We start from the raw sequence: 56,234 nt of genomic DNA, 5'->3' as shown, positions 1-56,234 counted from the left end.
CCAGGAATCGTGCCTCGTCGGCCGGCAGGTCGGCGGCGAAGGACGCGGCGAACTTCTCCCGGTCCAGGAAGAGGAAGCCGTCGCGGGGCGGCAGGATCGGCGGAACGGGCGCGCCGGGCGGCGGGTCGGCGATCAGCGTGTTCACGGACTCGTCCTTGTCGGGCGCGAACGCCGTGACGTACACGAGCGCGCTCACCTTCTCGTGGTTGCCCGCCTCGGAGATCACCGCGCCGCCGTAGGAGTGGCCGACCAGTACGGTCGGGCCGTCCTGGGCGTCCAGGACCATCCTGGTGGCGGCCACGTCGCCGTCGAGGGAGAGGGTGGCGTTCTGGACGACGCTGACGGCGTAGCCGTCGGCGGTCAGCAGGTCATAGACCCCCTTCCAGCCCGAACCATCGACGAACCCGCCGTGGACCAGGACGACGTTCCTTGCCTCAGTGCTCATGAGCACGCACTCCTTGGGTGTTGGACTGCTGCGGTACGACCGTGACAGGCGCCTGGGCGGCCTGCAGACGCGCCTGAGCGCGGGCCGGATAGACCTTCGTGAAGACGGCGGGGCCGACGAGGCCGACGACATGGGCGGCGATCCCCACCCAGGCCGCGGCATCCACCGCGCCCGCGACGGCCAGGCTGACGCCGATGAACGTGAAGCCGGCGCCCCACGCGCTGGTGATGTGGTTGTTGACCCGGATGAACTCCGGCATGTCCCAGAACTCGCGCGGCGTCTGGCGCTTGGCGATGCCCAGTGTGAAGGGGCGGCTGATCGCCAGCGTCCCCCAGGCCGTGGCCGCGAGCCAGGCGAAGGAGAGGACATCGGTGTGGTGCGACAGGGACGAGTGCGGGCGCGCGACGGCGACGGAACCGACCACCACGAAGTACACGATGGTGCTGGCCTCCAGGATCAACGCGTCGAGGTCGACCCCACGACGCCGATCCTGGAGCAAAAGCAGCAGCCCCGACGCGAAACCGCTGACCGCACCCCAGCGCCAGTCCACGAAGCCGGCGACGATCCAGGGGATGAATCCGCGAAAATAACCCATTGGCCTTCCTTGCTGAGCGGGAACGAAGATGGTCGACGCGGACTAGATGCAGAACGGGCAGGGAAGTTCGAAGCTCGTCATGTGATGCCAGTCACACATGACCGGCCGGGTTCCTGCTGCCGCGACAACGCGACGGCCGGCGCCCCGCGAGTGCGGGACGCCGGCCATCGCGTCGGGCGTCAGCTGGTGACGGCCGCGTGCAGGGCCTTCGCGTACAGGCTCTTCCAGAGCCTGCCGGCGCCTGGCATCACGACGAATACAAGGAGCGCGATGGACGCCAGGGTGAAGGGGAGCGGGCGCACCCACTGGTTCCAGGTAGCGAACCGGTCGGCGATGGTCAGGGAGTACAGCCGGTCCGTGGTGTAGATGGTGGCCAACAGGGTGAGGAACTCGGCCCAGTGCGGCATGGTCGGCCGACGGAAGATGTGTCTCACGACGAGTTCCTCTCTCAGCCGAAGTGGCGGATGCGGGCTGCGGTCGCGGGGGCGTAGGGCAGCCAGTTGCTGGTTGTTCCGGTGGTGACGAACTCGGCGACGGCGGTCGCGAATTCGCGGCCCAGGGCGGCGCGCCGACCGTCGTTCGCTCCGGCGAGGACGGGGCTGTCGGCGGAGGCGTCGAAGGTGTTGAAGAGGAAGGGCAGTTCGGCGCAGTGGGTGGCGCCCAGGGCGTACGGGTCCTCGGCGGGGACGTAGTCAAACTGGTAGACGTAGGTGGTGTTGCCGCCGGCCGCGTGATGATCGGCGACCTCCAGGGAGCCATCGCGGAAGAGGCCATCGGTCTGGATGTCGGTGAAGATCTGCGCCGGTGTCGCCTGCTCGCCGAGGCGGGCGGCGTGCTGCCGGTAGACGTCCTGGGCGGCCTGTCGGCCGATCTGGACGGTGAGGACGTCCAAGGCGCCGGTGGTGGTGAGGTGCTGGATGCGAGGGTCGAAGGCGAAGAATGCCGTCGCCTCGTCGCGGGTGGTGCCGATCAGCAGCGGCTTGCCCTCCAGCGCGCCGTCCGCGAGCGCCTGTTGCCGGGTGCGGGGCAAGCCGGGGCCGCCGAGGACCGGGTACATCGGCGGCGCCGCGTTGCCCGGAGTCGCGAGCTGGGCGGAGAGCCGGCCGTAGGCGTCCAGCAGTTGCTTGGCCGGCAGGGCGCGCAGGGCCTTCGCGGTGTCGGTGCCGTCGTGGATGCCCAGCAGGCGCAGGTAGGCGGCGGCGTTCTCGGCGGCCTGGTGGGGGTCCTGCGGGTTCAGGCCGAAGGGGCCGCTCTGCAGCAGCACCCGGGTGATGGACTCGTTCGTCGCGGGGTCGAGGGCGAGCATCAGGGAGGAGTAGGCCCCGGCGGACTGCCCGCCGACGGTGACGGTGCGCGCATCGCCGCCGAAGGAGGCGAGGTTGTCCTGGACCCAGCGCAGCACGGCGGCCTGGTCCTGGGGACCGAGGTTGACCGCACCGATCTCCGGAAGGTAGAGGTAACCCAGCGGTCCCACCCGGTAGTTGGCGGTGACGACCACGATGTCACCCAGCGCGGCGAGACGGCCGCCGTCGTACCAGTCCCAGCCACCGGAGCCGCTGGTGAAGCCGCCCCCGTGCCACCACACCAGGACCGGGCGGGCCGCACCGTCCTCCAGCGCCCGGCGCGGGGTGAAGACGTTGACGGTCAGGCTGCCGTCCTCGTTCCAGTCCGGCACACGCTGCCCCTGCACCTTCTCCAACCGGGAGGCGGCCTGCGGCACGGACGGTCCGGCCTGTGCCGCATCCCGTATGTCCGTCCAGCCGGGGTGCGGCTGCGGCGGCGCGAACCGCAGCTCGCCCACTGGCGACGCGGCGTACGGGATGCCCCGGAAGGAGACCGCCTCACCCTCCATGATTCCCCTGACCTTGCCCCGGTCGGTGTCCACGACCATGTGCTCGATACCGGTCATCGTGCTCACCTGCCTTCTCTCGTCTCTGTTGTCTGAGACTTTTCTAGGCGAGCACGGATATCTGAGCCATAAATACCTGCCTCGGTCGAGTAAATAGGACATAGAATCTAGTTTCATGGAGAAAGTACGCCATCGGCTGGATGAGACGGACAGTCGGATCGGCGCCGCGATGCTGGCCGCCCCGCGCGCCTCGTGGCGTACGGTCGGCCGTGTCCTGGGCGTCTCGGAGCGCACCGTGGTGCGGCGTGCGGCACCGCTGTTCGGCGACGGGACCCTGCGGGCCACGGCCGTGCGCAACCCCGCGCACTTCCCCGACCTGATCCCGCTGGCCCTGCGCATCCGCTGCAAGCCCAGCCGGATCAGCGCCATCGCCGCCACCCTCGCCCGCCGCCCCGACACCATCTGGGTGGACGTCCTCGGCGGCGGGGACGAGATCTGCACCATCCTGTTCCTGGACGGCCCGGACGCACGCAACAACCTGCTGCTGCGCGACCTCCCCGCCACCCCCGCCGTCCAGTCCTGGACCTCACACGTCCTGCTACGGGTCTTCCCGGCCGCCTTCGACTGGAGCGGCGGCCTGCTGACCCAGACCGAACTGACCAGCCTGCGACCGGACATGCCCGCACCACCCACCCGGCCCGTCCTCCAGCCCGTCGACCACCAGCTGATCACCGCGCTCATCGAAGACGGGCGAGCCTCCTACACCGACCTCGCCCACCGCGCCGACACCACCGCTCTCACCGCCCGCCGCCGTCTGGAGGCACTGGTCGCCGGCCAGGTCCTCCGGCTCGCGACCGAAGTCGACCTCGCCCGGCTGGGCATCCGTACCGAGGCACTCCTGTGGATCACCGTCGCACCCGGCGGACTGGAAGAGACCGGCCGGCAACTCAGCCGCCACCCCCAGGTCCGCTTCGCCTCCGCCACCACCGGCACCGCCAACCTCCTCGTGACCGTCGCGGCAACCGACCTCAACGCGCTCTACGTCTTCCTGAGCGAGACCATCGGCGCCCTCGAACACGTCACCACCCTCGAGGTCACCCCCATCCTGACCGGCGTCAAACGGACCGGCCTGGTCCGACCAGGCAGCCTGTGAACCGGGCACGGGCGGCCTTCCGCAAAGAATCCGGCGCGTAAGGAGTCCTCCGACACAAAGGTCTTCATCGACCTCGTCATGGCGTGGACGACGGACAAGACCGAAGCCTGTCCCTAATTTCATCTCGTAGCTCCAGTCCGTGCCGGTGGGCAGTACCGGTACGGACTGGGCGAGGACGACGGAGACGTGCCAGTCCACCCGTTGGTGCGCGTCGATGTCGTCGGGGAGCGGGCTGCTCTGAGGGCTCCTAGGCGGGTGGGGCTCGGGGCTGTCGTGGAGGTCTGTGATGCCTCGAACGCTGGGGAGCGGCGCCATCAGCTTCGGTCTGGTGACCATTCCGGTGAAGCTGCTGAGCGCCACCGAGCACCGTTCGCTCCGGTTTCAGCAGGTTCATACGGAGGACCTGGGCCGGGTGCGGGTGCGTGAGTTCTGCGAGGCGGAGGGCCGTGAGGTGTCCGCGGGGGAGATCGGCAAGCGGTTCGAGGTCTCCAAGAACACGCTGGTCGCGGTCGCGGACGAAGAGCTGGAGCGGATGCCGCTGCCGACCGCGAAGGCGAACGAGATCGTCGCGTTCGTGCCGGCCGCGTCGATCGACCCGGTGCGGCTGAGCGGCGACAGCTACTTCCTGCAGTACGACGGACCGGTCGCGGCGAAGCCGTATGCGCTGATCGCGCGGGCGCTTGCGCGCAACACGAAGGTGGCCGTCGCGAAGCTGGCGTGGCACGGGCGCGAGCGCCTGGTGCTGCTTCGGGTGAAGGACGGAGCGCTGGTCGCGCATGTGCTCAAGGGGGATGACGAGGCGCGCGACCCGTCCGAGCTTGTGCCGAAGGACGTCACGGTCACGGACTCCGAGATCGACGAGGCGCTGCTGCTGGTGGATTCGATGACGACGGACGACATCTCCGGCTACCGGGACGAGTACCGGCAGGCTTTGGAAGCGGTGATCGAGGCGACGTCCGGGGGCCGACAGCCGCCGAAGCCTACCGAGGAGGCCGAGGAGCCGGGCGGGCAGGTCGTCGACCTGATGGCCGCCCTGCGCCAGTCGCAGCAGCACTGCGGACCATCGTGCCGCGGTGAACGCCAGCTGCACGAGCGCCAGTTCGAGTTGTCGTGGTCGACGTCCTGGTACCCCTCGCACACCGACTCCGACCAGGGCGGTTGATGGTATCGGCAAGTGCAGGGGCGTCGAGCTGACGCGACTTCATTCACCCTTCCGTGGCGACTACCCCGGCTGGGCATCGGGCAGCCTCGCTCTAGCAATACGGGCAAGTCTATACATCTCGCCCGCATGAACCGAAAGGGTGATGTCATGAGTAGTCAGTCCACTTGAAAGGCTGCCGTATCGGTTCTGCTGGCAGGTGGCGCTGCTGCCGGGGCCGTGGCGGCCGCCCCGGAGCGCGGTCCGCTGTTCCGGCCCATGCCGGCTACCGCTACCAGGCGACGGCGGCGCACGTGGTCTCTCCGGTGCCGCTGAACGTGCGCTACGGCCCCGGCACCACCCACTGGATCATCGGCAGCCTCGGCAACGGCAGCCGTGTGCGGATCGCGTGCAACGCCGACGGCGCCAGCGTCCACGGCCATGACCGCTGGTACAAGCTCGCCGGCCGAGTTGACTGGGTCTCGGCTCGCTACGTCCACAGCCACGGCTCCGTGCCCTCGTGCGCCGGCTGACGTAACGCCGCCCCACGTTGCGGCCCGCCCGCACCCGGTGGACGGACGCCGCCTCGCGGGCGGGGCGCAACCCGCCCACAGCCGCCGGTGCCATCCGCGGGGGATGACCGTGCGCCGCCGGCACGGCCAGGCCCGAGCCGTCAGCGCTTCAGGAAGGTGCGCCCTGGTGGGCGACACCTGGTGTGCCGGGCCACCCGTAGACGGCATATCCGCCGTGGCTCGCCACACCGTGCGGGCGGCCTGGTCTGCGAATTCAGATGGCAATCCGATTCAACCGGCGCCGAAGCCCGGGATCTGAGCAGCGGTCAAAGCTGTGGAACACCGGTCCGAGGCTGCGCGCGCACCCACCGACAAGAAGGGAGGCAGCATGCCGAACGTGAAGCGGCGCACGCTGCTGAGTGCGGCAGGCGTTCTCGGCGGGGGAGCGGCGTTGTCGCTGCTGCCATTGAGCGTGCAGAGGACGGTGGCGGACGGACCGACGGGCGGCGGCTCGCTGGCGGACGTCGAGCACGTGGTCCTGCTCATGCAGGAGAACCGTTCCTTCGACCACTACTTCGGAACTCTGGCCGGGGTGCGGGGATTCGACGACCCGGACGCGCTGCGACTTGGCACCGGGCGGTCGGTGTTCTACCAGCCGGATGCGGACCATCCCGACGGCTATCTGCTGCCGTTCCACCTGGACACCCTTACCACCAGCGCGCAGACGATCGGATCGACCAGCCACGCCCGTACGGTGCAGCACCGGGCGTGGAACGGCGGCAGGATGGACCAGTGGCTGCCCGCGCACCGGGCCGCCGACGGCACACGCGGCCCGTACGTCATGGGCTACTACACCCGCCACGACATTCCGTTCCACTTTGCGCTGGCCGAAACCTTCACCGTCTGCGACCACTACTTCTGCTCGGTGATGGGCCCGACCTGGCCCAACCGCATGTACTGGATGACCGGCACCGTCGATGCCGCAGGCAGGCACGGCGGCCCGATCCTGAACAACACCGTCCCGGTCGGCGGTTACACCTGGACGACCTACGCCGAACGCCTGCAAGCGGCCGGCGTCAGTTGGAGGGTCTACCAACAGAGCGACAACAACGGCTGCAACATGCTCGCGCAGTTCGCCAGGTTCCGCAAAACCAAGCCCGGCGACCTGTTGTATGACAACGGCATGGCCTTCCGGCCCGCGGGAACCTTCGAGGACGACGCTCGCAGGGACCGTCTGCCCACGGTCTCGTGGATCATCGCTCCCACGGCCCAGTCCGAGCACCCCCACCACCTGCCGGCCGCGGGCGCCGAGTTCGTCGCCTCCAAGATCGAGGCGATCGCCTCCAACCCGAAGGTATGGGCCAAGACCGTCTTCATCCTCAACTACGACGAGAACGACGGCCTGTTCGACCACGTACCGCCGCCCACACCCGCCTCGGGGGCTGCGGACGAGTTCGTCGCCGGCCTGTCGATCGGCGCGGGCTTCAGAGTGCCGTGCGTCATCATCTCGCCCTGGACGATCGGCGGCTGGGTAGCAGGCGAGACCTTCGACCACACCTCCTGCCTGCGGTTCCTCGAACGGGTCACTGGAGTCAGGGAGCCTAATATCAGCGATTGGCGCCGCCGCACCTTCGGCGACCTCACCTCGGCCCTCGCCTTCCCCCGCCCGAACGCGAACCCGTGGCGCCGCGGGCTGTCCGCCCGGGTCCCGATGCTCGGCCTCGAGCAGCCCGCACTCCCGCCGCCGCGACTACCGGACACCGCCGAACAGCTCAACCGGGCCAAGCGGCAGGCCGGCACCCTGCCAGCCCCCACCGTTCCCGGCCCCGGCCGGCAGACCCCACCCCGGCAAGAACCCGGCAGCCACCAACGTCGCTGACGCCGTCGCCCTGAAGTCTCCCCGTGATCTTGGGCGGTTGTTGTGACGCCGCGCGGGCTTGATCTTGCTGGTAGCGCAGGCATGTCTCGTGGGGCGTGAGGTAGCCCCCCAGTCGCTGTGTTTGCGCAGGCGGCGTCTGATGGGGGTCTCGACGAAGTCGAAGATGTCGGCTCGGGAGGTGGCGCGGTCGGGCCAGAAGCGGGTGCCGATTTCCTCTTTGAGTACGGCCTGGAAACTCTCCGCGGCGGCGTTGTCGAAACAGCTTCCGGTACGGTTCATGCTCTGCCGGTGTCCCAACTCGGCTATGCGAGTGCGGAATTGAGCGGAGATGTGCTCGATCCGCGGTCGCTGTGGATCACACAGCCGGGTTCCAGGCGGCCGAGGTCGGCGGTCATGTCGCGGGCGTCGGTGACCAGATCGGCGCGGTGGTGGTCGGCCATCGAGTACCCGATCACTTCCCGGGTTGGGCTGGTCGGGGCAGTTGCTGAGGGCGCCGGAGAGTGCAGCGTGTTCGGGGGTGTCGATGGTCAGGCCCCACCTGGTCTTGTCGGCGCCCCAGTTGGTGGCGTACTGGCAGCGGTAGCCCTGGGCGCCCGGCCGCCAGTGCTGGGGGTCCTGGTCGGCCTTGCTGCGGTTGGAAGCGTGTGAGTTGGCAGGTTCACACCCTGATGCGCCGTCAGGCATCCACACACCCAACAACGTGGCAGTCCCTCTGTGAGCGGTGCGCACCGCTGACGGCAGTGGTGCCCAGCGGATTTTCCGCCCCCCTTCTCGCCGTTCCGGGCAGGAAGAATGCGTGCCCGCCGCCCGAGCGGGACGTCCGCAGCGGGTCCCCCGGACGGAGCCCCCTCGTCGTTACGGACGTCGTTGAGCCGGTCGAGGGAGTCGAGGCGGCGGGCACGGCAAGGGTGTCATGACCGTCATCTGCTTTTGGGCTGATCAGAGCGTGGTTCACAGCGGGACGGACCTGCGGCCCGGGCCACTTCCTGTATCGATGGCCTCCACAAGGGAGAGTTACAGATATGTCAGTGTTTGTGGCACGAATCATTTTGTCCACCTCGTGGCAGCGAGGGGGGACACAGTGTCGGGTCTCGGCACCGAACCGAGAATTCGGATGGCACGCCGGCCCCCACGAGGGTGGGTGTGCTCGAACGTGGTCGCCGCACACACCCAACTGCGGCTCGCTCGCCCACTCGCTGCCGACCGGCGTCGTCCCTGGGAGAAACCCAGTTCCCCGGACAGGCCTACTCCCGCCCGCGTCCGCCGCGACTTCCGACACATCCGCCCGCAAGCGGCCTGTCCGGCCCAAGCACCGAAACCTTCTCGTCCGGGCCCTGGACGACCACCAGGCCGCAAGAACACCCGACCCACACCCCGCCACGACGTTCACACACCCAGCAATACACCGTCAGCGAAGCAGCGAACGAAGAAGTCAACCACCCCACGACCACGCCGCACGGGTTAAAGATCACGCTAGTGAGAAGCGTGCGGGGATGCTGCGTGCGGCTCAGTCGTGCGTGGTCGGGTCCACTTCGCCCCAGGCGAGACCTGCTCCTCGATCCAGACCCCGGATGTAATCCATGTCGGCGTCTTCGATGCGGAAAGAGAAAAGGTCCAGATTCTCAAGCATACGGACCGGGTTGGTGCTCTTGGGAAGCACCGGATAGCCGTTCTGTACGCCCCAGCGCAGTAGCAACTGCGCCTCGGTTACGTCGTACTTCGTCGCCAACCTCTTGAACGGAGAATCGGACTGTTCTCCCTCGGCGCGCATGTCCTGTGTCTTCCCGCTTGCGTGACCGGGCGCGGTGCGCCAGGTCGACAGCGGAGCCAGGCTGCTGTAGGCGATGGGGGTGATGCCTTTCTGGTTCAAATAGGAGACCAGTTCGGGCTTCTGTGACCACGGGTGCAGTTCGATCTGGTTGGCGTGCGGAACGGGAAGTCCCGCCTCGATCAGCTCGTCGATGTGAGCGGCATTGAAGTTCGACACGCCGATCGCCCGCGCCTTGCCGTTCTTGTAGACCTCAGCCAGCCCCTGCCACTGCTCCAGGCGCTGCTCACGCCCGAACGTGGCGTGGATGAGGTACAGGTCGACCTGCTGGAGACCGAGCCGGTCGAGACTCTCGTCGATGGACCGCAGGGTCTCCTCGATCGTCTTGTTGCGTTCCCCCGCCAGGGGCCACAGCTTGGTCGTCAAGAACACGTCGCCGCGTTCGAGACCTGCTTTCTGCATACCGCGACGCAGTCCTTCGCCGACGCCGCGCTCGTTCTCGTAGACCTCGGCGGTGTCGACGTGTCGATATCCCGCGGCGACGGCATTTTCGACGGCGGACGCGGTCTTGTCGTCCGGGATGAGATAAGTTCCGAAGCCGACGAGGGGAACCTCCACCCCCGTGGTCAGCTCACGCTTATGCGTGTCGGTCATGAGAGTCTCCTTTTGCGTATTACCGAATGGTTGCGCCGTACCGATGGAACGGTGAGTCTCGCCTCGCATCGACGACGCAGAATACGACAACGAGGCTTAGATTCAATGCATTCCCTGTGCCGACCGCGAAATCGCACACAGCGACGCGTCAGCGATTTTTCAGTTGGCGAGTCGACGGTGGCCGATGAGGGCCGGCAATTTCTTGTCCGGTCTTCCGGCCCACCCGCTTCCGGGAAGGCACATCGGCGGGTCAGAAGTAGGTGGGCATACGGGTGACGTATGGCTCCTCAAGAAAGCGGATCTCCTCGTCGGTGAGGTGTAGGTCCAGCGCGGCGGCGGCGTCGGCGAGGTGGTGCGGCTTGGTCGCGCCCACGATCGGGGCGTCGACGACCGGGTTCTTCAGCACCCAGGCCATCGCGACGGTCGCCATGGACACCCCGCGCTCTTTGGCGATCTTCTGGACGGCGTCCACGATCGCCCGGTCGCTGTCGACGTACAGCGGGCGGCCCTGGAAGTCGACGTCGGAGCTGGCCTCCGAGCGAGGGGTGGAGCGTTCGCCCCAGGGCTTGGTCACCCGGCCCGCGGCGAGCGGGCCCCATGGCATGCTGCCGACGCCCTGGTCGGCGAGCAGGCCGAACATCTCGCGCTCCTCCTCACGCTGGAGCAGGCTGTACTGGTCCTGCATGGACACGAACCGTGTCCAGCCGTTCTCCTGCGCGGCCTGCTGCATCTTCGCGAACTGCCAGGCCCACATGGAGGAGGCCCCGAGGTAGCGGGCCTTGCCCGCCTTGACGACGTCGTGCAGGGCCTCCATCGTCTCCTCGACCGGGGTCTCCGGGTCGAAGCGGTGGATCTGGTAGAGGTCGACGTAGTTGGTGTCCAGGCGGGTGAGGGAAGCGTCGATCTGCTCCAGGATCGCCTTGCGGGACAAACCCGCGCCGCCCGGTCCGGAGTGCATCGGGAAGTACACCTTGGTCGCCAGGACGATGTCCTCGCGCCGCGCGTACGTGCGCAGGGCCCGGCCGACGATCTCCTCGGAGCTGCCGGCGCCGTAGGCGTTGGCGGTGTCCCAGAACGTGATGCCGAGTTCGACAGCCTGCCGGAACAGCGGTTGGGCGCCTTCCTCGTCGAGGGTCCACGGCAGCATCTCCGACGGGGTGCCGAAGCTCATGCAGCCCAGGGCGATCCGGCTGACCTTGAGACCGCACGTGCCGAGACGGGTGTACTCCATTGCCTGCTGCTTCCTTCCGAGCTGTTCATGATCTTCTTTGGCAGTTCGTGGTGACGCGTGGGAGACGTCCGCTGCGGGCTTTTCGGTCGCCGGGTTCACCCGTCACAAGGCGGCGCCCTGCCTGGCGTCGTAGCCGAGTTCCGCTCCCAGGGCGCGGGCGGCCATCGCCTGGTCCGGCAGTTGTCTGTCCCTTGCTGCCGGCTGGCCTGGACGACCGCGGCGGCTGTGCCTGCAGATCGCTTGCTCAGAAGGTGAGGACCACGCGCCCCCGCAGGCCGCTTGCCTCCAGCAACCGGTGGGCCTCGACAGCCTGTTCGGCCGGGAGGGCCCGGGCGACACGCGGGGTGAGCCGGCCTTTCTCCGCCAGCTGCCGGAGGCGGTTGAGCTTGGCGTGCTCACGTGCGTAGCGCGGAACGAAGGTCTGCTGGGTCACGATGCCGCGCTCCCCAGGACCCTGGGCGCCGCCGGCCGATGTCGCCACTCGGCCGCCGTCGCGCACCGCGCGGACGGCGAGCTCCGCGACACCCGCGGTGTCGACGAGGCCGTCGACGCCCTCGGGCACCTCATTGCGCACCAGTTCTGGGAACTCGGTCCCGCGCGGCAGTACGACGTCGGCACCCAGGTCGCGTACCAGCTGCTCGTCCTTCGGCGCCGCGTCGGCGATCACCCGAAAACCGTCGGCCTTGGCCAGCTGGACAGCGAAGCCGCCGACCGCACCGGCCGCTCCGATGACCGCCACGGTGGCGCCCGCGGGAAGCTCAAGCAGGTCCAGCGCCATGCGGGCGGTCGAGCCGTTCATCAGCAGCGTTGCAGCCTCGATGTCGGTTGCGTCGGCCGGGGCACGGACCACCGACTCGGCGGGGACGACGAGGTGCTCCGCGTACGCTCCGTGCGTCCCGGAAACCACCGCAATGGCCATGACGCGGTCGCCGACGTCGAGATCGGTGTCGACTCCTTCGCCGATCTGCTCCACTACGCCGGCCGCGTCCATCCCCGGAACATAAGGGGGTTCAGCGTCGGAGACGAAGGCGATGCCCCGGCGCACCATCGAGTCGACGGGGTTGACCGCGGCCGCGCGCACCCGGATACGGATCTCGCCCGGCCCTGTTTCGGGAACCGGCAGTTCCAGGACGCGGAGCACTTCGGGTCCGCCGAATTCGGTCAGTCCTACGGCTTTCATTAAGGGTCACTCCTTGGCGGTCAGTGGTGTGAGAGTCACTCCACCGCCGCGCCCCCGGCCAGGCGGACCTCTTCGCTGTCGAGGGCTGCCTGAAGGCGGCGCAGTACGGTGTCGTCGATGCGGCGTTCGTCACGGAGACGGACGACCGTGGCGCGTTTGTGGGCGATGAGGGCCAGATGCAGCGCGACGTAGTCCTGGTGCTGGAGGAGGGCCGGGTCGTCGGCGGCGCCCTTGGCCCGCACGGTCGCCAACTGTGCTTCGTACTCCTGACGCAGCCACTCGGCGATTTTGGGTTCGGTGCGCAGGTCGGCGGCGAGCTGGGGCATCGCCTTGAGCGCGTCTTCCACGGCGCTGGTCTCGGCGAGGTTCTGCTCCTCGTCGGCTGACGTGTCCGGCGGCAATTTCGCCCAGCGCACCGCTGCCGGCAGCAGGAGTCCCTGCGTCACCAGGGTGACGAGGATGACGCCGGAGGTGACGAAGATGATGAAGTCGCGGTCGGGGAACGGCTCGCCCGAGTCGAGCGTGTGCGGTACGGACAGGGCCACGGCGAGCGAGATGGCGCCCCGGAAGCCGGCCAGCCCGCTGACCACCCGGGCCCGGTGACTTTGCCGCAGCAGGCGCTGCTTCGGGCGGCGGTCGAGCAGGCGGATCAGGTAGACGGAGGCGAACAGGAACGCGAAGCGTACGGCGACGAGGACGGCGCAGACGGCGCCGACCGCGATCAGGGCGTCGGTGAGGTCGGCGCGGCTGAGGTTGCGTACGGCGTACTGCAGTGACACGCCCACCAGGACGAACAGCGCGCCGTTGATGAGGAAGGTGGCCAGCGGCCAGAACGCCATCGCCTGGGTGCGGTGTTCGGCGCGGATGATGCGCGGGGCGACCTGGGTCATGATCAGGCCGCTGATGACCACCGCGAGGACGCCGGAGGCTTCGACGAGTTCGGCGAGCAGGTAGGCGGTGAACGGCGCCAGGATCATGACGAGGTTGCCGAGCAGGGGGTCGTTGAGGCGGCGCCGCAGGTTCATGTTGACCCAGGCGACGGCCACACCCACCGCCGCCCCGCCGCCGTAGGCGAGCAGGAACAGCCCGCCGACGTGCGGGACGCTCAGGTGTTCCTCGCCGACCGTGATGCCGACGGCGAGTCCGTAGATGACCAGGGCTGTGCCGTCGTTGACCAGGCTTTCGGCGCGCAGGATGGTGACTTGGCGGCGGGGCAGGGCACGGGCCAGGGCGCCGACCGCGGTGGCGTCCGTGGGGGCCACGGCCGCGCCGAGCACCCACGCCGGTCCCCACGGCAGCCCCAAGGCGTGCCCGGTTGCCGCGACCGCTCCGGCCGTGAGGATGACGAGCACGGTGCTCAACAGCGCGATGCCGCGCAGGTTGGTGCGGATCTCCCTCAGGGACGTGGTCAGGCTCTCCCAGTACAGCAGCACCGGGAGGAACAGCAACAGCACTACTTCCGACGGCAGTTGGGCCTGCCGGACCGCCGGGATGAGCCCCAGGAGCACGCCCGTCACGAGCAGCAGGACGGGCGGGGCGATGCCGAGGCGCTGTGCTACGACGTTGCTGATCAGCACGGCCACGCCCAGGACCGCGACGAGTTCGAGACCGAGCACTGTGATTCTCCTGCGGAAGGGACGGAACGGGTTCGGGGCGGGCTCAGCCGGTGGGGACGAGCTTGAGCGTGGTGTCGCGTGAGGTCACCATCGGATGGACGTAACTCGCACTGAATAGGCCGTACTTGGTGCGGTAGGCGGCGTCGATTCGGTCGTTGACGGTGGTGTCGCTTACCTCGACGAAGGTGACGTCCTTGGCGACGCCGCCTGAGCGGATACGGCCCGCGCCGCTCGTGCGGGCAGCGCGGTACCAGGAGCCGGCGCTGCCCTGTAGGAGCGGACGTAGAGGTCGTCGCCGTCGCGGACGACCCAGATCGGCACCGGTGTGCGCGGCGCTCCGTCAGCGCGCGACGGCGCCATCTCCAGTTCGTCGGCGTGCTCGATCCAGGTCAGTTCGTCGTTGGTCCAGGCCGTCATCGGCACATCTCCTTCACGGTGCGGGAGCGCGCGCCATGCCGCCGTCCCGATCGACGCCCCATCCCTTCGGGCGGCCCGCCGCGAGCCTCGGCGGGCCCCGGGGCGATGGGGCATCTGGTGACGAGAGGTCAGAGCCCCAGGTGCTTGCCGAAGAACTCCGACAGCTTGGCGACCGCGGGGGTCACGTACTCGTCCCTGTCGTACAGGTCGACGTGCGAGGCGCCCTCGATCAGGAACAGCTCCTTGGGCTCCTGAGCCTTGGAGATGGCCTCCTCGCTGTAGGGGCGGGTGTCGGCGTCCGTGCCGGCGATCATCAGCAGGGGACGGGGAGATCCAGTCCATGTGCGCGAGGGTGTCGAACTGGGCCAGCACGTCGGCCCGCACCACGACCGAGCTGGTGGAGCGGGGGTGATCGCCGCCCGGGGTGCGGTAGTAGTACGCCTCCTTGAACAGGCTGCGGTCCGGGAAGACGTCCGCCTCGGCCGCGGTGTCGGGCGGCACTCTCATCCCGATCGGGCTGCCGCTGCGGGCCTCGGCGTTGCGCAGGGCGCCGGCCTGGTTCAGGTGCGGCTCGCGCAGTTCGGCGGGCAGGCCGATCAGGCCACCGAAGTAGCCGAGGTAGGTGTCGTAGGCGCTGACCGTGGCGACGGCCTTGATGCGACGGTCGGTCTGCGCGGCGTAAGGCACGTAGCCACCGGAGGCACAGATGCCGAGGGCGCCGACGCGCTCAGGGTCGATGTCGCTGCGCGTGGCGAGGTGGGAGACGGCGGCGCGGATGTCCTCGGTGCGCTGGAACGGGTCTTCCAGACCGCGCGGGGTGCCCTCGCTCTCGCCCTGGTAGACGGCGTCGAAGACGAGCGCGGCGAAGCCCTCACGGGCCAGGCGCGCGGCGTAGATCGACACGGCCTGTTCCTTCACGGCACCCCACGGGTGGCTCACGACCACCGCGGGCAGCGGCTGGCCGGAGTAGGCATCCGTAGGGAACAGGATGCCCGCGATGGTCAGGCCGTTGCCCGTGAAGCTGACGTACGTCTTCATGGGAGCCTTCTCTCTGTGCCGACGGCCTTTTTCTGCGCTTGAGACAGGTGCTCGGCTCGCTGCGGAGACGCAGCTGAGGGCGGGCTTCTTCGTACGAACGGTTGTTAGTGGGAGCCGAGCCGGACTGCTAGCCGCTGATCGACTCGCTCCAGTCGGTCCTGCTGTTGGCCGTTGGCTCCCGCCCGCCGAAGAACGACCTCAGCGGACGATGGGCCCTCGTGGGCGTGAGCGCCGACGGGGGAGCTGGCTCACGCCCACGAGGGGGCTGGGGGAGGTCAGGGCTTGAGAAGCGTCTTGATGGCGCGGCGTTCGGCCATGGCCCTGTAGCCCTCGGCGACCTGGTCCAGGGGCAGGGTGAGGTCGAAGACCTTGCCGGGGTTGATCTTCCCGGTCAGGACGCGGTCGATGAGGTCGGGCAGGTAGCCGCGGACGGGGGCGGGGCCGCCGCGCAGGCCGACGTGGGAGAAGAACAGCTCCTGGCCGTTGACTGCGACGTCGTGCGGGATGCCGACGAAGCCGACGTTGCCGCCGGGGCGGGTGGAGTGCAGGGCCTGCTGCATGGACTGTGCGGTGCCGACGCACTCGAGCACGCTGTCCGCGCCGACGCCGTCCGTCAGGTCCTTGATGCGGGCGATGCCTTCGTCGCCGCGTTCGGTGACGATGTCGGTGGCGCCGAACTCCAGCGCGAGCTTCTGCCGGCTCTCGTGGCGGCTCATGGCGATGATGCGTTCGGCGCCGAGTTCCTTGGCGGCGAGGACGCCGCACAGGCCGACCGCGCCGTCGCCGACGACGACGGCGGTGGAGCCGGGGCGTACTTCGGCGGCCTTGGCGGCGTACCAGCCGGTGCCCATCACATCCGACAGGGCCAGCAGGCTGGGCCACAACTCCTCACCCGGCAGGTCGGCGGTAGCGACCAGGGTGCCCTGGGCGTTGGGGATGCGGATGTACTCGGCCTGGCAGGTGGACATGAACTCGCGGTGCACACAGTTGGACTGATAGCCCGCCAGACAGTTCGGACACGTGTTGTCAGAGGTGGCGAAGGAACCGATGACGAACTGGCCCGGCTTGACGGAGGTGACCGCGCTGCCGACCTCCTCCACAATGCCGACGTACTCGTGGCCCATCGGCGTCGGCTGGGCGACGGGGTCCGCACCGTTGTAGGCCCACAGGTCCGAGCCGCACACACAGGTGACAACGGTTCGGATGACCGCGTCGGTCGGCTCGAGGATCTTCGGCTCGGGGACGTTCTCCACCCGGATGTCACCGGGGGCGTGGATCACAGTTGCTCGCATGGTTCTTTCCTGGTCTGTTCTGCAGGTGGGGCCGGTCGCGTGGCGATCACGCGCCGGAGAGGGTGGCGGTTCGCCGTTGTCAGCGAGGTGCGCGGGTGCTGACGTGTGGGCCGTTGTACTCGGCGTCGGTGACGTGCTCGGGCCAGGTGTTCTCCGGCCCGCCGTCCGGGCCGGGGTGCTCCCACAGGGCGAGAGGGATCATGAACTGGCCCGGGGCTGCGCCGTGCCGGTGCGCTCGCCCGGAGGCGTGTAGACCACGTCGCCCGGACGGGCCTCCAGGAGGTCGCCGCCGCGGGACTGGACGAGGGCGATGCCCTCGACGATGTACAGGGTCTGGCCCAGTCCGTGCGCATGCCAGGCGGTAGGGGCACCGGGCGCGAACTTCACCATGTCCGCCCTGGCTCGGGATGGCTCTTCGCCCCGGTAGATGACGTCGGACCAGACGTCACCGGAGAACCATTCGGCCGGACCCTTGCCGGTCGGGGGCTGTTGCAGTAGTTCCATCGCGATTCTCTTCGTACGGTGCGGGGTTGCTGCGGTGCTCGGGCAGTGACGTCAGCTGGAGTCATCGACGACGCCCTTGAGCTGGTTGATCGCCGTCATAGCGCTCGGCCAGCCGGCGTAGAACGCCAGATGGGTGATGGCCTCGACCAGCTCGTCCCGGGTCAGCCCGTTCTCCAGTGCCCGGCGCAGGTGGAAGCCCAGCTGCTCGGTGCGGTACAGAGCCACCAGGGCGGCGACGGTGATCAGGCTGCGATCACGCGGCGACAGACCCGGGCGTTCCCACACATCACCGAACAGGACCTTGTCGGTCAGTTCCACGAGCTTGGGTGCGAACTCGCCGAGTTCGTTCGGAGCGACGGATTTCTCTTCGGGCATGGATGGGATTCCTTGCATGGTCGGGGTTCACGACGTCAGCTGATCTGGTGGTTGGGGGAAAGCTTCGCCTGCTCCGCGCGAAACGACGGAAGAATTCGAAGCACCGATGGCATGCGAAAATAAATCGCTCCCGTTCAGGTGGAAAGAATTCTGGCGAACGGACCGTGTCGACGGCCCCCGTCTTCGGCCCTGTCACGGCGGCAGGGCCCGTACGGAAGAGGCTTCCATCCGAGGCGGAACGTATCCAGGGTCAAAACTGGTCCCCCCTGCCGACTGGCGAACGGTGGCACAGTGGTGAGCATGACCAGCAGCGCGCATCTCAACGAGCTGGGCGAATTCCTCAAGGCCCGCCGGGCCGAGCTCAGCCCCCGTACGGTCGGCCTGCCCGAGGCCGACGGACGGCGGCGCGTGGTCGGCCTGCGCCGGGAAGAGGTGGCCGTGCTCGCCGCCATCAGCACCGACTACTACACCCGTGTGGAGCAGGGCCGCGTCACGCCCTCCGCGTCGATCCTGTCCGCCCTCGTCCGTGTCCTGCATCTGAGCGACGACCAGCGGGACTACCTGTTCGAGCTGGCCGGCAGAGAGGTCGGTCGGCCCCGGCGGCGGGCTCCGCAGAAGGTGCAGCCGCAGTTGCGCATCGTGCTGGACGAACTCAGCGTGACCCCCGGCATGATCCTGGGCCGATACCTGGACATCCTGGCGTGGAACCCGATAGCCGCCGCCCTGTACAGCACCGACTTCGCGCAGATCCCCGACAAGCAGCGCAACTACATCCGGCAGCTCTTTATCGACCCGGCCATGAAGTCCCTGTACGCGGACTGGGAGAGCACCGCCCGCAACGCCGTGGCCGTGCTGCGCCGACGGGCCGCGGCTCGTCCCGACGATCCCGGGCTGTCCACCCTCGTGGGCGAGCTGTCGGTGCAGGACGACCAGTTCCGTCAGTGGTGGGGCGGCCGCCATGTGGCACCGCGCACCGGCGGCATCAAGGTGTTCAACCACCCGGTCGCCGGCGAACTCGCCCTCGACTGGGACGCCCTCAGCTGCGAGGGCGACCCCGACCAGCAACTCATCATCTGGATCGCCGAACCCGACTCGCGCTCCTACGAAGGGCTGCGCTTCCTTTCCTCCTGGGCGGGGGCCCAGCAGGACCGGTCGAGGTCCCGCACCGTCGACTGACGGGCCCTCCTCAGACCCGGCACATCGTGCCGAGTCGTCTCTTCCCGCGGGACCGACAGGCCCGGCACCACAGATGGTGCCGGGCCTGCGCTGCGAGCAGGTGACGGCCCTGGATGCCAACAGCCACCCGCCTGCCTCCGATATCGCCACCTGACTGGGAGGCCGCAGCAGCACGAGAGCCGGACGGCGAGCAGGGTTGTTGCGAGGAAACCGTGCAAGGAGAGCCGCGAATACCGAAAATCAGCATGGTATTCCAGGGTGGATGAGATGCCATGAATGGCAGCCTGTAACTCCGCGGAGTCATCCAGCCAGGGCAAAATCTTACCCACCCTAAGTGCCCGCATTCCATGCAATGCTTTCAGGGCACGACTCGCGCAGCCCCTTTTCGAGGAGCAATAATCCATGTCCTCCAACCCCCGCCCCACGGTCGCCGTGGCATTCCATTCCGGCTACGGCCACACTGCTGTCATAGCCGAGGCCGTGGCGCGCGGTGCTGCGGAAGCCGGCGCCGAGGTGGTGTCCATCGCCGTGGATACGATCACCGACGAGCAGTGGGCGCGGCTGGACGCCGCCCACGCGATCGTCTTCGGCGCCCCCACCTACATGGGCACCGCCTCCGCCGCCTTCCACGCGTTCGCCGAGGCGAGCAGCAAGCGGTGGTTCAGCCAGGCCTGGGTCGACAAGATCGCGGCAGGCTTCACCAACTCCGGTGCCAAGACCGGCGACAAGTCCTCGACCCTGGGCTACTTCTTCACCATGGCCGCCCAGCACGGCATGCACTGGGTCAGTCTCGGCCTGCAGCCGGGCTGGGCCTCGACCAGCGGCAGCGAGGACGACCTCAACCGGCTGGGCTTCTTCGTCGGCGCCGGCGCCCAGACGCCCACCGACGTGGGTCCGGACGCGGTCCACAAGTCGGACATCGCCACCGCCGAGAGCCTCGGTGCCCGCGTGGCCCGCCAGACGGCGTTCTTCCTCGCCGGCCGGGCCGCCCTCGCGGCCTGACACAGACCACCCCTGATGCGCCAACACATCCGCACCTGCAAGGAGCACATCATGTCCGCATCGGACAACATCGCCATCGTCCGCAAGGCCTACGAGTCCCAGGCCGCCCCGGAGGTCCTCCAGGAGGTCATGACCCCGGACGTCGTCTGGGACATCACGCCCGGCTTCCCGTACGGCCGTGTCTACGAGGGCCTGGAGAGCGTGGGCCGCGACTTCTTCGGCCAGCTCATGCAGCACTTCGACGCCTTCCACCCCGTGGGCGACGAGTACTTCGCGGACGACGAGGGCCACGTCATCGCCCTCGGTCACTACCACACCGTGACCAAGAAGGGGATCACCAACGACGTCAGGTTCGTCCACATCTGGACCACCCGTGACGGCAAGCTCGTCAAGCTGCAGCAGACCGGCGACAGCGTCATCGTCGACCGGGCGCTCAACGCCTGAGACCAGTCCACCCGACCGATCTTCAGGGAGCACTCTGTGGCAAAGATCCTCTTCGTCATCACGTGGCCACGGACTGGACGTTGGCGGACGGCAGGCAACAGCCGACCGGGTTCTGGGCGGAGGAGGCCCTGGGTCCGTTCGCCGTCTTCAAGGAGGCCGGCCACGAGATCGCGGTGGCCACTCCGGGCGAGGTGCCCCCGACGGCCGACGCGCTCAGCCTGACGGCCGACTACAACGGCCGCCCCGAGGGCGCCGAGCGGATGAAGACGACGCTGCGTGAGGCGACCGAGCCGGCGCACCCGATGCGTATCGAGGACGTCGACATCGACGACTGCGCGGCCGTCTTCTACCCGGGCGGCTGGGGTCCGATGGAGGACCTGCCCGACAACGCCGCCTCCGGCAGGCTGCTGGTCCAGTGGCTTGCTTCCGCCAAGCCGGTGGCGTTGATGTGCCACGGCCCGGCCGCGCTGTTGGCCACCGTGGACGCCGATGGCAAGTCCCCTTTCCACGGCTACCGCCTGACGGCGTTGTCCAAGGCCGAGGAGATCCAGAACGGCATTGCCGACCGGGTGAAACCGCTGCTGCAGGACCGCCTGGTGGCCGACCTGGGCGCGGACTACCAAGAGGGCACACCGTTCACCCCGCACCTCGAGGTGGACCGCACCCTCTACACCGGCCAGAACCCGATGTCGGCCGTTCCCCTGACCCGGGAACTCGACAAGGTGCTCGGCTGAGTACCGCGCAGACAAACGTCCCGGCAGCCCGCGATCACATCCGGGCTGCCGGGACAACCCATACCAACGAACCATATTCATGCCGCGAAAGACCCCAGACGAAGGAAGCCGACTTCACTACTCCTCGGCGATCTTGACGCCCTGGTGCTGCAAGTCCCGAAGATCAGCGAGGTGCTGCCGCTTCTCCACCTGCACGGCCTGTTCTCTGGCGACTTCGTGCCCGCCCCGGAGCAATTTCTCGGCTCCACAGCTGGCCTGTCGGCGGCCACGGTCAGCTGCCTCACCCAGCTGTGGCAGGCCGACCACGCCGCGTTCGGCGAGCGTGAACTGTCCGGCAGCGACTACGTCTACGTCTGGGCCGACGGCATCCACCTGCGTATCCGCTTGCGCGGGGCGAAGTCGTACGTACTGGTCCTGATGGGCGTGCGCGTCGACGGCACCATGGAGCTGATCGTCATGAGCGGCGGCTACCGCGAATCCGCCGACTCAGGGGCGGATCTCCTGCGCGACTGCGTCCGCCGCGGCATGCGCGCTCCCGTCCTTGCGGTCGGCGACAGCGCACGCGGCTTCTGGAAGGTCCTGGCCGAGGTGTTCCCCGAAACCCGCCATCAAAGGTGCTGGGTTCACAAGACCGCCAATGTTGCGAACGCCCTGCCGAGGTCCGCCCAGCCCGGCGCGAAGAAGGCCCTGCAGGAGATATACAACGCCGAGGACCGCGACCAAGCACAAGGGGCTGTGGCCGCGTTCACCAAGACCTACGGCGCGAAGTTCCCCAAGGCCGTCAAGAAGATCACTGACGAGGTGGACGAGCTGTTGGCCTTCTACGACGTCCCCGCCGAGTACTGGATCCACTTGGGCACCACGAACCCGATTGAGTCGACTTTCGCCACTGTCCGGCTGCGGACCAAGGTCACCCGGGGCGCTGGTAGTGCGGCCGCCGTCCTGGCCTTGGTCTTCAAGCTCGTCGAGTCCGCCCGGCAGCGGTGGCGGGGCGTGAACGCACCCCACCTCGTAGCCTTGGTCCGTGCCGGAGCCCGCTTCGAGCGCGGCCACCTCGTCGAATGCTCCGAGAGCCACGCGGTCTGAACGACCGCATCTGATCCACGGGTCATGACTCCTGCGCCCTCAGCCCGGCAGCAGGCCGGGGCGTCGGGCCGATGAGTCTGCCGGTTGCCTGAAGTCTTCCTTGTGACAAGCCCGCCCCGTCGGCGGATCAGGAAACTCCGGATCCCGTTGCTATGGAGGAGAGAGGGAGGCCAGGATGAACAATCCGATTCGGCTGTATATGTCGATGTCGCTCGACGGCCATATCGCCGGCCCGGACGACCGGCCAGGGCAGGAGCTCGGACGCGACGGTGGACGGCTCTTCAACTGGCTCGACGACCGGGAGTCCGACGGTCCGAGCGGCCAGGTCTACCGCGAAGCGCTGGCGACCGGCGCGGTGATCTCCGGCCGTCGGACCTTCGAACTCGCCGGGCGCTGGCAGGGCGATCACCACGCCGGCGTGCCGATCTTCGTACTCACCCACCAGGTGGATGACGGGGACGTGCCACCCGGCCACGCGCGTTTCGTCACGGATGTCGAGGACTGCGCCCGTCAGGCTCGCGCGGCCGCAGGGGACCGGCCTGTCATGGTCCATGGGGCGGGGGCGGCCCAAGCGCTTCTGCGAGCCGGGCAGGTGGACGAGATGGAGATCCACCTGGTTCCGGTCCTCCTCGGGGACGGTCGACGGCTGTTCGACCACCTGGGTAGCGATCACATCGAACTCGACCTCGTCCGACGGCTCGAGGATCGAGACGTCACGCATCTCCGCTACCGGGTGCATCGACCCGAGGAGGCCGCGTGAAGACGCTCTTCGTCGCCTACCGCGTCACCGACCTGGACCGCTCGCTCGGTTTCTACACCGCCTTGGGCTACGCCGAACTGGGCAGGGTCGAGGGCGGCGACGGGGCTCGCCTCGTGATCCTCAAGTTCCCCGACGAACCGGCGGCCTCGCTCGAACTGGTCCACCGCCCCGGGGACGGACCGGTCGACGCGGGCAGCGGTTTCGACCACCTCGCGATCCAGGTGGAGAGGCTTGCCAACACCCTGGAGACGCTGACCGAAGCCGGCCTGAGGCCTGGACCCCTCCAGTACCCGGGCGGCCCTCACGGCCCGAAGACGTCGTGGCTCACGGACCCGGATGGTTACCGGATCGAGTTGGTGGAGTGGCCGTCCGGACATTCCGACGGCATCACCGCAGCAGACTTCGCCTGAGGCGGCCACGGTCTGCGGAGTAACGAAGCTTCTCCTCGGCGCGACCGCGGCGCAACACAAGGCGACATCCCACCGCATCCAGAGGTCTTGACGATTACTCCTGACGGTCGCCGCCCGGTTGAGACGGTGGCGGCTGGTCTTGCCGGAGGACGCGGGGATCGGGGCGCCGCCGCAATGGTGGGCGAAGGCAGACCCTGAGCACCACGCACTGTCGAACAGTGAGATGTGGGTCACCTCCGGGGCGTCGATGTCACACTCCGGGGGCTCGCCTCCCTCTCAGAGTGAAACCCGTAGCGACCGCGGCAGGAGGCACTCATGAGTTCTGACACCCGGCCTGGCGCGCTGTGGAAGTCCCGGCCGGACGGCATGGATGGGGACGCGCTCCCCGGCGTCCTGGTCAACGGCAGCCTCGCTCCGACGCGACGCTACGGGATTGTCCGAAGTAGCAGCAGGGGGCTGCCAGATAAAGCCGCGGCCGGAAAGCTCGATGCCCGGCAGGACCTCGACCAGCCCCGCCCAACCCGACGGCACACGCCGCGGGGGACCCTCAGGCCCGACGGGCCGACGAGAAGGGAAAGATCATGACCAGGTATCGGAAGACAGGGCGTGCACTGACCGCCGGCGCGGCTCTGCTGGGCGCACTGGCGCTTTCGGGACCGGCGCAAGCCGCCGACCGCACCTCCCTCGTCGCCTACGGCGCTCACACCCGCGCGAAGGCCGTGTCCTACGGCGCGAACGGTGCCGTCAGGGTCTGTGACCTCGATCCGGACGGCTACGGGGTCGCCGTCCGCTACTACCGCAGGGTCGGAGGCCCTCAGACGCTGTCGGACTTCAAGGGCAACGGCACCTGCAGCGAAACCACCGACATCCAGAGCAATCCGATCATCCTCTTCACGGCGTGCGTGGTCATTGACAGCGTCGACTACTGCGCCTCCCCGTACCAGGACACCGGCCGGTAGCCCGCGCGCTCCCACGGGGTGCCGCAGTGGCGCGACCACTCCGGACAGCAGCCGTGCCTTCAGGCGGGCGCCGACTCCGTACGGCGCCCGCCGCCGCCACGGGGCGGGCGCCCGCCGGTCAGTCGACCGGCTGCTCGGCGGTGCGCAGCCCCCGCCGTCCACGCTGCCCGGTGTCTGCGGTGGCTGCGCCCGGTGCCTCAGGTGTGCTCCAGTCAGGTTGCGACCGTGGCGCCATCCCAGGAGTGCGGGCGGCCCGGAGGCGCTGCTGCGGTCTCACCGGCGTGACGTTCAAGGTCGCGTTCGTGCCCCAGCTGGGCAGGCGTGTTGTTGCCGGGGCGCCGAACGGGGCCGTACCGGGCTGACCTTGTTCCTTTACATCGTGACCATGTCACCGGTCTGCGACGGCGGTGTCGTGGAACGACGACGCTGGTATCCCCTCGGTTCACAGCTCCCTCCTAGTGATCGAGCAAGCACCGAGGAGCCGAAACCGACTCGGTTCAACCAGTGGATACCAAGGGGTCTTTCATGTCCGGCAACCGTCGCAAGGCTTTTCTCGTCTCCGCTGTCCTCGTCGGCGGCGCCATGCTGATGACGGCATGTCAGGACGCAGGCACTGACGCGGGCGCCGCGCAGAGCTCTTCGTCCGCCACCCCGGCCGGCAAGGCGGTCACCCCGTCCGGTTCGTCGAGCACGGGCAGCACTCAGGGCGGCGGGACGGGCTCCGCCGGGCAGGACTCAACGGGCGGGAAGAGTTCTGGCGGGCAGGGCACGGCCGCCGGGTCCGGTTCCGACGCGAGCAGCAAGGCCGGCAAGTGCCGCACCGGCGACCTGAGGATCACGGCGACGGACAGCACCATCACCGGAGACCCCGACGGCACCGTCGCGGTGCAGCTGAAGAACGCCGGCGGCCGGGCCTGCGCGGTGACCGGATACGCGGGCGTCGACCTGAAGACCAGCTCGGGGTCGCTGTCCGCGAAGCGCACCGGTGAGAAGGGCAGCTCGGTCGTCCTCAAGAGCGGTCAGTCGGTGTACTTCGGCATCAACTACCCGCTCAACAAGTCGGGCGGCTCCGGCGTCCGGATCACGGGGCTGCTGGTGACCCCGCCGAACGAGACGAAGTCGGTCACCCTCGCCTGGCCGGGCGCCGGCACGCTGCCCGTCACGGACGGCTCCGGCTCTCCGGTGAAGGTCGGCCCGGTCGGAAGCGCCGGTCAGGGCGGCTGACCCGCACGCTTCAGAAGACTGATGAAGACCTCAGGTTCTGGCCCCACCGCGTGAGCGGTGAGGCCCGTGCCCGCAGGCCGGTCAATACGGCCGCCCACACGCCGTCACGCTGCCGCGGACCGCTGTGCCGACCTCGGCATATTCCCTCCCGGCCCGGGTGGCCTGAGCGAGTCCACGTCCGAACCGGCGGCCGGGTGCGCCGGCATGGGCCTGGCGCCCTCGGTGGTCGCGTCGTCTGCGGCATGGTGAGGGGATCCGCTCGGTCTGATGACGAGCGGTGACCGGCCGGTCGGCTTGTCCCCGTGAGCCGGTCGGCAGTGGTCTGTCCTGGCGCAGCCGACTTGATCCCGGCCGCGCCAGAACACCCGCGCCCCGCACATGTGGTGCTGGCTCTCGGCGGCCGCCGCGGCGTGTCGGCGGCTCAAGGTGCGTAGCCGCGCAGGATGAAAGCGATCGTCTCGTCGAGGCCTTCCTCGATCTGCTCGGCTGAGAGTGCGCCACTCAGCGCCAGTGCGGTCAGGCCCTGGAGGGCGGCGGTGAGTGGTGCGGCGAGGCGGTCGAGCGGCCCCTCGCGGACTTCGCCCCGGCGCTGTCCGCCCTCGATCAGTTCCGTGCCCAGGGCTGCCAGTCGCTGTGTGGCCGCGGTCAACCTGTCGGAGGCGGTGCTCTCTTGCTTGTGGCCGCAAATCAGGTCGAGCAGGACGGCGTTGGCGGTGGCGAAGGCCACATAGGTGCGGGCGAGCGCGGTGAGCCGGTCGGCGAAGGAGTCGCCGGCCTGCTCCAGGGCCTCGGTCGGCGTGGCCTCCAGGCGGGCGAAGCCCTCCAGCGCCAGAGCGTCCAGCAGCGCCCGCTTGCTCTTGAAGTGGTGGCTGGGCGCGCCGGGGCTGACCCCCGCTTCCCGGGCCAGTTCCCGCAGTGACAGCGCGTCCGGCCCCTTCTGACCGAGCGTCTGTTCGGCTCGGTCGAGCAGGGCGGCACGGAGGTCTCCGTGGTGGTAAGGGCGGGTCTTCATGCCCTTCGCTCGACGCCCTGGTGAGGGCGGGCGCCCACGTCGTGCTCGCCGTGCGGAACACCGACCGCGGCGAGACCGCCGCCCGGACCGTCACGGGCGCCCGCGGCACGCTGGAGGTCCGCCACCTCGACGTGGCGGACCTCTCCTCGGTCCGCCGCTTCGCTGCCTCCTGGCAGGGTGACGTCGACCTGCTGATCAACAATGCGGGCGCCATGAACCTCCCCGAAGGCAGCACCGAGGAGGACTTCGAGATGCAGTTCGCCACCAACCATCTCGGCCCCGATCACGTCCAGGTCCTCCAGCTCGAGGGAGACCGGCCGGCCGGACCACAGGCAGGACATCTTCCCCGCCGAGATCACCAAGCCCACCGAGGCTCGGACGTACTGGCAGGAAGCCCTGCGCGGCGACATCGCCGACCTCCAGGGCGGCACCACGAGACACGCTCGCCGTGCAGACGGACGTCATGCCCGCTGTGTCAGTTCGGATCATCTTGGCCGCGCGGTATGTCCGATGTTCCCGACAGCAACGGGTGATGCGCACCGAGACGGCACCTCCCGGGTTGGACATCGATTTCGAGGTACAGAAGTGCATCCTCCGCCACTTGCAATAGTGCAGACGGCGTAGTGCATCCACTCCTTTGAACGATTCAAAATTCTTCCTCGGGATGCTGTTGGGCGGGCCGGGTTCCGGCGCGGCCGCGGGCTCCACCCCGTGTGGCCATGGCCTGAACGTAGTGAGGCAGTCCCCACAGAAAAGCGCCTTTGCAGGCAATTATTCCGGCAACGGCCGTCCTTGCGCGAACCCTTGACGGTTGTGATGTGCACACTTACCGTCTCCGGCGGACGACGTAAAACGATTCAAGTCGGTGAAGTGTCAGACCTCTGCCGTCAGTTGAGCCCGCAATCCTCCGCCGTCGCGCCTGCGATCGCAGCCGTGCGGGGAGGCACTCTCCCCTGCCCGGAAGGAGCACGGCGACTTGTCCGCACCACGCGACATGCCCCGCCCGTCCCGCCGCCAGATCCTCCTCGCCACATCCGTCGTGGCCGCCGCCGTCGCGCTGCCCCCTCAGCCGGCCGGCGCCGCCACGGCGGGACCGCGACCCGCTCTCACCGCCTTCCCGCCGGCCGATGTCCGGCTGCTGGAGAGCCCGTTCCTCGCCAACATGCGGCGCACCTGCGCGTATCTGCTCTTCGTCGACGCCGACAGGCTGCTGCACACCTTCCGCCTGAACGTGGGACTGCCCTCCTCGGCCGAACCCTGTGGAGGGTGGGAGGCCCCAGGGATCCAGCTGCGCGGCCACACCATCGGGCACCTGCTCAGCGCGCTGGCCCAGGCACACGCCCATACCGGCGACGAAGCCTACGGGGCCAAGGCCCGGTCCATCGTGTCGGTGTTGGCCCAGTGCCAGCAGTCCGCCCCGGCCGCCGGCTATCACCGCGGCTATCTGTCGGCCTTTCCCGAGTCCGTCTTCGACCAGCTCGAAGCCGGCGGCAAACCGTGGGCGCCGTACTACACCCTTCACAAGATCATGGCGGGCCTGCTCGACCAGTACGAACTCAGCGGCAACGAGCAGGCGCTGGCCGTCCTGCTGGACATGGCGGCCTGGGTCGATGCCCGCACCTCACCGCTCTCCTACGAGCGGATGCAGACGGTGCTGAACGTGGAATTCGGCGGCATGAACGACGTGCTCGCCCGCCTCCATCTGGTGACCGGCGACGCGACGCACCTCCTGACCGCCCGACGCTTCGACCACGAGGCGCTGTACGCACCGCTGGCCGCCGGCCGGGACGAACTCGCGGGGCACCACGCCAACACCGAAATCGCCAAGATCGTGGGAGCGGTACCAAGCTACGAGGCCACGGGAGAGCGCCGCTACCTGGACATCGCCGACCATTTCTGGACGACGGTCGTACAGGACCACTCGTACGCCATCGGGGGCAACTCCAACCAGGAACTGTTCGGGCCGCCGGGCGAGATCGTCAGCCGCCTCTCCGAGGTGACCTGCGAGAACTGCAACAGCTACAACATGCTCAAGCTCGGGCGGCAGTTGTTCCTCCATCAGCCCTCCCGCGCCGACCGCATGGACCACTACGAGTGGACGCTCTACAACCAGATGCTCGGCGAACAGGATCCCGACTCCGAGCACGGGTTCGTGACGTACTACACCGGGTTGTGGGCGGGCTCGGAGCGGCAGCCCAAGGGTGGCCTCGGTGCCGCGCCCGGCAGTTACAGCGGGGACTACGACAACTTCTCCTGCGACCACGGTTCGGGACTGGAGACGCACACCAAGTTCGCCGACAGCATTTACTTCCGCACCCGTGGCACGCGCCGTCCTGCGCTCTACGTCAACCTGTTCATCCCTTCCGAAGTGCACTGGCGGGAGATGGGAGTGACGATCCGTCAGGAGACGGAATATCCCACGGCCAACCGCACCCGTCTCACCGTCACCGGGGGAGAGGCACGCTTCACTCTGAGGATCCGTGTCCCCGGCTGGGTGGCGGACTCCGGCAGGCCGGCCGTGCTGAAGGTCAACGGCCGGCACGTCCCGGTCCGGCCGGAGCCGGGAACATATGCCACGGTGGAACGGCGCTGGCACTCCGGGGACACGGTGGAGCTCGTGCTGCCCCGCGAGCCCGTCTGGCAGGCCGCGCCCGACAACCCGCAGGTGAAGTCGCTGTCGTACGGCCCGCTGGTCCTCGCGGGGGAGTACGGTGACACCGCGCTCGCCACCCTCCCCTCGGTCCGTCCGGACACCCTGCGCCCCGCGCCCGGCAGCGCCACCGCGTTCACCGCACTCGCCGACGACCGGCGCGTACAACTGAGGCCGTTCCACGAAGTGCAGCACCAGCGGTACAACGTCTACTGGGCCGTGCGGCCGCGTCCCGCGCGCGAACGGGACATCGTCCGTTATCCCTTCGACGAGGGGAACGGCACCTCGGCGGCCGACCGTACCGGCGCCTTCGCCGACGCGACGCTCGTCGGCGCGACCTGGGACGACAGTGACGGTGTGCGCTCGGTGTCCCTGGACGGACACGGCGGCCACGTCGCGCTCCCCGCCGGCCTGCCGAGCGGGCTGGAGGAGCTGACCCTCGGCGTGCGGGTACGCGTCGACACCCTGGCTGCCTCCGCCCGCGTCTTCGACCTGGGATTCCACAAGGAGACCTATCTGTTCCTGGTGGCCACCACCGGCGCCGGGCGGGCCAGGGCCGCCCTGAAGATCGCCGGAATGCAGGCCGAGGACTTCATCGACGCGGGCGCCCCGCTGCCCGTGGGCCGGTGGACCCACGTGGCCCTCACCCTCGCCGGCGGCACCGGCGTCCTGTACGTCGACGGCGTCGAGGCCGGCCGCAACTCCGCCATGGTGGCGAGCCCCCTCCTGCTCGGCGGGAGCACCCGCAACTACCTGGGGCGCTCCCAGAACGCCACCCATCCGTACCTGCACGGCGCCGTCCGCGACTTCCGTCTGCACAACCGGGCCCTGAGCGCGTCCGAGGTGGCGCGACTGGCCGCCGGCTGACCCGGCCCGCAGCGCGCGCTCCCGTCCCCTCTTCCGCACACCCGCTTCCGTTCGGCACGCCTCCCGGCGCCCGCCGTTCACGCAGGAGTTCACCCATGTCTCACAACGACCTGTCCAGACGCCGCTTCGTGGCCGCGGCCGGTGCCGCCGGCACCGTGCTCGCGGTCGGAGTACCCGATCCCGCCCGCGCCGCCGGGTCCGTCACGAGCGGCGAACCCGGCTTTCTCGCCCGGGACTTCACCGACCCCCGCAAGGACAGCAGACCGACCGTCTACTGGTACTGGAACGGGCCCGTCACCGCCGACCTGGTAGACCGCCAGATGGCGGATCTGCGGTCCAAGGGCATGTACGAAGTGGTCCTCTTCCCGTTCGACAACGCCCAGATGCAGCCGGTGTTCTTCACCGAGGAGTGGTTCGACATCGTCGGCCATGTGCTGCACACCGCGGAACAGACCGGCATGCGCGTGTGGCTGTTCAACGACGACCACTTCCCCAGCGGCCGGGCGGGGGAGTACGTCGTCAAGGGCGGAACGGTCGGCTCGCATACGTACCAACCACGGCCCGACCTGCGGCTGAAGGCGTTGTGGCGCTCGACCACCATCGTGCGGGGACCCGCCACCGTCGACCTGCGCCACACCACCGGAGTCGGCGTGGAGGCCGGGCACCTGGTCGCCGACGCGGCGGTGCTCGACGGTGTCGCCGTCCTGCGCGGCGGTGAACGGTGGACGGATTACACCGTCACCGGCAGCGCCAAGGCCGACCACACCGCGGCCGGCCTCGTCGTCCGGGCCTCGTCCGACGGCCTCGACGGCTACGCCGTGACCTTCGACCAGACCGGAGTCGTCACCGTCCTGCGGCTGGCGCGCGGCGCGGACCCCGTCGAACTGCTGCGCAGCACCCGGACCGATGGTTTCAACAAGACCAAGTTCCACACCGTGGCCGTCACCGTCCGTGGCACCATGCTGTCCGTCACCTTGGACGGCAAGGCCAAGGGCAGCGTCGACGACGACCGGTATGCGGCCGGCGGGGCGGGCGTACGGGCCGTGGCCGACCAGCGTTCCCTGTGGGACAGCCTCACCGTCGCGGCGGACGACGGCACCACCCTCCACACCGCGGCCTTCGACGACCCGGCCGACGCGGGGGACTTCCCCGAGCGCGTGCGCCTCGGCGACGAGGTGACGGCCGTCGCCGCCGCGGCCCGGCCGGCCGGCACCTCCGACGCCGCCGACGTGGTCGACCTGACCGGGCGGCTGAGCGACGATCACACCTGGCAGGCCCCGGCCGGCCGTTGGCAGATCGACCTGTTCGGGGGAGTCCCCCTCATCGACGACACCCAGGGCTACAGCCGCAGTTACGTCGACCTGCTCGACGACGAGCCCGTGGAGCTGTTCCTCGACATCGTGCCGGGCGAGTACCACCGGCGCTTCGGCCGCTCCTTCGGCACGGTGGTGCCCGGCTTCTGGGACGACGAGCCGTTCTTCGCCTCGGCCGAAGCCCACTTCCGGCGCCTCCCGTGGTCGCCGACCCTCGACAAGGCGCTGCGAGCGGTGGACGTCGCCCCCGGCATCGCCTACGCAGCTGCCTTCGACGACCTGGGCCGCGACGGCAGGATCGCCCGGGGCCGCTACTGGCGGGCCGTGTCCAACCGCTTCGCACGGTGCTTCCAGAAGCAGGCCCGCTGGTACGAGCAGCGCGACGTCGCCCTGATCACCAACCCCCTCTACGACGAGACGGCCCCCGCCAAGCGCATACCGTCCACCGGAGACCTGCACAAGGTCAACCAGTGGGCTCACGTTCCTGGCGGGGACATCATCACGGCCGAGTACGTGGCCGGTGAACCCACCATGATCCCCCGCAACCCGGCGTCCGTCGCCCACCAGACGGGCCGGGAGCGGGCCCTGCTGGAGATGTTCGGCAACATGGGCTGGCAGGTCACGCCCGGCTTCGTCCACGCGACCGTCGGGGCCCAGGCCACGCGGGGCATCAACCTGACGGTCCTGCACGCGCTGTGGACCGACGAGACACTCGTCTACTTTCCGCCGCCCTTCGGCCCGCGCGCCCCCTGGTGGTGGGCGATGCGACCGCTCGCCGAATGGATCGGCCGGGTGATGGAGGCCGGCCGCGGGACGCCCGGGGCCCGTACCGCGATCCTGCAGCCGCAGCACGCGGCCGAGCAGTGGACCGGTACCGACCGGCAGGGCGAGGTCGACGACGCGCTCGCCGACGTGGCCTACGCGCTGGAGCGGGCCCAGGTCGACTTCGACCTCGTCCACGAGGGCGCGCTCTGTGGTGACCCGGACCTGCTGTGCCACGCCGAGGTCCGTGACGGCCGCCTGGCCGTCGGCGCGGCCCGCTACGACCTGGTGGTGCTGCCCGTGACGCCGACCCTGGACGTGGCCTGCGTGCACACGCTGGCGCGGTTCGCACGGGCGGGCGGAACCGTCGTGGCCGTCGGCTCCCTCCCCGCCGACGAGGCGGACGGCAGGGACCGGTCCCTCACGCGCGCCTTGACCGACCTGTTCGGCGAGCCCGTGCCCGGCAGTCGGTCGGTGGGCCGAGGGCGTGCGGTGCGCATCGCCGACACCACCGGACTGCGCGCCGCGACGCACGGGGCCGGGGTCGCCGCCGCCGTGCTGGACACCCCGCAGGACGCGGTGCGCGTGCTGCGCGTCCACCGGGGCACGGACACCGCCTTCCTCATCAACAACGAAGGCGGTGCTCCCCTTGAGACCGTCGCCACGCTCCCCGCGACCGGGGTTCCCGAGCTCTGGGACCCCGCGACGGGCAGGACGGGCACCGCACCGCTGCACCGGGGCACCAGGCGCGGCGTTCAGCTGCCCCTGAGCTTGGAGCCGTACCAGACGCTGATCGTCGTGGTACGCCACGACGCGCGAGCCGTCCCGCACCTGACCTCCTCGGCGTTGCCCGTCGTCGCGGTCGAACGGCACGGTCCCGCCCTGCGCGTGACGGTGGAGGCCTCGGCCCCCGGCAGCCACCAGCTCACCGGAACCGACGGCACCCACACCTACCGCGGCACGGTGCGCACCGCCGACCCGCTCGAGCCGGTCGGCGTGGCCGGCGACTGGACCCTCACCCTGGACCGCGCCGACGCCACACCGATCACCGGACCCCTGGGCAGCTGGACCGACCACGACCGTCTCTTCTCCGGCAGCGGCACCTACACCACCGACATCGATGTCGAGCGCGCCCTGCTCGACGGTCGGCGGGTACTGCTGGACCTCGGCGACGTCCGTGACGTGGCGGCCGTCACGGTCAACGGCACCGACCTTCCGCCCCTGCTGTGGGCGCCATGGGTCGTCGACCTCACCGGCCTGGTGAAGCCCGGCCACAACTCCCTCCGCGTCCGAGTGGCCAACACCCTCTCCAACGAACGGAACAAACCCCTGCCGTCCGGCCTGCTCGGACCAGTCACCCTGCGATTCCGGCGGCACGTCACCGCCGACCTCGTGCGCGTCTGACCAGCCCCCGAACCCTTCCCGACCCGCACGCACCCCAGGAGTCCCCATGCTCAGACCCCGTCCCCGCAGCAGACGGCGACGGCCCGTGCCCGTACTCCTCGCCGGACTGACCGCCTTCGTCACCGTGCTGGCAGGCGCCGTCACCGCCGACGCCACCACGGGCACCATCACCCCGACCCGGCTGCGCACCCAGCACCTGAGCCGGGCGCTGGGCATCGACGACACCACGCCCGACCTCAGCTGGCAGACCACCGCCCGCGCCGCGAACACCCTCCAGTCCGCCTACCGCGTCCAGGCGGCCACCTCACCGGACTTGCTGCGCCACGGGCGCCCCGACCTGTGGGACTCGGGCAAGGTCCGCTCCACGATGCCGGAGACGACGTACGCGGGCAAGGACATCGGTTCCCGCACCCGCGTGTACTGGCGGGTCAAGCTCTGGTCGTCGCACGGGCAGAGCGACTCGGGATGGAGCGGCACCGCCGTCTTCGAGACCGGCCTGACCCGTCAGTCGGACTGGGACGCCGACTGGATCACGCATCCGGACTGGCGACTGAGCGAGCGCACCGTCGAACCCGTCGTCGTCAAGGTCCCCCGCACCAACGCCCGTTACGTACGCCTGGACGTCACCAAGCTCGGTCTGCCCCTGGCGGAGGCCTTTCCCGCCCGCACCTGGCGCGTCCAGCTCGGCGAGATCGACGTCCGCGACTCCGCCACCTCCACCACCGGCCTCGCCCGGGGCGCCGCGGTCACGGCCTCGGAGAGCAACACCCTGCGCAAGACCTGGGAACCGTCCCTGGCCGTCGACGGTCTGTCCAACAGCGCCCTGCAGACCGCCGCCGGGTATGCGAGCGCCGCGCACAGCAGTGCGGACGTCGCCGCCGCGCCGGTGCTCCTCACCCTCGACCTGAAGACGGCGAAGACCTTCGACGAGGTGGCGCTCTACCCGCGCGCCGACGTCCTCACCGCGGACGGCCGCGTCCCGAACTTCCCGGTGGACTACGCGCTGTCGAGCGCCGACAGCGCGAGCGGCCCCTTCACCACGCTCGCCCAGGTCGACGGCCAGCAGCCGCCCCAGCCCTACCTGCCGGACGGACTGCCCCTGCTCACCGACGACTTCACCCTGCGCGCGAAGGTACGCAGCGCCCGGCTGTACCTCGCCGGCCTCGGTATCTACGACGCCACCCTCAACGGCGAACCGGTGGGTGACGCCGTCCTGGAGCCCGCCAACACCAACTACGCGCAGCGCGTCCAGTACGCCACCTACGACGTCACGGACCGCCTGCGGACCGGCGCCAACACCATCGGTGTCGCCCTGGGCAACGGTATGTCCAACGTCGTCAGCACCGCCGACCGCTACCGCAAGCTGTACGGCAACCTGAGCGACCCCAAGCTGATCGCCCGGCTGGAGGTGACCCTGGCCGACGGCAGCGTCCGCACCGTCACGAGCGGCGACGACTGGCGTGCCACGCTGGGACCCACCACCTCCTCGAACTGGTACGGCGGCGAGGACTACGACGCACGCCGGGAGATCCCCCACTGGGACGAGCCGAGCGGCGACCGGCACCGGTGGGGGAGGGCGGTCGCGGTACCGGGCCCCGGCACCGCGCAGAACCCGGCCCGGCTCAGCGCACGCGAGACCGAACCCATCAAGGTCGTCGAGACCCTCACCGGCAAAGAGGTCGACGGCGCCGAGCACAGCCGGGTCTTCGACCTGGGCCGCAACATCGCCGGCTGGCCCGAGATCACCGTCAGCGCCGCGGCCGGAACCGAAATCCGTGTCTACCCGGCCGAAAGCCTGAAGGACGGCCACGCGTTCCAGTCCATCAGCAACGTGGGAGCCCCCCTCTGGGACAGCTACACCACCCGGGGCGCCCGCAGCGAGACCTGGCACCCACGCTTCGGCTACCACGGCTTCCGCTACCTGGAACTCAAGGGCCTGCCCGAGGACGCGACGGTCACCGTACGCGGCAAGGTGCTGCGCACCGACAACACCTCGGCCGGCGACTTCAGCAGCTCCGATCCGCTCGTCAACGGCATCCACTCGCTGATCCGGCGCGCCATCCAGGGGAACATGATGAGCGTCCTCACCGACTGCCCCAGCCGGGAGAAACTGGGATGGCTGGAGCAGGACCAACTCGTCTTCCCCGCGCTCGCCGCCAACTACGACATGCGGTCCTACCTCCGCAAGATCGTCGGTGACATGGCGGACGCGCAGACACAGGACGGGCTGATCCCCAGCACCGTGCCGGAGTACACCAGCCTGCCCGGCGCCTACCGCAACGACGCCAACTGGGGCGGCGCGTTCGTCCTCGTCCCCTGGCAGCTCTACACGACCTACGGGGACACGGAAACGCTGCGCACCTACTACCCGCGCATGCGCCAGTACGCCGACTTCCTCGAGCGGCAGGTGTCCGGCGGCATCCTCGACTACGGGCTTGGCGACTGGTTCACACCGGACCGCACGTTCCCGCGAGCGGTCGCCGGAACCTACGGCTACTGGCGGGTTGTCGACGCCCTCGGCCGGATCGCGGACGTCCTGGGCGACCGGGCAGCGGCCGACGCGTACCGGGTGAAGGCCGACGCCAGCGCGACGGCACTCGCCGCGAAATACTACGACCCCGCCACCGGCACCTTCGGGGGTGGTGGTCAGGGCGCCGAGGCCCTGGCCCTCGACATGGGGGCGTACCCGGCGGGGGAGAAGGACCGCCTGCTCAGCCACTTCACCAACGCCGTCAAGGACGCCGGTTACCACCTGCTGCTGGGCGAGATCTCCCTGCCGGCCGCCTTCCGCGTCCTGTCCACCGCGGGTCGCGACGACATCGTCCACGAGATCGCCACCCGGACGACCAGCCCGAGCTACGGCTACCAGGTGCGCGCCGGCAACACCACGCTGGGCGAATCCTGGGACGGCGGCCCCGGGCAGTCGCAGAACCACTTCATGCTCGGCGCCATCGACTCCTGGTTCACCACTCGGGTCGCCGGTATCGGGCAGACGCCCGAGTCCGTCGGCTACTCCAAGCTCCTCATCGCCCCGGCCGTCGAGGGAGACATGACCTTGGCGTCGGGCTCCTACCGCACGCCGTACGGCGTCGCACGGACCGACTGGAGGCGCGACGCCGGGTTGTTCCGTCTCACCGTGGACGTGCCCGCGGGCAGCACGGCGGAGGTGCATGTCCCCCTGTTCGACGGACATGCCGAGGCACCGGCCGGAGCACGGCTGGTGCGCGACGGCGGGACCGAGACGGTGTACGAAGTCGGCTCGGGCCGTTGGAACTTCCGCTCGGTCACCTCATAGCGCGACCCGCGCCCGCCCTCGGACGCCGGGCCGCACACCACGGTGTGCTGCCCGGCCCGGCTGTTCCAGGACCGAGGGAGCGATGTCACGAGGTTGCGGACCGGGCCGGCGGTGCGATCCCGACGTTCTCGCCCTGGCGCGGACCACGATCCGCTCGGGTCCCGGAAGGCGGCAGCGCCCGCAGAGCTGAGCCCGAGCGGTTGCCTCGGAAGTGGACAGCGGACGCGCGCGACTTGGACGCTGTCCGTGGTCGGCGGCGTCGGCCACGAAAGTCGCTCGGACGCGGGTTCAACGCGGCTGCGGTTCGCGCATGGTCGTCAGGCGGAGTGCTGTGCTTCCGGCTGCCTGCTTCTGAACCGCGCATGGCAACGAGGGTGTTGTGGGCCTTGCTGGGGGTGACTGGGAGAATCGCCCGGTGAGCGATGTGAAGGAAACCTCCCGGCAGACCCTGCTGCGCCGGGGCTTCGCCCTGGAATACGTCACCTTGGGCTGGAACGTGATCGGCATCGTGGTGCTGGCCATCGCCGCGATCTCGGCGGAGTCGGTCGCGCTGGCCGGGTTCGGTCTCGATTCCCTGATCGAGATCGGTGCCTCAACGGTGGTGATTTGGGAACTGTCTGGAACGGGTGAGGACCGGCAGCGTCGTGCCCTGCGGCTGATCGGGGTCGGCTTCGTGCTGTTGGCCGTGTATCTGCTGGTGCAGTCGACGTGGGTGCTGGCCACCGGCCACCATGCTCACCACTCCCCGCTGGGCATCGCGTGGACCGCGATCACCGCCGCGGTGATGTTCGCCCTCGCCTTCGGCAAGACCCGCACCGGTGCCGCTCTGGACAACCCAGTACTCAAGACCGAGGGCCGGGTCACCCTGATCGACGGGCTGCTGGCCGCCGCGGTCCTGCTCGGCCTCGTCCTCAACGGAGTGGCCGGCTGGTGGTGGGCGGACCCGGCAGCGGGCTATGTGCTCGTCTACTACGCGGTCCGCGAAGTGAAGGAGATCCTCTTCGGCGACCACTGAGGTCAGAAACTGGTGCTGGAGCCGGATCGGCTGCCGGGTTGACGACGCCCCTCGGTCGACTCGGGGCTGCCGTTTCACCACTGCTCAGCCGCGGCAGCCGCCTCTAGGGTGTGCGTCAACGAAGTCCACTGATCGTCCCGGAGGCGTCATGCCCTTGCAGATGAAGTTGAGCGCGATAACCCTCGACTGCCCGGATCCGCTGGCTTTGGCGGCGTTCTATCAACAGGCCACCGGTCTGGAACTCCATCCCAAGTCGAACGCTGACTTCGCCGGTCTCGACTGTGAGGACGAAGTCGTCATCGGTGAGCGGTTGGCCAGTCCTAGTTGAAGACTGATGAAGATCTTGGTGGGGGTCGTTCGGCGCCGTGAGGGCCGGACGACCCTTTCGTCGCATGGCGGCAGGGTTGATCGTCCAGGTGCCGTCACGGTGGTCGAGTCCGAGGTTGGTCAGTCGGCGGAGGTTGAGGGCGGCGGCGCGGTGGTGGATCCAGCGCTCGCCTTTGACGCTGCCGTGGTGGGGCAGGCGGCGGTTGCCCTGGGCGACGAGCCAGGCGATGACGCGGGTCCCTGGGGCGGCGAGCCCGTCGTTGGTGTTTGCCATGCGGCGCCCCAGGGCCGTTCGGGGGCCCGGGGCGCCGGTTCAGGGATGAAGCGGGAAGGTCAGCCGATCTTGTCGGCGGGGCCGACGGACACGTAGGTGATGCGTGTGGTGTTGCCGCGGTCGCTGCCCTTGGTGCTGACGCTGCTGGTCTCCAGCAGGGCGCTCGTCTTGGGGTCGATCAGCATGTGGTCAGTGCTGGCGACGCCGTTGAAGACCAGTTCCGTGCCGGTGCGGCCGGCACTGTCCTTCACTGTGCCGACGAGCTTGACCCCGTGGAGGCGGGCGAGGGCCCGGTACAACCCGGCGCGCAGCTTGGGCCCAGCGGGGGTCTCGCCGAGGAGGGCGCCGGCCTGGAGGAAGGCGGACTGGTCGGCGTATTCCTTGGAGCTGTTCATCAGTGCGAGCAGCTGCGTCGGGTCGGTGGACAGCCGGTCCAGATCGCTCCAGCCGTGCAGTTCCTTGGACCCGAGGCGCCAGCCGAAGGCGCCCGGCTTCTTGTGTGTCTGGCCGCCCGCGACGATGTAGACGGCATCCATGGAGCGAGCGTAGTAATAGTCGGTCGCAGGGGCCGGCTCTGCTCCCGTGTGGGTGACCTTCGTCCGCACCTTCCAGTACCGCGCACTGGCGGCCGGCCTGGCGTAGGCCACGTCCGCAGTGTGGTCCAGGAAGGTGGCGACGGTGACGGCCTGCGCCTGGTGCGTAGGGTGGCCGCCGGCCTGGCGGGCATCCGTGGCGCTGTACGCGACCACTCCCGCTGCGACGGCGGCCGCCGCCACCACTGTCGCCAGGATCCGTCGGCCGTGGGTGAAGGGGCGCCGCCCGAGGGGAACCACGACGGAACGTTGCGCGGTCTCCTGGCGGGCGGTGGCGTGGACCGCCGCCAGTGCCTGGGCGACGGCCTGCGGAGTCGGGGGTTCGACGCGGCCCGCGGCCTGGAGCGCCTCAGCGCCGGGGAAATCGAGGAGGTCCTGCCGCTGAGTCATGCTGATTCCTTCCGCTCCGTGCGTACGGGGGTGGCGGGCGTCAAGGTCAGGTGGCGGACGGGGGCGAGGTGTGCGCGCAGTCGGCCGCGTGCACGGTGCAGGCGGGAGCGAGCCGTGCCGGCGGGGATCCCGACCACAGCGGCGGCCTCCGTCGGCGTCAGCTCTTCCCAGGACACCAGCAGCAACAGCTCCCGCTCCTCAGCGGGCAGTTCGGCCAGTGCCTGGCGCAGTTCAGGTGCCAGGGCGGCGGCGTCCAGCCGCTGGTCCACCGCCGGCCATGGGTCGACCTCGACGGGTTCGGCTGTGGCGGTCGCCCGCCCGGCCCGCCGAATGTGCCCGGCCAGGACGTTACGGGCCACCCCGAACAGCCATCCCCGAGCCGATCCGCGTGCGGCGTCGAAGGTGCGGCGCGCCGCGAAGGCCTGCAGCCATGCCTCGGCCAGCAGGTCGTCGGCAGCACCGGGCGCGCGACGGGCGAAGTATCCGTGCAGAGCGGGTGAGAACTGCTCCACCAGCGGTGTGAACGCGGCCGGGTCGCCCACAGCGCACGTCAGCAGGGCGTCGCGCTCATCGCTGCCCTGGTGCTTGTGATCCGATTCCACGGAGTCTCCGTCTCCGACCGCCCGACGGCGGTCTCACCCCTTACTTGTCGCGTGGCACGCGGAGCGTTCGCGCCGACCGCCCAGGCATCCCCCGGCAAAGTGTTCGCGGCTTTCCGCGTGTACCGGGGCCCGGCACATTCCCCGAACGGTATTCATGGAGGTAGTCATGGATGCATACTCGGAGTATGGCTGACACCACAGTGAAGATCGATACCGAGACGCGAGACCGGTTCGCCGCGATCGCCGCCGCCCGAGGAACGAGTGTGCGCGCTCTGCTCGCCGAGTTGGCCATCGAGCAGGAGAACCAGCTCAATCTAGGCGTGGCCACCGCCGAGTTCCGCAAGGCCATCGCGGAGTCCGGCATCGCCGAGGCGTTCGACCGTGACTTCGGGGGTCTCCCGCAGACGTCCCGCACCAGCAGCCGGGCGGCCTGACCTTGCCCATCGAGCTGCATATCGATATCCGGTGGTTCCTGGACCGGCAGGAGGAACTGCTCGGCAAGGAACTCGCCGTGCGCGACTACTCGGCGCTGGTGGCGGCCGTCGCACGGCACCGCGTGAACACCCCGCAGATCGGGGTCGGATCGCCGGACGCGTACTGGCGGGCTGCCGCGCTGCTGGAGCAGATTGTGCTGCTGCGACCGTTGCCGGCCCGCAACGAGTTCTTCGGGTACGGCGTGGCCGTTGCCTACATCCGGGCGTCCGGCGAGACCATCGACACTGAGTACGAACCCTGGCGCGATCTCGTCACTGACATCCGTGCGCTGCGCCTGACCGTTTACGACATCGCCGACCGGCTGCGCTCCATGTGCCCGGCGGAATGAGCAGGCCGCCTGAGGCGTAGACGCAGGCGGGCGCTGTCACGTCGACTGACCGGGTGGGATGATCTTCCGGTTGATCGTGGCGGACATGGGGGCGGCGAGTGTGGGCAGCTGGTCGATGGTCCGTCACCGACGACCGCCCGACGTCCATCGCGGGTGAGGCGCACGTTCTCCAGAGTGGACGCACGCGCTCCAACTCCAACACGGCGTCGGTGCGGCCGACCCACAACGTGAGCCGGCCTCTCTCGACGTCGTGCCGACCACCTCAGAGCGCCGCTGTTCTCCTGGACCGGGCATCGTCCGTACCCGGCCGGGGGCCGGAGGCCCCGCTCCTTCATCGCATCAGGCTGGCTGCCAGGTGAGGACCGACTTGTACTGCGACTCGATACCGCCGGCTCCCGTGATGCTCGACGGGATCTGGGCCGGGGTGGTGATGTCGTGGTTGTTCTGGATCAGGACGCCTTTCTGGTCGTAGTCGGACGGACCGGCCGGCCAGTAGTCGCCCTCGATGTCCGTCGGGTCGTACGTCCCGTCGTTCAGTGTGTAGTTCACATGTTTGCTGCCCCACGGTGAGACGTTGATGTTCCACACCGCGTTGCCGAGGATCGACACGTACGTGGCGCCGTTGTCGGTGTACAGGACATGGCCGCCCGAGGTGTTGAGCTGGTCGTGGACGACGTTTCCGGTGACATGCTCGCCGGTCGCCGTCGAGGTGCCGGTGATTCCGTTGGTGTAGACGGCGCCGCCGTCGCCGAGCAGCGACATGTGGTCGTAGATCAGGTTGTACGAGATCGTGTTGTTGTGCGAATAGTTCGGCTGTGCGGGGAGCTTCACCTTGTCCGGCCAGCCGCCCCAGCCGATGGAGATCGCCGTGTACGGCACATGGTCGATCTGGTTGTGTGTGACGGTCGACGTCTCGATGTACCCGGCGTCGATCGCGACTCCGCCGTGGTATTCGGTGGCGATGTCGTAGAAGTGGCTGTCCTTGACGGTGATGCCGCTGGTGTGCTGCGCCGTGCTGCTGGGCTGCGGGATGTCCACACCGCCCAGGTCGAGGCCGTTGCCGGAGACGTCGGTGAACACGCATGCGGTCACCGTGCTGTTCTGCGAGCCGTCGCCCAGGTCCAGTCCGGCCGCGCCGAGATGCGCGAAGTAGTCGTGGTCGAAGTGGATGCTCTTGTCGTAGGTGAAGCGGACGGCCCCGGGCATCTTCGTCCAGTTGCCGTACGGGCAGGTGCCACCGGACACGAAGTCGCACAGTCCCTGGGTGGCGTAGCCGCTGGTGCCGGTGACCTGGTAGGTGGCCTGGATCTCGGAGAAGCCGGTACCCGTGTTGGAGGCCGTGTAGTTGGCGTAACTGAACTGGACGCCCTGGAAGCCGATGTGGCTCGGCTCGTCCGACGCCGTGCCGGAGCTCGCCACCAGGGTGCTCAGCGAGGGCGCCTCGACGTCCGCGGTGGTCAGGTCCTCCCCGGAGCGCGGGATGTAGTAGAACCGGTGCTCGCTCTTGTCCAGGTAGAACTCACCTGCCTTGTCCAGCAGTTCGTAGGCGTTCTCCACCGCTGTCGGAGCCTCGGTGATCGACTTGCGGCCGACCAGGTTGACGGTGCGGCCGGAGTCGTCGGTGCGCATGACCCGCTGGGTGGAGTTGTTCCAGCAGGGCTGGGCCATGGTGATGGCGGTGCTGGTGACCGACGTGAGGGGGCAGCGCGGCTCGGTCCATGCCCCGAGGCCGCCCCGGTAGACGAACTCGATCGCTGACGGGTTGCGCCAGCCGGCCATGGGGTCGCCGGACGCCGTGGTGTAGCCGGTCGCGGTCTGGGTCACTTTCACCGGCAACGAGCCGGTCGCGCGCTGGGCCCGGGTGCCATTGACGTACAACTGCCGGGTGTCCAGGCCGGCCGGGGCCGGGGCGGACCAGACGGCGCCGCTGCTCTTGGTCCATCCGGTGATCCGGACGCCGCCGCTGACGACCGGGGACTGTCCGGGTGCCGCCTTCCACCAGACGGTGCCGGCCGAGCCGCCGCCTGAGTCCTCGGAGGTGAAGGTCAGCGTCTTGGTGAGCCGGTAGACGCCGCCCGCCAGGGTCACGGTGACCGGGCCGGAGGCCGACTTGTCGATCGCCCGGACCGCGGTCTGCGCCCTGGTGAGTGTACGGAACGGTTCGGCGGCACTGGTGCCCGCGTTGCTGTCGCTTCCGGTGGGCGAGACGAAGTAGGTGACGGCGGTTGCCGCGTGCGCCTGGTCCGTCAGTCCAGCGACGGACAGGAGCACGCACAGGCAGGCCAGCATGACCCGATAAGGTCCGATGACTAAGGAGGGCATTCCAGGGGATCTCAAGGAACGCATGCGGAGAGGTATGAGAAACATGCAGGGAAAGTAGGGGTATTCGATGAAGGCGTCAATGGCCTCGACGGTGAGACATCGGATCAATGTGTTCGAGGTGCGGGAACGATGTCGCGTAGAAGGTATGGATCTGTCCATGTCGATCAGGTACAGTCCGGCATCCATCAAGGGGAGTCGCGAGGCCTGTTCGACTCACGATAAAAAAGTATGAAACTGCTCTGATCGGCCTTGCCTGTCGGCGTCGCCGTCCGCGTGCTCGCGCCCGCACGCTCGGCCCAGGATGCGTTCAAGCCGTTGAGGAAGTTCCGCCAGGCGACCGGGTGCTGGCTGAGCGTGGCGAAGAACGGGGCACCGCTGTGCGCGACCTCGTTCTGCAGGGTGCCGGTCTGCAGTGCGTTGGTGAGGTTGTTCCAGAAGCCGAAGAGACGGGTGTTGGCCATCGCGAGGATGCCGCCCACGTACGACGGCTCGGCCCGGTCCAGGAACAGGCCTGCGGCGGGGGTGTTGCGGTAGGTGCCGTCCTCGTCGCGGGTCGGCACGTCGAGTGACACCAGGGCGTCGAGGAAGTCCGCGGAGGACCTGGGGTGCAGGCCCACCTCGGAGGCGAGGGACTCACGGTCGCGGCCGCCGTTGGCCAGCGCGGTGAAGATTCCCAACTCCACCGCGCTCAATGGTATCCGTGCAGGTGAGGGCCCGTGCGCTGAGAGTGTGAGGTCGTATGCCACATGTGAGGGGTGATCCTTGGTCGCTTGTCGGTGACGGAGCCGGCCCGCTGTCGGAACATCACGACATCCACCGGTGACGGGCCGACACCCCGCTCAGGCCGGCACCGTGAGCTTCAGGTCCAGCACAGGGATGTCGACGAGGCCGTCACCGTCGGTGTACCAGCGCCAGTGCGCGTCCTGGGCTTCCCCGTAGACGAGTCCGGTCCAGCCCGCAGCGCCCGGGCCGCACAAGGCTGCCAGTTCGGAGGCCTCTCGCGAGCCCGGTGCACCCGCCACCACGACCAGTCCCTTGAGCGGCCGGCGCGCGGCGGCGCCGCGTATCGTGGCTTGTGCCGGGGCCGGAACGGCCACGGCCTGAGAGGTGACCTGCGGCAGCTGCTGGAGGCTTGGCGGAACGGCGAGCGGCGGAGCATCGGTCGTTCCCCGCAGCACGGTCACCGGTGTGCCGGGGCGGGTGCGGGCGATCTCCGCCAGCAGGTTCTGCACGACGTCACGGGCCACCAGCGGCGCACCGGTCACGCTGAGGACGCCGTCCAGGCGGCTGAGGTCGACGAACACGGGCCGGTTGCCGGCGTCCGTGCCTGCCCGGATCAGACAGGCCGTGGTGGGAACAGTGGGTGAGGTCGCGCCGCCGTCGCCCGGACCGGCAGGCCCGGCGTGGCAGCGGGACGGCGCCAGCGCGTGCTGTGCGGTCGGCTGACCGGGGGGAGGGGCTGGTAGGTCCGCACTGGCCTCCTCCGGGAAGCACGCAGCCCCGGAGGTTGCCGGGACCGTCTGGGGTTGGGTCTCCGGAAGCGATGACACTCGCGCGACGTCCGGGGCCGCTGTCCGTCCGATGCGCACGCGGCAAGAAGGTTGGTCCGTTGCTCCCGCCTTGCGGGAGGGCACACCGCTCGGCCTGTTTGATCAGGTCAGGACCGTGTGGCGTGGTCTTCATGATGGATATCGCGAAGATCATCACTGTTCAGATGCGCCAGTACTGCCTGCGCTGGGTCCTCGTTACGGCCGCCCCCCCCGGCCCCGAAAACCGCTGCGGGTCGTCCAGGAGGAGGCTGGCGTCCCGGCCGGGAGATGGGTGGGCCGGGGTCTCGCGATCCTCGGCTCGGTGGCCGGGGTGCGCAAGTAACGTCTGGTGACCGCCTGCTGAGCCTTCGCCTGTCCCGGTTGTCAGTGATGGGCCGTACCTTGAGAGATGCTTTTTGTGCATTGCCACCGAGTGGGGGAGTTCCACCTGTGGGTCAGCCAGGACCCTGGCCGGTGCATTTCCCTGGTGAAAGGCGTGCTCAAAGCGATGGAGGGTGCCGCACACAGGTGCGGCACCCTCTCGTTTCAGGCGGGTGAAGAGCCGTTTTCCGCGTGCTGGGAGTTGTCTACGGCCTCCTTGTCACTTGGTCACTTGCCGTCGTGGCAGTTGAGTTGAGCGTCGATCTGTGCGGCGGTTCTGGGGCCATCGCGGGTCCAGTACTGCCCGGTCTTCAAGTTCGCTGCGGATATCGTGCGCAGGGTGAAGACACCATCGCGCCCGTCACCCGACGGGTCCAAGTACCCCACCACGAGGTTGCGGGGTATGACGGACTGGGCCGGTTCCGGGGCGTGGCGCTCGAATCCGGCGCCGGACCAGAGCTGGACGACCCCCTTCTTCGCGGAGGATGTTGCGGGGTTGGAGGCCCACCACACTTGATGCGGGTTCTCGCTGGTGTCGTCGAAGTCCGTGACCTCTACGCGACGGATCACGTCGGTGGGGCAGAGGGGGAACTTGACGACAATCGTCTTCCCCTCCACGTGTGCACCAAGCACTGGGGGTACCGGGTCCGACATGCTGTAGATGCCGTACACCCACGTGCCGACAGCTGCGAGGCCGGCCAGGACGAGGACCGCTCCCACCACCGCGACGGGCCACACGGGTCGTTTCCGGAACTGGCTCAATGGCACGGATATCCCCCGTCCTTGTAGCCGGCGCGGCGTTCCCAATGGTTGTGGCACGGGTTGATTCCTGCCCTGAGGCACATGTAGCCGAATCACCATCCGTACCGCATCCACTGCTTTTGTGGCGCCCGTCGTGTCGCATCCTGGCCGGAGTGACATAGCTGTTGTTCGAAGGGAAGTAGGTGGTGCCGAGTGTGGTCCCGCCGCGGGCGTGGAGACCGCGGCCGCCGGTGCACACACGCATACCGTAGCGGTACCGGCATCGGTAGCCGAGATAACGATGCCCGATTACGCGAGGCCGAATGCGACGCCCCGTGCCTGCTGCCGGTTTCTCCACCTGCTGTAGCCGCCGTAGGCGCAGCTTCCGTAGTGCCAGGCGAGCTTTGCCCCGGCGCTGAGGTGGAATCCCCAGAACCTGCCGTCGAGATCGTAGTGGTTGATCAGGTCGCCACCGCAGTACTCGTAGGCGTTCGCCGAGCCGCCGGGCACCGGGTCGATGGACAGGAAGCGCCCGGTGGGGTCGAAGAGGCGCACTCCCATGAGGGTGGCACCGGTGACTGTTTCGCTGGAGCGCTGCTTGCCGCCGAGCCAGCCGTAGCGGGTGGCGGTGGTGTCGCCTTGCGGGTTGCCGTACTCGTCGTAGGCAAACGCGACCGGCGCCTGGGCGGTGTCCAGGGGAAGCTCCACGGTGACGTCACCGTGGATGTCTGTCAGTTGCAGGATGGTGTCGCCTGTGGCGCTGGTGACAACGCCGAGATCCCCACTGATGTCCTGGACGTTGCGGCTGATGGTGCTGCTGGTCTCCTGGATCCAGTCTGGGCTGTCGCCGTCGGAGCCATGGTGGTCGGTCTTGGACGTGGTCTGGGTCCAGGTGCCGTCGCTGCCCTGGGTTTCGGTGGTCCAGGCGATGAGGCGGCCGGCCGCGTCCAGGTTCCAGGTCTGCCGGCTGGTGCCGGAGGTCTGCTGCCGGACGAGGTCGTTGGCGTAGTAGCCGACGGTCGTGCCGGATGCCTGGGTGGTGGTGCGGCCGAAGGCGTCGCAGATCGTGCCGGAGGTGACCAGCCGGTCGGCGCTGTCGTAGTCGTACGACGTGCTGGTGGCGCCGGTAGAGGTGCAGGCTGCGCCGGCATCGCTGGTCGAGGTGGCGAGTGTCTTTCGGTTGGTGTTGTCGTCGAAGGTGTAGTCGCGGCCGGTGCAGGCTCCGTCCGGGTTGGTGTCGTCCGCCCTGGTGAGGCGTCCGGCCGCGGCGTAGCTGTAGCCGCGGCTGTGGGAGGCAGCACCTGGGACCGCTGGGACAAGGACCGCACCACAGACGGAGCGTGGCTGGCCTTCACTGCCGACCCGATCCGCGATGATATGTCCTGGTTCGTCCGCCACCACCCCGAGTACGGCCGCACCGTCCTCTTGATTCCCGACAAGGACGCCTCTTCCCGGTACAGCAATCTGTGGGGGCCCCAACTCCTGTTCCGGCAGGGCGGCTACTGGTGGGACGGGGCCACCTGGTTCCGGCCCGACCGGGTCTGGGACGCCGCCAGTGAGCACTACGACCGGCGCCCGGTCAAAGCAGCGATCACCATCACCGCCGACGACCTTCTCGACGACAACGCTCACCCCGCCCGTGGTCGCCTGCTGAGGGTCGCCAACTTCGACCCGGACGCCGCACCCTCCGACCCCTGGAACGATCACCTGGCCCTGTGGGCCTCCCGGCGCCCCGAGCTCCCGCCCCCTGTCGGGGTGCGTGGTCCGCCTCTCCGCCCCCGAACTCGCCACGGACCAACTCATCGGCGTACCCGAATTGGCCGAGATCGGCGGCATCGCCGCCTCCACCCTGCGCGCTACGTCTCACGGGGCCAACGGGACGTGCCACCACCCCAGGCCGCCGTCAACGGCCGCAATCTGTAGGCCCGCACCGTGGCCCAGGACTGGGCGGAGCAACGCCACCGCTCACCCGACAGCGCCGCTGCCACACTCGACTCCGGCGACGACGACAGTTTGCCCATCGGCGCCTCCGAACTGCGCCACCGCCTGGCTCGCCTGTTCTTCGGCGTGGTGTGGGAACGGCCCGACCGGCGCAAGCGCTGGACACTTCGACACCGCAACGAAACCGCCATGCACGAGGTGGCCGACGCACTCGCCTGGAGCGTAGCCGCCGACACACAGAACATCATCGACCCCGACGATCTCGCGGCCACCATCCGGCACGCCTTTCTCGACGAGCTCGCCTACGGCAAGGACTTGGACGAGAAGACCGGAGACACCGGGCCCACGACCTTCTACGGCACATCGTGACACCGGTCGCGAAGATGCTGGACTGGCCCATCCGCCACCACCCCCACGCCGTCCACCATGTCATCGGCGAGATCATCGGAGATGCCGAACGCCATTTGGAAATCCCGCGCGACGTCACTGCAGAGACCATCCGCACTGCCCTGGGACTGGACAGCCAACTGCCCGCGAGACGCGACTGGAGTTCCTCGACCGGGCTCTGCCTCCATCCCTCCACCGCTGAACGCACCGCTACCCGACCGCAACTCGGCCAGCACGATGGACTCCGGTATCGCACGAGCCTGCCGTTCTGAGGTATTGAGCGGCAGGCTCGTGCCGTGCCACCCCACGGCTGCACTGCACGAGCCTGCAGGTTGGGGAACTGTGCGGCGAGCAGGGCGGCTTCGGCTCGTTCATCGGCGGTCTGTGCCCGGAGCCCGGGGCCGTTGCCCAGTCTGGGCGCGGCAGGCACGGGACGGGATCTACGATCCCTGGTGATGACCAGTGGTGCGTGACGTCGAAGGGACGCTCATGGCAGAGCTCGTCCGCAAGCAGCATATCGATGCGGATGTGGGGTACAACGCGTTCGGGTTGCAGGAGTTCGATGACGCGGACCTGTCGGTGCCGTTCCCTGACGACTTCGACTACGGCACATTCCTCAGCACTCATCCGGGGCGGCTGGACATCACCAGCGGTGGCCACACCCACACTGCCGCCGTCACGGTCGAAGTGTGGGACGGCCCGCCGTCCGCACAAGACCCAGCCAGTTGGGACGAGCAGGCCGAAGCCGACTTCGAATCGACCAGCGGCCAGGTGGCGGTGTGGTCTATGAGCTTGGGCCGAGCCGACGATGTCATCACGCTGGCCGATTCCGGCGGTACGTGGCAGGTCCGGGTGAGCTGCGCGGGCCGAGCTGAGGCTGCTGCTCTGTCCGACGGTGAGGGCACCGGCACGGGGGTCGAGCGCTATCTCGTCCAGTTCTGGCCCGCTGGATCCTGATCACGCGAAGTGCGGCGGGGCAGTGCCCGGCACTGCCCCGCCCCGGCAACTGGTGGCACCAGGTCAGGTGACGATCTTCAGGATGAAGCCGTCGTTGTCTCCGTCGATGATGCGGTTGTTGCCGTAGAAGCCTTGCAGGAGATTCCCGCCGGCCCGGTTGTCGTCCTTCGGTATCGGCTTCACCGAGAAGTTGAATTTTCTGACTTCGGGGTCATAGTCGTGTTCCGCGGCCCCCTCGTAGGTGGTCGCGAAGGGGTACTCGTCGCACTCCTTGCCCCCGTTGGTGTAGTTGGCGCCCCAGTATCGTCTGCATTGCTTGACTGCCGCCTTGCGGTTGTTGTCCCTGCGGGTGGCACTCACCGTGCGGTGCAGAGGGTCCCCCGCTGTCTGGCCTGGCACCTTCTTCGCCGACATGTACGGTTTGGTGTCCTGCGGGTTGATGAACGCCGTCCTGATGTGCGCGGCCTCGGCTCGTTCCTCTGCTCCCTGCTTCGCGCTCAGAACGAGCGCTGTGATGTAGCTGAAGGTGGCCGCGCCCTTCTTCGCCGGGTCGCCGCCGCCGGTGGAGTTGGCCAGGTACGACGCGGCATCCCATCGGGGCGCGAGCATGAACAGCTTGCCGCCCATGGCCCCGCTCAGCGTCCACGGTGCCGGAGGCGTGTAGCTGATGGCCGGCTCGTACACCGAGAAGAGCAGATCAGAGTTGCCGCTGCCTTGCCCCGGCTTCGCGTTCACCGTCTCGTGGAACGTGCGAAGCGCCTCCAGCTCCGCGAACGTCTTCGTGCCCGGCGCGTTCCCGCCCCGGGTGTAGCGCGCCCCGGCTGGCCAACTCTGCGGGACGTTGCCCTTCGTCGTGATCGGCATAGACGCGGCGCCGGTCGTGCCGGTCGTCGCAAAGTCGGTGAAGTAGTACTGGAAATCGATCGTGCGGCTGTTCTTCGCGATCATGCCGACCACACGCACGTTGAACGCGCTCTCGCCGACAACCTGTCTGTTGCGCACCCAGGTCTGCAGGAACGACGCCCCGTCACACACCGCGAACCGGGACTTCACGAAGAATTTCTTGTCGCTGCCCAGCCCCTTCTTGCACTCCTCGAACGTCATCGTCCGAGCCGGCTGCGGAGCCGTGACCCCAGCCCGGGCCGACCCCGCAGCCTCCGAGGCCGGTACCGTGCCCGAGGCTCTGCGGGAGATGGGCGCGTACGAGGCAGCCGGACCCACCGTCTCCCGCGCCAACCCCACCCCCGGCTCCGCCTTCGCGGTGAGTTCCCTCAGCTGCTGCACACCCTGCCCGCTCTGAAACTCTTTCAGTGCCGGTGTGGCAGCACCGACCGGGAGCACGTACGACTCCACTTTCAGATCGTCCCGGCCGTCCGCGCTCGCCCCTGCTGACGCCGTGGCCGACACCACAGCGAGCACGGTCAACGTCGTCAGTGCACGCGAACTGCCCCGCCACGTCCAGGCTCTGCCCATCATTCAAACCCCCGGAACTCAGGTGGCGCCGGACCTGACGTCCCGCACCTGGCCACCCAAGACCTTCTCGAACAGAGAAGCGAAAAAAAATGGCGCCACGCCGGACATGTCCTGATCGCAACGGCACCTTGGCCGAGATCACGACACTCCGACTCACCCCCAACTCCCGGGGCCTGCCGAGCACCCAAGGGTCGTGGTGCGGCTGCGGATCTGCTCGCCGCTCTGGACGGCTTCGCGGGGGTTCGTCGGTGGCCGGGTGATGAACGGGGTGAATGACCTTGCGCAGACCCCTAGGCGTACCGACTAGTCGGTACTAGCCTCTGGCCACGCTCTCGGAGCCGGGCGCAGTGTGCCCCCGTCGCCCCGACACAAACACCCGGTTTCCGTATCCCCAGAAGGAGCCGTATGTCCGCCACTCCGACGGCGTTCGACGCCGACAGACCCACGCCCGATGAGTCCGCCGTGGACGCCCGCGGCCCGCTGGCCTGGCTGTACCGCCGCGACCTGGCGGACTACCCGCCCACAGGTCGCCGTATGGCGTATCTCGCGATTGTGGTCATCACCACCGTCGTCCTGTACTACATGCTGTACATCCAGTACGCGGTGGCGACGTCGATCATCACGCACTTCGACATGACGTACCGCTACTTCGTCTGGGTCTCGGTGATCGGCAACGCGATCGGGGCCTTCGCCTCGCTCGTGGCCGGTCTTGCGGATCGCTGGGGCCGGGCGAATCTGGTGGTCTACGGACTCCTGATCGCCGCGCTGCTGGTCTTCTTCGGGCTGCCGAACGCGGCGAACAAGACCACCTATTTGGTGCTCTTCGCGCTCGTCAGCTTCATCGAGGGCATCGTGCTGGTCGCCACCCCTGCGCTGATCAGGGACTTCTCCCCGCAGCTCGGCCGGGCCACCGCGATGGGGTACTGGACGATGGGCCCGGTCATCGGCTCTCTGGTGGTCACCACCGTCACCAGCAACACCCTCGACAGCGCCACCTGGCAGGACGAGCTGCGTTATTCGGCGATTGCCGGGTGCGTCGTCTTCGTCGTCGCGATCTTCGCGCTGCGCGAGCTGTCCCCGGCGCTGCGCGACCAGATCATGGTGTCGCTGCGGGACCGGGCGCTGGTCGAGGCGCGCGCCAAGGGGCTGGACACCGAGGCGGTGCGCCGCGGCGAGTGGCGGCAGATGATGCGCCTGGACGTGCTGGGCTCAGCCTTCGCCATCGCCGTGTTCCTGCTGCTGTACTACGCGGCGGTCGGCAACTTCGTCGTCTACTTCGCGACCACCTTCGGTTACAGCGAGCAGCGCACCAACGCGCTGGCCAACTGGTACTGGGGGGCGAACGCCATCGCCCTGGTCCTGGTCGGCCTGCTCTCGGACCGGCTGAAGGTGCGCAAGCCCTTCATGATCGTCGGTGCGGTCGGCTCCGTCGTGGTGACCGCGCTCTTCGCCACCCGCGCCACCCACCTGACGACCGACTACTACACCTTCGCCTGGCTGTTCATCGGCATCGGCGTCTTCAGCGGCATCGCCTACGCGCCCTGGATGGCCAGCTTCACCGAGACCGTGGAGAAGCACAACCCGGCGGCGACCGCGGCGGGCCTCGCGGTGTGGGGCTGGACGGTGCGCATCGTGGTCGCCGTCTCCGCGGCCTTCATCCCGGTGCTGGTGACTTCCGTGACCCCGCTCGTGGAGCACGGCGCCGAGGTCAAGGCCGCCTCGGTGCAGGCGGCGCCCGCGCTGGCCATCGTCAATGCGCACCCTCAGCTCTTCGCCGAGCTGAACAAGTACACCCCGACCACCGTGCCGCCCGCGCTGGGCGCCCGCGCCGTCAAGGAGGTCGGTGCGGAGAACCTGGGTGTCGTGCAGAAGGCGGCGCCGCAGCTGAAGCTGCTGCAGGAGTACGGCCCCGAGGTCCAGAAGGCGTCGAAGGACGGGCCCGGCGAATGGCGCAACTGGTGGTGGATCTGCGTCGGCGGCCAGGTGCTCTTCCTGCCTTTCGTCTTCGTGATGGCAGGTCGCTGGAGCCCGAAGAAGGCGCGTGAGGACGCCGAGGCGCATCAGCTAGCGGTCGACCGCGAACTGGCCGCCCTCGCCGCCGCCGGGGAGTGACCGGACGCGGAGTCGGCCGGCCGTGGACGGGCCGGCCGTCTCCGCGGTCGCGTGTATAGGGGCAGCGAAGCCCCGCACCTCGGGTTGACTGCCCCTGTCGCTGTGATGAATCAGGCCGGAGCCCTTCTTGATGCCGCGCCGCCACAGCGCCATCTCCAGGTCATCCAGCGGGAGTTCGGTGCGCATGTGGGTGGCAAGCTGCCATCCGACGATCATCCGCGAGTACACGGACGAAGGCGACACGAGCCAGCCGGACCAGGACCGTATATAGGTCGACGGGCAGGAACCCGGCGGGCTCCGCGGCATGTTCCGTCGGCTGGCGTGACGTCGGCAGGCCCGGCCTCAGGTGCCCCGGAGTCCCCACTACAGCCGGCCCGGGCCGATAGGGTTGCCCAAGCCGCAGACAGGCGCGGACGATTCGCGCGAGGCCGCGCAGCGACACCACCAAGCGATGACAGAACCTGTGACGCGTAGCTGACCTGGTGGAGGTTCCCGGTGGCCGAGATCCCCCGAGAGGAACGCACGCCGTACTTCGCGTGCACGGCGTGCGGGCTGATCGGGGAGCCGGATTCCGCGGACTAGACCCTCACCGGCGACCGAGGACACGTCGACTGGACCCGTCCCATGACCGTGGGCTGCGGCTTCTGCCGCACACAGACCCGGATCACCAGTACGGACGTCCTGGACCGCGACACGGAGCACGCTTGCTCCCGCTACGGGATCCGCACCGCCTGCCCAGCAGATGCCGATCGAGTCGTCTGCTGGGGCTGCGGCCTCAACGAGCCCGGAGCCGCTTCCGTCGGGGGCCGCGCCACCTACAGGCAGGACGTTGAGCACGGTGCCGATCAGTGGGCCACCGCTCGTGTCCGCGTCGCCAAACAGAACGCACGTGCGCGTGGGGCACTGCCCGGATGGGCCTCGTAGTCATCGCTTGCTGAAGCAAGTCCAAGCAGGCCGGCCCCGGCGCGAAGAATCTGTCTCAATGTCCGTGGCGGCGGCCACACTTGATCCATGACGCTCGATCGTGCCGACGTGGCACCGCCGCTGCTGATCCCCCCAGGATGGACGATCACGCACTTTCCACGGGTCGTGCCGTCGGCTTCACATAATTTCCCCCGCCGGATGTGATCCTGTGGCCGGCTCAGACGGCTACACGAGTGGGCACAGCGCCGGCACGTCCGTAGGCGAGCACCTGGGCGAGGACTTCGCGGAACAGGTGGACGTCCTCGGCTGGTGCTTCGATGAGGGCTTCGATGTCCCCGTCGGTCAATCGCAAGTCCTCCAGTGCTTCAGGGTGGAGCGAGACGCGGAGGACGTTGCCTGTCTGAACGGCTTCGCGGACACAGCCATACGCGGTCCCCTGTCCGGCTGTGACCAGGCAGTGTGTGTCCATGCCCAAGGCGACATCCTGATCATCTGGGTCTTCCTCACCTGCCATGAACATCAAGATGAAGCCGCTTCCGTCCTCGCCCTCGGCGAGAGCTGCTTCGGTGAAGTAGCCGTCAGGGTCGATCTCGGTAGTGGCGACAAGAGCAGTGAATCGGTATGTCATGACGGGGTTGTATCAGCGCGCTCAGCCGAGGAAGGAGGCAGGGGCGGGGCGCAGACGTTCCGCCTCCGAACGATGGCGATTCATGACGCGGGCCCCGGGACCCTCCTACGTAATTCGGAGAACGCACGCGCTCTGGCTGCGCAGCGGGAGGCAGAAGGAGTACCGGCGCCTGTACCGGGGACATGTGCTCCTCGCGGCCATCGCCTGGTCCAGCACCCGCTCCTGAGCGAGCGTCGGGATGTGCTTGGACGTTGCCAGATCGACACGGAACAAAAAGCCCCGTGTGGGGTGGTTGCACGACTGGTCGGGCCTGTAGGAGTAGTACTTGCAGCGCAGGATCGCGACCGGGCAGTCGTTGCCGCCCGGGCTGAAACCCATGTCCCGAAGCTGACGCCGCGTGGCCAGTCCTTCGGGAACCGCGCTGCGGTCGAACTCGGCAACCAGCGGGTTCGAGGAATCTGAAGGGTGCTCTCGCCGGAACCCGCTGGAGAGGGGAGGGTTCTGACCCGGGGTGCCACGCGGGTTCGCCGTCAGCACGTGCGACAAGATGAGGCCTCCAATCGATAAGGGGCGTTGGGATGGGTTATGAACTGCAGGCCGTCATCGCCAAAGACGAGGTACTCCGTGGCGCCTCACGGGACTTGCCTGCCGCTCGGGTGGCCTCTCTCGGCCAGGGCCTGTCACTGCTACCCATGACGGACCAGCTCTTCGACGCTGCAACGGACGGCGCCGAATGCGGCCCTCTGGGGTTCTGGCGGCTTCCGGGAGGATTCGACAAGCGGCTCGCGGACTGGTCAGCCGCCGGAGTGGTGGCCTACGTGGAAGCCGAGTACTTCGGAGGTGTCGGCAAGCAACGCGCTGCCGTCTGGGCTGATCGTGCCGTCGTACTGGGGCCCCTCTATGTACTGGAGGGCCAGCCCTTCGGATCCGTCGGCAGCCCGATCTCGCAGGCCCTCCGGAGGCTAGGTGTGGTGGCAGATGCGACTACAGACGAATTCGCAACCGTGGGGCTGGATCGTCATCGGCACAGCGAGGACTGGACTGCTTACTGAACCTTTCACGTTGGGTTCGGTTGGTATGAGGTGATGGTCAGTCCGGTCTCGTTGAGGCGACCGTCGATGAGTTCGGGATGACGCTGGAGATGGGCAATTCCTCGGCGGAGAGTGTGGGTGAGGTGGCCGGGGTCGCTGAACGCGGTGTTGGCCAGAGCCCCGCGTCGTAACAGCGACCAGACTCCTTCCACTGGATTCAAGTCCGGGCTGTTGGGCGGCAGTTGGATGACAGTCAGCCATTCGTGGCCGGCAGCGTATCTGCTGATCCCGGCGGCACGGTGGGTGTTCAAATTGTCCGAGACGACAACGATCGGGGCGCCGGGTTGCAGGTGCGCGCGGACCAGGAGGCCACGGTAGTCCTGCCAGGCGAAGCTCCCGCGTGCTCCGCAGCGAACGACGGGTACGTGCGCTGGCAGATTGGCCGCAACCGCGAGCAGCTCGGGCGCGAGCGGCTGGACCTGGTCCTGCTGCACAACCCGGAGCGGTCTCATCCCGGAGACCGGGCGGGGCTGCACCGGGCGGTCCGCGACGCGTTCGCCGTCCTGGAGGAGGAGACGGCGGCCGGGCACGTGGCCGGGTACGGCATCGCTACCCGGGCGGGCCCGGAAGAGGAGGCGTTCACGGTGGAGGAACTGCTCGCTCTGGCCGGTGAGGTCGCTGGGGGACAGCAGTACCACCACATGGTCGCGGTCCAGATGTCGGTCAGCCTGGTGATGGTGACGTTCGCGGCCGAAGCGGTTGGCCTCCGCGGCGGAGCCCGTCATCGGGTGCAGCCAGAACCCGTATGCCGCAGACGTGATCTGCTTCTGCGTCAGGTAGAGCTGCCACCGTTTGATCCCGTGATCAAGGGACCCGCCGAAGCACCGCTGATGAGGGGTGAGAAGGCGTACCTCACGGACCGCGGCCGGGTAGCGATGTCGGGGACTCCTGCGGATGCTCAGTTTGCCACTGTCTTCTGCTGCGGCTCGGCCGGAGCGGGTTGCGAGGCGGCCGCCGCGGTGTAGAAGACCGACGAGCCC

Annotated in this window: 52 protein-coding genes and 8 pseudogenes (2 of these 60 running past the window's edge); 31 read left to right on the top strand and 29 right to left on the bottom strand. The window is 68.7% G+C overall.

The window, feature by feature from the left end; all coding sequences use genetic code 11:
- From ACZ7M2_RS30500 to ACZ7M2_RS30485, 4 genes are all read right to left on the bottom strand, one after another.
- Positions 1-445, bottom strand: the 5' portion of a protein-coding gene (locus ACZ7M2_RS30500; RefSeq protein WP_471598017.1) for an alpha/beta fold hydrolase. 254 nt of this gene lie to the left of the window's left edge; only the first 445 of its 699 coding nucleotides appear in the window; the start codon lies at positions 443-445; the stop codon falls past the left edge of the window.
- Positions 435-1,040 (bottom strand): hypothetical protein, encoded by a 606-nt coding sequence (locus tag ACZ7M2_RS30495; protein ID WP_471598016.1) that lies wholly within the window; start codon positions 1,038-1,040, stop codon positions 435-437. Before ACZ7M2_RS30495 ends, ACZ7M2_RS30500 begins: the two co-directional genes overlap by 11 nt.
- 179 nt (positions 1,041-1,219) lie before the next feature.
- Entirely contained in the window at positions 1,220-1,474 is a 255-nt protein-coding gene (locus ACZ7M2_RS30490; protein ID WP_471598015.1) for a hypothetical protein, read from the bottom strand.
- 14 nt (positions 1,475-1,488) lie between these two features.
- On the bottom strand, positions 1,489-2,949 hold the full coding sequence (locus ACZ7M2_RS30485) for a carboxylesterase/lipase family protein (RefSeq protein WP_471598014.1): 1,461 nt from the start codon (positions 2,947-2,949) through the stop codon (positions 1,489-1,491).
- Between the two features lie 115 nt (positions 2,950-3,064).
- Between ACZ7M2_RS30485 and ACZ7M2_RS30480 the strand changes: the two genes are divergently transcribed.
- From ACZ7M2_RS30480 to ACZ7M2_RS30465, 4 genes are all read left to right on the top strand, one after another.
- Positions 3,065-4,042, top strand: a complete 978-nt coding sequence (locus tag ACZ7M2_RS30480) for an Lrp/AsnC family transcriptional regulator (RefSeq protein ID WP_471598013.1) — start codon at positions 3,065-3,067, stop codon at positions 4,040-4,042.
- A 286-nt stretch (positions 4,043-4,328) separates the two neighbouring features.
- The gene (gene ku / locus ACZ7M2_RS30475; RefSeq protein WP_471598012.1) at positions 4,329-5,204 is read left to right on the top strand and encodes a non-homologous end joining protein Ku; all 876 of its coding nucleotides are present in this window, start codon (positions 4,329-4,331) and stop codon (positions 5,202-5,204) included.
- A 302-nt stretch (positions 5,205-5,506) separates the two neighbouring features.
- A complete protein-coding gene (locus ACZ7M2_RS30470; protein WP_471598011.1) occupies positions 5,507-5,713 on the top strand; it encodes an SH3 domain-containing protein in 207 nt (68 codons plus the stop codon).
- 367 nt (positions 5,714-6,080) lie between these two features.
- Complete coding sequence (locus ACZ7M2_RS30465) at positions 6,081-7,571, top strand: alkaline phosphatase family protein (protein ID WP_471598010.1); 1,491 nt, start codon at positions 6,081-6,083, stop codon at positions 7,569-7,571.
- Positions 7,572-7,873: 302 nt separating this feature from the next.
- Here the strand turns inward: ACZ7M2_RS30465 and ACZ7M2_RS30460 are convergent, their stop codons facing one another.
- Positions 7,874-8,011 (bottom strand): hypothetical protein, encoded by a 138-nt coding sequence (locus tag ACZ7M2_RS30460; RefSeq protein WP_471598009.1) that lies wholly within the window; start codon positions 8,009-8,011, stop codon positions 7,874-7,876.
- Positions 8,012-8,667: 656 nt separating this feature from the next.
- Between ACZ7M2_RS30460 and ACZ7M2_RS30455 the strand changes: the two are divergent.
- Positions 8,668-9,036: pseudogene (locus ACZ7M2_RS30455) on the top strand (NF041680 family putative transposase); the annotation flags it as partial.
- A 42-nt stretch (positions 9,037-9,078) separates the two neighbouring features.
- Here the strand turns inward: ACZ7M2_RS30455 and ACZ7M2_RS30450 are convergent.
- From ACZ7M2_RS30450 to ACZ7M2_RS30410, 9 genes and pseudogenes are all read right to left on the bottom strand, one after another.
- Positions 9,079-9,993, bottom strand: a complete 915-nt coding sequence (locus ACZ7M2_RS30450; protein ID WP_471598008.1) for an aldo/keto reductase family protein — start codon at positions 9,991-9,993, stop codon at positions 9,079-9,081.
- Between the two features lie 250 nt (positions 9,994-10,243).
- The gene (locus ACZ7M2_RS30445) at positions 10,244-11,224 is read right to left on the bottom strand and encodes an aldo/keto reductase (protein ID WP_471598007.1); all 981 of its coding nucleotides are present in this window, start codon (positions 11,222-11,224) and stop codon (positions 10,244-10,246) included.
- Positions 11,225-11,468: 244 nt separating this feature from the next.
- Positions 11,469-12,404 carry an NADP-dependent oxidoreductase gene (locus ACZ7M2_RS30440; protein ID WP_471598006.1) on the bottom strand — a complete coding sequence of 312 codons (936 nt, stop codon included), beginning with the start codon at positions 12,402-12,404 and terminating at the stop codon, positions 11,469-11,471.
- Between the two features lie 35 nt (positions 12,405-12,439).
- Positions 12,440-14,020: a Na+/H+ antiporter gene (locus ACZ7M2_RS30435; protein WP_471598005.1), complete on the bottom strand. Its 1,581-nt coding sequence runs from the start codon at positions 14,018-14,020 to the stop codon at positions 12,440-12,442.
- 43 nt (positions 14,021-14,063) lie between these two features.
- Positions 14,064-15,475 (bottom strand): annotated as a pseudogene (locus ACZ7M2_RS30430) (DUF2255 family protein).
- 275 nt (positions 15,476-15,750) lie between these two features.
- Entirely contained in the window at positions 15,751-16,767 is a 1,017-nt protein-coding gene (locus ACZ7M2_RS30425; RefSeq protein ID WP_471598004.1) for a zinc-dependent alcohol dehydrogenase family protein, read from the bottom strand.
- Positions 16,768-16,846: 79 nt separating this feature from the next.
- Positions 16,847-16,969, bottom strand: a complete 123-nt coding sequence (locus ACZ7M2_RS30420) for a hypothetical protein (RefSeq protein ID WP_471598003.1) — start codon at positions 16,967-16,969, stop codon at positions 16,847-16,849.
- Positions 16,966-17,271, bottom strand: a complete 306-nt coding sequence (locus ACZ7M2_RS30415) for a cupin domain-containing protein (protein ID WP_471598002.1) — start codon at positions 17,269-17,271, stop codon at positions 16,966-16,968. The genes ACZ7M2_RS30420 and ACZ7M2_RS30415 overlap by 4 nt, the downstream gene beginning before the upstream one ends.
- A gap of 51 nt (positions 17,272-17,322) precedes the next feature.
- On the bottom strand, positions 17,323-17,646 hold the full coding sequence (locus ACZ7M2_RS30410) for a carboxymuconolactone decarboxylase family protein (RefSeq protein WP_471598001.1): 324 nt from the start codon (positions 17,644-17,646) through the stop codon (positions 17,323-17,325).
- 300 nt (positions 17,647-17,946) lie between these two features.
- Between ACZ7M2_RS30410 and ACZ7M2_RS30405 the strand changes: the two genes are divergently transcribed.
- The 9 genes and pseudogenes from ACZ7M2_RS30405 (at position 17,947) to ACZ7M2_RS30365 (ending at position 25,441) form a co-directional block, all read left to right on the top strand.
- Positions 17,947-18,822 (top strand): helix-turn-helix domain-containing protein, encoded by an 876-nt coding sequence (locus ACZ7M2_RS30405; RefSeq protein ID WP_471598000.1) that lies wholly within the window; start codon positions 17,947-17,949, stop codon positions 18,820-18,822.
- A gap of 402 nt (positions 18,823-19,224) precedes the next feature.
- Positions 19,225-19,824, top strand: coding sequence for a flavodoxin family protein (locus ACZ7M2_RS30400; RefSeq protein WP_471597999.1), 600 nt, complete (start codon positions 19,225-19,227; stop codon positions 19,822-19,824).
- A 51-nt stretch (positions 19,825-19,875) separates the two neighbouring features.
- Positions 19,876-20,268, top strand: coding sequence for a nuclear transport factor 2 family protein (locus ACZ7M2_RS30395; protein WP_471597998.1), 393 nt, complete (start codon positions 19,876-19,878; stop codon positions 20,266-20,268).
- Between the two features lie 36 nt (positions 20,269-20,304).
- Positions 20,305-21,002 (top strand): annotated as a pseudogene (locus tag ACZ7M2_RS30390) (type 1 glutamine amidotransferase domain-containing protein).
- A gap of 85 nt (positions 21,003-21,087) precedes the next feature.
- Positions 21,088-22,088: pseudogene (locus ACZ7M2_RS30385) on the top strand (IS256 family transposase); the annotation flags it as partial.
- Between the two features lie 175 nt (positions 22,089-22,263).
- Positions 22,264-22,848, top strand: a complete 585-nt coding sequence (locus ACZ7M2_RS30380) for a dihydrofolate reductase family protein (protein ID WP_471597997.1) — start codon at positions 22,264-22,266, stop codon at positions 22,846-22,848.
- Complete coding sequence (locus tag ACZ7M2_RS30375; RefSeq protein ID WP_471597996.1) at positions 22,845-23,258, top strand: VOC family protein; 414 nt, start codon at positions 22,845-22,847, stop codon at positions 23,256-23,258. Before ACZ7M2_RS30380 ends, ACZ7M2_RS30375 begins: the two co-directional genes overlap by 4 nt.
- 581 nt (positions 23,259-23,839) lie before the next feature.
- Positions 23,840-24,217: a hypothetical protein gene (locus ACZ7M2_RS30370; protein WP_471597995.1), complete on the top strand. Its 378-nt coding sequence runs from the start codon at positions 23,840-23,842 to the stop codon at positions 24,215-24,217.
- Between the two features lie 525 nt (positions 24,218-24,742).
- Positions 24,743-25,441: a DUF4232 domain-containing protein gene (locus ACZ7M2_RS30365; RefSeq protein WP_471597994.1), complete on the top strand. Its 699-nt coding sequence runs from the start codon at positions 24,743-24,745 to the stop codon at positions 25,439-25,441.
- A 421-nt stretch (positions 25,442-25,862) separates the two neighbouring features.
- On the opposite strand, the gene ACZ7M2_RS30360 is transcribed toward ACZ7M2_RS30365, so the two are convergent.
- The gene (locus ACZ7M2_RS30360) at positions 25,863-26,453 is read right to left on the bottom strand and encodes a TetR/AcrR family transcriptional regulator (protein ID WP_471597993.1); all 591 of its coding nucleotides are present in this window, start codon (positions 26,451-26,453) and stop codon (positions 25,863-25,865) included.
- Here ACZ7M2_RS30360 and ACZ7M2_RS30355 point away from each other — a divergent pair.
- From ACZ7M2_RS30355 to ACZ7M2_RS30330, 6 genes and pseudogenes are all read left to right on the top strand, one after another.
- Positions 26,357-26,986, top strand: a complete 630-nt coding sequence (locus tag ACZ7M2_RS30355; RefSeq protein ID WP_471597992.1) for an SDR family NAD(P)-dependent oxidoreductase — start codon at positions 26,357-26,359, stop codon at positions 26,984-26,986. The two genes, ACZ7M2_RS30360 and ACZ7M2_RS30355, sit on opposite strands and share 97 nt — an antisense overlap.
- A 461-nt stretch (positions 26,987-27,447) precedes the next feature.
- The gene (locus ACZ7M2_RS30350; RefSeq protein WP_471598163.1) at positions 27,448-29,970 is read left to right on the top strand and encodes a glycoside hydrolase family 127 protein; all 2,523 of its coding nucleotides are present in this window, start codon (positions 27,448-27,450) and stop codon (positions 29,968-29,970) included.
- A gap of 95 nt (positions 29,971-30,065) precedes the next feature.
- Complete coding sequence (locus tag ACZ7M2_RS30345) at positions 30,066-33,449, top strand: glycosylhydrolase-like jelly roll fold domain-containing protein (RefSeq protein WP_471597991.1); 3,384 nt, start codon at positions 30,066-30,068, stop codon at positions 33,447-33,449.
- A 46-nt stretch (positions 33,450-33,495) separates the two neighbouring features.
- Entirely contained in the window at positions 33,496-36,744 is a 3,249-nt protein-coding gene (locus ACZ7M2_RS30340) for a family 78 glycoside hydrolase catalytic domain (RefSeq protein WP_471597990.1), read from the top strand.
- A gap of 415 nt (positions 36,745-37,159) precedes the next feature.
- A complete protein-coding gene (locus ACZ7M2_RS30335) occupies positions 37,160-37,759 on the top strand; it encodes a cation efflux transmembrane domain-containing protein (RefSeq protein ID WP_471597989.1) in 600 nt (199 codons plus the stop codon).
- A gap of 148 nt (positions 37,760-37,907) precedes the next feature.
- Positions 37,908-38,063 (top strand): annotated as a pseudogene (locus ACZ7M2_RS30330) (VOC family protein); the annotation flags it as partial.
- Positions 38,064-38,419: 356 nt separating this feature from the next.
- Here ACZ7M2_RS30330 and ACZ7M2_RS30325 read toward each other — a convergent pair.
- Positions 38,420-39,343, bottom strand: coding sequence for a hypothetical protein (locus ACZ7M2_RS30325; RefSeq protein WP_471597988.1), 924 nt, complete (start codon positions 39,341-39,343; stop codon positions 38,420-38,422).
- A complete protein-coding gene (locus ACZ7M2_RS30320; protein WP_471597987.1) occupies positions 39,340-39,945 on the bottom strand; it encodes an RNA polymerase sigma factor in 606 nt (201 codons plus the stop codon). Before ACZ7M2_RS30320 ends, ACZ7M2_RS30325 begins: the two co-directional genes overlap by 4 nt.
- 185 nt (positions 39,946-40,130) lie before the next feature.
- Between ACZ7M2_RS30320 and ACZ7M2_RS30315 the strand changes: the two genes are divergently transcribed.
- Both ACZ7M2_RS30315 and ACZ7M2_RS30310 read left to right on the top strand, forming a co-directional pair.
- Complete coding sequence (locus ACZ7M2_RS30315) at positions 40,131-40,379, top strand: antitoxin MazE7 (protein WP_471597986.1); 249 nt, start codon at positions 40,131-40,133, stop codon at positions 40,377-40,379.
- Positions 40,380-40,387: 8 nt separating this feature from the next.
- Positions 40,388-40,768 (top strand): toxin Doc, encoded by a 381-nt coding sequence (locus tag ACZ7M2_RS30310; RefSeq protein ID WP_471598162.1) that lies wholly within the window; start codon positions 40,388-40,390, stop codon positions 40,766-40,768.
- 339 nt (positions 40,769-41,107) lie between these two features.
- Here the strand turns inward: ACZ7M2_RS30310 and ACZ7M2_RS30305 are convergent, their stop codons facing one another.
- From ACZ7M2_RS30305 to ACZ7M2_RS30285, 5 genes are all read right to left on the bottom strand, one after another.
- Complete coding sequence (locus ACZ7M2_RS30305) at positions 41,108-43,057, bottom strand: right-handed parallel beta-helix repeat-containing protein (RefSeq protein ID WP_471597985.1); 1,950 nt, start codon at positions 43,055-43,057, stop codon at positions 41,108-41,110.
- Positions 43,058-43,275: 218 nt separating this feature from the next.
- Entirely contained in the window at positions 43,276-43,773 is a 498-nt protein-coding gene (locus tag ACZ7M2_RS30300) for a methyltransferase family protein (protein ID WP_471597984.1), read from the bottom strand.
- Between the two features lie 156 nt (positions 43,774-43,929).
- On the bottom strand, positions 43,930-44,394 hold the full coding sequence (locus ACZ7M2_RS30295) for a hypothetical protein (RefSeq protein ID WP_471597983.1): 465 nt from the start codon (positions 44,392-44,394) through the stop codon (positions 43,930-43,932).
- 834 nt (positions 44,395-45,228) lie between these two features.
- The gene (locus ACZ7M2_RS30290; protein WP_471597982.1) at positions 45,229-45,762 is read right to left on the bottom strand and encodes a hypothetical protein; all 534 of its coding nucleotides are present in this window, start codon (positions 45,760-45,762) and stop codon (positions 45,229-45,231) included.
- Between the two features lie 288 nt (positions 45,763-46,050).
- Positions 46,051-47,139 (bottom strand): RHS repeat-associated core domain-containing protein, encoded by a 1,089-nt coding sequence (locus ACZ7M2_RS30285; RefSeq protein WP_471597981.1) that lies wholly within the window; start codon positions 47,137-47,139, stop codon positions 46,051-46,053.
- On the opposite strand from ACZ7M2_RS30285, the gene ACZ7M2_RS30280 reads away from it, so the two are divergent.
- From ACZ7M2_RS30280 to ACZ7M2_RS30265, 4 genes are all read left to right on the top strand, one after another.
- Positions 47,119-47,664 (top strand): hypothetical protein, encoded by a 546-nt coding sequence (locus ACZ7M2_RS30280; protein ID WP_471597980.1) that lies wholly within the window; start codon positions 47,119-47,121, stop codon positions 47,662-47,664. The two genes, ACZ7M2_RS30285 and ACZ7M2_RS30280, sit on opposite strands and share 21 nt — an antisense overlap.
- A gap of 9 nt (positions 47,665-47,673) precedes the next feature.
- Positions 47,674-48,051 (top strand): hypothetical protein, encoded by a 378-nt coding sequence (locus ACZ7M2_RS30275; protein ID WP_471597979.1) that lies wholly within the window; start codon positions 47,674-47,676, stop codon positions 48,049-48,051.
- Positions 48,048-48,341 (top strand): hypothetical protein, encoded by a 294-nt coding sequence (locus ACZ7M2_RS30270; RefSeq protein ID WP_471597978.1) that lies wholly within the window; start codon positions 48,048-48,050, stop codon positions 48,339-48,341. Before ACZ7M2_RS30275 ends, ACZ7M2_RS30270 begins: the two co-directional genes overlap by 4 nt.
- A 217-nt stretch (positions 48,342-48,558) precedes the next feature.
- Positions 48,559-49,026, top strand: a complete 468-nt coding sequence (locus ACZ7M2_RS30265; protein ID WP_471597977.1) for a hypothetical protein — start codon at positions 48,559-48,561, stop codon at positions 49,024-49,026.
- Between the two features lie 63 nt (positions 49,027-49,089).
- On the opposite strand, the gene ACZ7M2_RS30260 is transcribed toward ACZ7M2_RS30265, so the two are convergent.
- Positions 49,090-50,130 carry a NucA/NucB deoxyribonuclease domain-containing protein gene (locus ACZ7M2_RS30260; protein WP_471597976.1) on the bottom strand — a complete coding sequence of 347 codons (1,041 nt, stop codon included), beginning with the start codon at positions 50,128-50,130 and terminating at the stop codon, positions 49,090-49,092.
- 22 nt (positions 50,131-50,152) lie between these two features.
- On the opposite strand from ACZ7M2_RS30260, the gene ACZ7M2_RS30255 reads away from it, so the two are divergent.
- From ACZ7M2_RS30255 to ACZ7M2_RS30245, 3 genes are all read left to right on the top strand, one after another.
- Positions 50,153-50,326: a hypothetical protein gene (locus ACZ7M2_RS30255; RefSeq protein ID WP_471597975.1), complete on the top strand. Its 174-nt coding sequence runs from the start codon at positions 50,153-50,155 to the stop codon at positions 50,324-50,326.
- 96 nt (positions 50,327-50,422) lie between these two features.
- Positions 50,423-50,614, top strand: coding sequence for a hypothetical protein (locus ACZ7M2_RS30250; protein ID WP_471597974.1), 192 nt, complete (start codon positions 50,423-50,425; stop codon positions 50,612-50,614).
- A 290-nt stretch (positions 50,615-50,904) separates the two neighbouring features.
- Positions 50,905-52,611, top strand: coding sequence for an MFS transporter (locus ACZ7M2_RS30245; protein ID WP_471597973.1), 1,707 nt, complete (start codon positions 50,905-50,907; stop codon positions 52,609-52,611).
- Here ACZ7M2_RS30245 and ACZ7M2_RS30240 read toward each other — a convergent pair.
- The 3 genes from ACZ7M2_RS30240 to ACZ7M2_RS30230 all read right to left on the bottom strand — a co-directional run bounded on the left by ACZ7M2_RS30240 (position 52,564) and on the right by ACZ7M2_RS30230 (position 54,700).
- Positions 52,564-52,839: a hypothetical protein gene (locus ACZ7M2_RS30240; RefSeq protein ID WP_471597972.1), complete on the bottom strand. Its 276-nt coding sequence runs from the start codon at positions 52,837-52,839 to the stop codon at positions 52,564-52,566. The genes ACZ7M2_RS30245 and ACZ7M2_RS30240 overlap by 48 nt on opposite strands.
- 913 nt (positions 52,840-53,752) lie before the next feature.
- Positions 53,753-54,163 carry an Imm10 family immunity protein gene (locus tag ACZ7M2_RS30235; RefSeq protein WP_471597971.1) on the bottom strand — a complete coding sequence of 137 codons (411 nt, stop codon included), beginning with the start codon at positions 54,161-54,163 and terminating at the stop codon, positions 53,753-53,755.
- A 105-nt stretch (positions 54,164-54,268) separates the two neighbouring features.
- The gene (locus ACZ7M2_RS30230) at positions 54,269-54,700 is read right to left on the bottom strand and encodes an RRQRL motif-containing zinc-binding protein (RefSeq protein WP_471597970.1); all 432 of its coding nucleotides are present in this window, start codon (positions 54,698-54,700) and stop codon (positions 54,269-54,271) included.
- A 41-nt stretch (positions 54,701-54,741) separates the two neighbouring features.
- Here ACZ7M2_RS30230 and ACZ7M2_RS30225 point away from each other — a divergent pair, with 41 nt between their 5' ends.
- The gene (locus ACZ7M2_RS30225; protein ID WP_471597969.1) at positions 54,742-55,215 is read left to right on the top strand and encodes a hypothetical protein; all 474 of its coding nucleotides are present in this window, start codon (positions 54,742-54,744) and stop codon (positions 55,213-55,215) included.
- 5 nt (positions 55,216-55,220) lie between these two features.
- Here the strand turns inward: ACZ7M2_RS30225 and ACZ7M2_RS30220 are convergent.
- A pseudogene (locus tag ACZ7M2_RS30220) lies at positions 55,221-55,601 on the bottom strand (transposase); the annotation flags it as partial.
- Here ACZ7M2_RS30220 and ACZ7M2_RS30215 point away from each other — a divergent pair.
- A pseudogene (locus ACZ7M2_RS30215) lies at positions 55,494-55,745 on the top strand (hypothetical protein); the annotation flags it as partial. The pseudogenes ACZ7M2_RS30220 and ACZ7M2_RS30215 overlap by 108 nt on opposite strands.
- Before the next feature lie 252 nt (positions 55,746-55,997).
- Here ACZ7M2_RS30215 and ACZ7M2_RS30210 read toward each other — a convergent pair.
- Positions 55,998-56,150: pseudogene (locus ACZ7M2_RS30210) on the bottom strand (hypothetical protein); the annotation flags it as partial.
- Between the two features lie 2 nt (positions 56,151-56,152).
- On the bottom strand, positions 56,153-56,234 hold the end of the coding sequence (locus tag ACZ7M2_RS30205; RefSeq protein ID WP_471597968.1) for a hypothetical protein. Its footprint extends 488 nt past the window's final position; 82 of the gene's 570 nt are visible here — the last part of the coding sequence; its start codon lies off the right edge, out of view — the gene reads right to left on this strand; it ends in the stop codon at positions 56,153-56,155.

It is taken from the genome of Streptomyces sp. NPDC111507 (assembly GCF_055638955.1).
The sequence above is the reverse complement of the archived record's forward strand: the minus strand, read 5'-3'. Positions and strand labels throughout refer to the sequence as shown.

What these genes read in the sequence shown, in the direction of transcription:
- ACZ7M2_RS30495 (WP_471598016.1), bottom strand. Translation starts at nt 1,040, where the DNA reads ATGGGTTATTTTCGCGGATTCATCCCCTGGATCGTCGCCGGCTTCGTG.
- ACZ7M2_RS30485 (WP_471598014.1), bottom strand. Translation starts at nt 2,949, where the DNA reads ATGACCGGTATCGAGCACATGGTCGTGGACACCGACCGGGGCAAGGTC.
- ACZ7M2_RS30480 (WP_471598013.1), top strand. Translation starts at nt 3,065, where the DNA reads ATGGAGAAAGTACGCCATCGGCTGGATGAGACGGACAGTCGGATCGGC.
- ku (WP_471598012.1), top strand. Translation starts at nt 4,329, where the DNA reads ATGCCTCGAACGCTGGGGAGCGGCGCCATCAGCTTCGGTCTGGTGACC.
- ACZ7M2_RS30465 (WP_471598010.1), top strand. Translation starts at nt 6,081, where the DNA reads ATGCCGAACGTGAAGCGGCGCACGCTGCTGAGTGCGGCAGGCGTTCTC.
- ACZ7M2_RS30460 (WP_471598009.1), bottom strand. Translation starts at nt 8,011, where the DNA reads ATGGCCGACCACCACCGCGCCGATCTGGTCACCGACGCCCGCGACATG.
- ACZ7M2_RS30450 (WP_471598008.1), bottom strand. Translation starts at nt 9,993, where the DNA reads ATGACCGACACGCATAAGCGTGAGCTGACCACGGGGGTGGAGGTTCCC.
- ACZ7M2_RS30445 (WP_471598007.1), bottom strand. Translation starts at nt 11,224, where the DNA reads ATGGAGTACACCCGTCTCGGCACGTGCGGTCTCAAGGTCAGCCGGATC.
- ACZ7M2_RS30440 (WP_471598006.1), bottom strand. Translation starts at nt 12,404, where the DNA reads ATGAAAGCCGTAGGACTGACCGAATTCGGCGGACCCGAAGTGCTCCGC.
- ACZ7M2_RS30425 (WP_471598004.1), bottom strand. Translation starts at nt 16,767, where the DNA reads ATGCGAGCAACTGTGATCCACGCCCCCGGTGACATCCGGGTGGAGAAC.
- ACZ7M2_RS30420 (WP_471598003.1), bottom strand. Translation starts at nt 16,969, where the DNA reads ATGATCCCTCTCGCCCTGTGGGAGCACCCCGGCCCGGACGGCGGGCCG.
- ACZ7M2_RS30415 (WP_471598002.1), bottom strand. Translation starts at nt 17,271, where the DNA reads ATGGAACTACTGCAACAGCCCCCGACCGGCAAGGGTCCGGCCGAATGG.
- ACZ7M2_RS30410 (WP_471598001.1), bottom strand. Translation starts at nt 17,646, where the DNA reads ATGCCCGAAGAGAAATCCGTCGCTCCGAACGAACTCGGCGAGTTCGCA.
- ACZ7M2_RS30405 (WP_471598000.1), top strand. Translation starts at nt 17,947, where the DNA reads ATGACCAGCAGCGCGCATCTCAACGAGCTGGGCGAATTCCTCAAGGCC.
- ACZ7M2_RS30400 (WP_471597999.1), top strand. Translation starts at nt 19,225, where the DNA reads ATGTCCTCCAACCCCCGCCCCACGGTCGCCGTGGCATTCCATTCCGGC.
- ACZ7M2_RS30395 (WP_471597998.1), top strand. Translation starts at nt 19,876, where the DNA reads ATGTCCGCATCGGACAACATCGCCATCGTCCGCAAGGCCTACGAGTCC.
- ACZ7M2_RS30380 (WP_471597997.1), top strand. Translation starts at nt 22,264, where the DNA reads ATGAACAATCCGATTCGGCTGTATATGTCGATGTCGCTCGACGGCCAT.
- ACZ7M2_RS30370 (WP_471597995.1), top strand. Translation starts at nt 23,840, where the DNA reads ATGACCAGGTATCGGAAGACAGGGCGTGCACTGACCGCCGGCGCGGCT.
- ACZ7M2_RS30365 (WP_471597994.1), top strand. Translation starts at nt 24,743, where the DNA reads ATGTCCGGCAACCGTCGCAAGGCTTTTCTCGTCTCCGCTGTCCTCGTC.
- ACZ7M2_RS30360 (WP_471597993.1), bottom strand. Translation starts at nt 26,453, where the DNA reads ATGAAGACCCGCCCTTACCACCACGGAGACCTCCGTGCCGCCCTGCTC.
- ACZ7M2_RS30350 (WP_471598163.1), top strand. Translation starts at nt 27,448, where the DNA reads ATGCCCCGCCCGTCCCGCCGCCAGATCCTCCTCGCCACATCCGTCGTG.
- ACZ7M2_RS30345 (WP_471597991.1), top strand. Translation starts at nt 30,066, where the DNA reads ATGTCTCACAACGACCTGTCCAGACGCCGCTTCGTGGCCGCGGCCGGT.
- ACZ7M2_RS30340 (WP_471597990.1), top strand. Translation starts at nt 33,496, where the DNA reads ATGCTCAGACCCCGTCCCCGCAGCAGACGGCGACGGCCCGTGCCCGTA.
- ACZ7M2_RS30325 (WP_471597988.1), bottom strand. Translation starts at nt 39,343, where the DNA reads ATGACTCAGCGGCAGGACCTCCTCGATTTCCCCGGCGCTGAGGCGCTC.
- ACZ7M2_RS30315 (WP_471597986.1), top strand. Translation starts at nt 40,131, where the DNA reads ATGGCTGACACCACAGTGAAGATCGATACCGAGACGCGAGACCGGTTC.
- ACZ7M2_RS30305 (WP_471597985.1), bottom strand. Translation starts at nt 43,057, where the DNA reads ATGCTGGCCTGCCTGTGCGTGCTCCTGTCCGTCGCTGGACTGACGGAC.
- ACZ7M2_RS30280 (WP_471597980.1), top strand. Translation starts at nt 47,119, where the DNA reads ATGTCCTGGTTCGTCCGCCACCACCCCGAGTACGGCCGCACCGTCCTC.
- ACZ7M2_RS30265 (WP_471597977.1), top strand. Translation starts at nt 48,559, where the DNA reads ATGGCAGAGCTCGTCCGCAAGCAGCATATCGATGCGGATGTGGGGTAC.
- ACZ7M2_RS30260 (WP_471597976.1), bottom strand. Translation starts at nt 50,130, where the DNA reads ATGACGTTCGAGGAGTGCAAGAAGGGGCTGGGCAGCGACAAGAAATTC.
- ACZ7M2_RS30245 (WP_471597973.1), top strand. Translation starts at nt 50,905, where the DNA reads ATGTCCGCCACTCCGACGGCGTTCGACGCCGACAGACCCACGCCCGAT.
- ACZ7M2_RS30235 (WP_471597971.1), bottom strand. Translation starts at nt 54,163, where the DNA reads ATGACATACCGATTCACTGCTCTTGTCGCCACTACCGAGATCGACCCT.
- ACZ7M2_RS30225 (WP_471597969.1), top strand. Translation starts at nt 54,742, where the DNA reads ATGGGTTATGAACTGCAGGCCGTCATCGCCAAAGACGAGGTACTCCGT.